Source organism: Marinovum sp. E3, assembly GCF_055755275.1.
On record NZ_JBVTQV010000010.1, the window covers coordinates 1 to 44,975 of the forward strand.

The window sequence follows — 44,975 nt, forward strand, 5'->3', positions numbered from 1 at the left end:
ATGATCCGCAGAACGATGTCCGCAATCGATGGACTCTTCACCGCAATCGCAGCGACCGCGCTTGCCGCCATGACCCTCCTTGTCGTGGCTGACGTGAGCCTGCGCTACGGCGCCGGGGCGCCGCTCTTCTTCGCCCATGATGTTGTCGTCCTCTATTTGACACCACTTGTCTTCTTCTTCGGCTTTGGTCCGACATTCTGGCGCGATGAGCACCTGGCGGTCGATCTTCTTACGGTCAAGCTTCCGGTTCGTCCGCGCGCGTTGACTGAATTCGTCTCGGCCGCGATCGGCACCTTCATCTTCGGCCTTCTCACCTGGGTGTCTTGGGGTCGGGCATGGACAAGCTTCCGCAATGACGAGGTCATCGCAAGCATCGTGCCATGGCCGGCCTGGGCGAGTTACGCAATCGTGCCGATCGGAACCGTTGCCATGATTCTCGTTTGCATGGTCAGAATGTTCATGGCGGCCGAGGCGATCAGGACCGGGCGGAGACCAGGAATGCCGGAACATGAACTCGATGGGGGGGAGCCGGTATGATCGCCCTTCTTGTCGTCATTTCACTTCTCGTCCTTTTGCTCTGCGGGATCCCGGTCGGCTTCGCGCTCACCTTCACCGGCCTCATCGGCCTCATGGCGATCGTTGGCTTCGACAGCGCCCTGTCAGTTCTCTCCACGACCCCACTCTCGACAACAAATGGCTACGAGCTGATCGCCGTGCCGCTCTTCATTGTCATGGCCGAGTTCGTCATTGTCAGCGGCATTGCCGATCGGATGTTCAAGGCCATCACAATCTGGGTAGGCCGTCTGCCAGGTGGACTTGCCGTTGCAACCGCTCTCGCGGGTGCGGGCTTTGGTGCGATATCCGGCTCGTCGACGGCGGCCGCGGCTGCGCTCTCGTCCACTTCGATCCCGTCGATGCGCCGCGCGGGCTATGAGGCAAAGTTCTCGGCCGGCGTCGTAGCGGTGTCGGGCACGCTTGCAATGCTCATTCCACCCTCGATCGCCCTCGTGCTCTACGGCATCATCATCGAGGCGAATATTGCCGACCTGCTGATCGGCGGCGTGATCCCCGGCATCCTGGTGACGCTCGCGATCATCGCCACGGTCTATGTGCTGATCGCCCGAGATCCGAGCATTGCGCCGTCTGCAGCGGCCCATAGCTGGCGGGAAAAGCTTCTGGCGCTCCGTGAAATCGGGCCGATGCTTCTGCTTCTCCTTTGCGTGACCGGCTCGATCTATCTCGGCATCGCGACGCCGACCGAGGCAGCGGGCCTCGGGGCGTTCGGCGCTTTTCTCATTGCCGCCGCGTTCCGCAGCCTGACGTGGAAGAGCTTCGCCGGCGCGATGGCCCGCGCGGTACGGGCGACCTGTATGATCTTCATGATCATCATCGGCGCCCACATCTTCGGCTATGTCCTGACGCTCGGCCAGATCACCCCGAAGTTCGTGACCTGGGTCACCACGCTCGAAGTGTCGCCCTATGTCATCATGGCCGGCATCATCCTTTTCTATTTGATCCTCGGCTGTTTCATGGACCAGTTGGCGATCCTTATTCTCACCGTCCCGGTGATGGTTCCAGCCATCGTAAGTCTCGGCTTCGATCCGGTCTGGTTCGGGGTTCTTGTCGTGGTCGCCGCCGAGGTCGGCATGATCACACCCCCCCTCGGCATGAACATCTTTGTCGTAGCCCGCTACGCCGAGCGACCGCTGGCGGAGATCTTCCGCGGCGTCGCACCGCATATTTTCGCCCATCTCATCGTCCTGGCGCTGCTGGTTGCCTTTCCTGAGCTCGTGCTCTGGCTGCCCAGCACCATCGAGCATTGAATTGAAAGGAGATACCAGTGAATGAACCCATCAGCGCCGCAGGGCTCGATCCAAAGCTTTTCTTCCGGACCGAAGCGGATGTTGAGCCCTATTCCCCGAGCGGACATACCGGGACCGTCAATCGGCGCCTGGTCTCCCCCGAAACCGGCGCGACGCAGATGGAAGTTCTGATCGGGCGGATCGAGCCTGGAGAGGGGGCCTCGCCGCATTACCATCCCGGCATCGATCAGTTCTGCTGGATCCTTGAAGGTCGTGCCGAGGTCGAAATCTCGGACATGACCAGGGTCATCGGGCCGGGCGAGAGTTGCTTTTTCCCGGCCGGTCTGGCGCACACCTTCACTGCCATTGGGGATGAACCAGTGCGGGTCCTGATCTGCTACGCCCCGCCTTACGGTGAGGGTGCCCGGGTCAACTGCTGAAACAGAAATCGGAGGAGGAAACCATGAAAACCAGAACAACGATCGCCGCTCTGCTTGTGGCCAGCGCCCTCGCCGCGCCGGCCGTGGCGCAGGAAGTCACCATCAAGATTGCCGACAGTCTGCCGGCCGATCACATCATCACCAGGAATACGACCGAGATCTTCATGGAGAAGGTTAAAGAGCAGCTTGGTGATCGTGTGGCCTTCGAACACTATCCGGCAGAGCAGCTCGCCAAGGCGAAGGACATGCTCTCGATCACCCAGGCAGGCATCGCCGATATCGGCTACATTGTTCCGTCCTATGTTTCGGAGAAGATGCCGCTCGGCGGTGTTGTCGAGCTCCCGGGCGAGATTGCCTCTTCCTGCGAGGGCTCACTGGCATTCCGCGAGCTGGTTCAGCCGGGCGGAAAACTTGATGAGCTGGAATTCCAGCCCAATGGCGTCCGAGTGCTCTACAACGTCGCGCTTTCGCCCTACCAAGCGGTCTTTTCCAAGCGCGCCGGCGTCGCAAATCTGGCCGACATGGCCGGAAAGAAGGTTCGGTCGAACCCGGGTGCGATGGAGCTTTCCCTGCAAGCCGTCGGCGCCGCGCCGATCCGGATGACGCCGCCAGAAATATTCGACGCCATGTCGAAAGGGACGATTGACGGAGCGCTGCTCCCCTTCACCTCGACCTTCTCCTACGGGCTCGATCAGATCGTGACCTCGGCCAGCCAGGACGCCAATTTCGGATCGGTTGGGATCACCTATTCCATCTCGCAGAAGAAATGGGACAGCCTGCCAGAGGATGTCCAGAAGGTTCTGTCCGAAGTCGGGCGCGAGGTCACGCAATCGGCCTGCAAGGCATTCGACGATGCCGAGGTCGATCTCGCGGAACAGATGAAGGCTGATGGTGCCAATGTGTTCACGCTGACTGAGGAAGAGAAGGCAACGCTTTCGGAAACCTTCGGTACCGTCGCCGAGGATTGGGCCAAGGCGCTCGATGATCGCGGAAAGGTCGGCACAGAGATCTTGACCGACTTCCGGACAGAAGTCGAAAAGATCCGCGGCCAGGAAAGCTGACGAAGGCGGGGTGGCGACTTTTCGTCGCCACCCCACTCCCAAGGAGGACTGGTGATGATCGATTTATTGAAGGGTGTCCGCGTCGTCGAAATGACGACCATCGTGCTGGGTCCAATGGCCGGCCAGATCCTTGCTGATTTTGGGGCGGATGTCATCAAGGTCGAAGCGCTGGACGGCGATCTGGCCCGATATGTCGAGCCGAGATCACCCCATGGCGACAGTTCCATGTTCGCCAACAGCAACCGCAACAAGCGCTCGATCGCCATTGACCTCAAATCCGACGAGGGCGCGGCGGCGATGCGCCGGCTGATCGCCAGCGCCGATGTATTCTTTCACAATATGCGCCTCGGCGCTGTGAAGCGGCTCGGCCTTGATCCCAACAGCCTCCGGCAGCTCAATCCACGCCTGATCTACTGCTCAGCCATCGGCTTCGGGAGCTCCGGGCCGTATGCAGACCGTCCCGCATATGATGACGTGATCCAGGCGGCATCGGGCCTCGCCTGGTTGCCGACCTATGCCGGCGCGGAGCCTGCATATGTCCCCGGCGTTATGGCCGACAAGGTCGCCGCCCTTTACGCCGCCCAGGCAATTTCTGCTGCGCTCTTCGGCCGGGAGAAAAATGGCGCAGGCATGGAGATCGAAGTCCCGATGTTCGAGGTCATGGCCTCGTTCGTCATGACGGAGCACCTGGCGGCCGCGACCTTCTCGGAGGATGGCCGGCCGGGCTACGGCAGGCTCCTGAATAAGCACCGAAAGCCCTTCCGCAGTTCGGACGGCTGGATTGCGGTCCTTCCCTATACCGGCGCGCATTGGCTCCGCACATTCATCGAGATCGGCCGGGAAGATGTGACCAAGGCGCACTGGTTCGCCAATCCCTCTGAACGATCGCTCAGAGTTGGCGACATGTACGCGATCCTCGCTGAGGAAATGACGAAGCGGACAACCGACGAGTGGGTCAGCACCTTCGAACGCATTGACGTGCCCCATTCCAGGGTCAACTCGCTCATGGATCTGCTTGAAGATCCGCATCTCGCGAATTCAGACTTCTTCCGAGCGGTTGATGACCTGCCGGGCAGGGCGAGATCCGTCCCGCAGCCCGTCGCTTTTCGAGGCGCGGAAACAAGGCCTGACACGCCGCCCCCAAGTCTCGGCGAGCACGGCGCGCTCATTCTTGAAGAACTTGGCTTCACGCCACCTGAGATATCCGCCCTAGTCGATCAGGGCATTCTGCAGGCCACAAGAAAATAGGAGCTCAACATGGCGGGCCTTTGGCTAGAAGAATTTCAGCCCGGGATGGTCATTCGACATGCGATCACCCGCACGGTGACGGAAGCCGACAACATGTCCTTCTCGACCCAGACAATGAACCCGCAGCCGCTGCACATAGACCGACATTTCTCGGAGGCGACCGAATGGGGTCAGCCGCTGGTTAACTCGCTGCTGACGCTGGGGATCATGATCGGAATCTCGGTCCATGAGACCACGCTTGGAACAACGATTGGCAATCTCGGCATGACGGATGTCAGCTTCCCGGCGCCCTTCTTTCACGGTGATACGCTCAAGGTTGAGACCCTCGTGATTTCCGCCCGTCCCTCGAAGTCGCGGCCAGGGCAGGGTATCGTCGAATTCGAGCACAAGGCCTTCAATCAGGACGGCGTCCTCGTCGCCGCCTGTCGTCGAGCGGCCCTGATGCGGGCGAGACCACCCGAGGGGGCCGCGGCATGAGGTCCTGGCTTTTCGTACCCGGCGACCGCCCCGGCATGATGGTGAAAGCAGCCGCGACCGAGGCGGATATCGTCATTCTTGATTTGGAAGACTCCGTCCTTGAGCGGAACAAGGACAGGGCACGGATCGACGTCGGTGAGGCTTTGGTCTCGCTCGATCGGCGTGGTGAGGTCTGGGTAAGGGTAAATCCACTGAACGAGCCCCGCTGCCGCGACGATCTCGCGGTGGCACTCGAGGCTGGCGCCGACGGCATCGTCTTGCCGAAGGCCATGTCCAGCCACTGCATTCAGCGACTGCTGGCCCATATGGAAGAAATCGGCCGAAGTCAGTTGCCAGTTATGGCCATCGCGACCGAGAACGCCGCCTCGATATTCGGGCTCGGGACCTATGCCGAAGTGCATAACCATCTCGCGGGTCTGGCTTGGGGTGCGGAAGACCTTTCGGCCGACCTTTCGGCAACTGCGAGCAGAGATCAGAGCGGCCAACTGACCGGCCCATTTTCGCTGGCGCGCAATATGCTCCTCTTTGGTGCGGCCGCTGCAGATTGCCAGGCCATCGACGGGGTCTGGACCAATATTCGTGACCTTGAAGGCCTCGAGGCAGAATGCATTGCCGCGCGTCGCGACGGCTTTTGCGGCAAAATGGCGATACATCCGGCTCAGGTTCCGATCATCAACCGCTCCTTTTTGCCAACCGTCGCCGAGATCGAACACGCCAATCGGATCGTCGAGGCATTTTCGCTCAAGGATGGGAGTGGGGCGGTCAACATAGATGGAGAGATGATCGATCTTCCCCATCTGACGCGGGCGGAGCGGCTTCTCGCCCATGCCCGCAGGTATGAGGTGGCATGATGGTGGATCAACTGGAGCGCCTTGGTCGCGGATTCTTCTGGCAAGACCTTCAGGTCGGCGCGCGCTATCTTACCTACGGCCGCACGATCACCGAGGCGGATATCGGACAATTCGTCGGCCTCGTCGGGATGATCGAGATCCTGTTCACCAATGCAGAGTACCGTCGGACCGAGGCCGCGATCGCCGGCGATCCCGCACCGGGAGCACTTACCTTCTCCATCGCCGAGGGTCTCGCGTTAAACGCCACGGGTCAAGAAACCGGTCTGGCCTTCCTTGGCCTGCAGAGTCTGGACGTAAATGGACCAGTGCTGGCAGGGGACACGATCGAGGTCGAGATCGAGGTCACCGAAGTTCGGCCGGAAAGCAAGGGCACGCGGGGCCTCGTCCGCACGCGCAATCTCGTTCGCAATCAACGGGGAGAGACGGTCATGACCTATGAACCGCTCCGACTGATGATGGGTCGACCGACCTGATCGGACATGGCGCGCCTTGGAACTCGCGCTGCGCACTCGTTCAGGCCGGGTCCGCCTGTCCGAAATCGAGATCGGACGCGCGCCGAGCCCATTCGACGAAGCTCAAAAGCATCGCATCAAGCCGAACATCAGAAACCGTCAGGTCGCGGGCAAACGACAAACCATCGAGGCTCCTCGCACGGCTGAGCGCTACATAGAGCTGCCCCAGAGCAAACGCTCCGCGGCCGAGGTCGATACGCACGTCATCGAGTGTCATGCTTTGGCATTTGTGAATGGTGATCGCATAGCGGATGGGTCAATGTCACGCATATGCTGAAATGCGTGGCGTCCACCGGTCGCTCCTCGATACAGGCGCGGCCCAGCACAAGCCCCATCGGCAACGGTATGTCGATGCCGAGGATCCGCCAGATATAGCCTGCATCGCGAAAGACGAGCGCACCCTCTTCTACGGTGACCTTCAGCCGCATGCCGATTCCGAAGCGCACGAATTCGATTACGCGATTGCCGCAGGTCGGTTCCACATGGGAACGGAAGTGGAAGGCCAGACGACCGGCAAAATGGAACACCCGGTCCCAATGAATCGTGCTGTCGCCTGGACAGGCGCGGTAATTCACCTCGATCGGCACATCCGTGCCTCGATAAGGCACCAGCGCACCGAATATCCGCGCAAATAGAATCAGCAGCTTGGCCGCGGCACCGTGCCAGACCTCGTGCATCCTGCCCTTGGCACAGACCTGATCGTCACTGAAGGCCCGAAGGAAGTAATGACGTCGGACAACCTCGCCAAGCCTGTGCCAGTCATCGCCCAGTATCTCGTGTAAAACCGGCAGCCACTGGGCGCCGCCCGATGCCGTCGTCTTTGACGAATCCCAATAATATTCGCCATGCCAAGCCCCTATCCTTGTTTCGTCGCCAGCGATCCGATCAGGATCAGACCGCCGCTCAAAGCGGGTTTTGCCAGAAATATACCTTCGGTGTTAGGGTCATCTCACCCCCACATCCGGAGATCATCATGCGTATTCTCCTGCCAATCCTTTTCCACGCCCTGCTCTCGGCATGCGTCGAGACTGAATCACCGACAATCCTGCGCGACCGGCAGGAGGCCGCATGCACGGCCGTCATCGCCGAACATGTCCGGCGTCCCGCCAGCGAAGTCGCCTCTCGTTGGCTTTCCGAGATAGGGGGCGTGGCGAAAGTCGAGGCATGGGACAGCGACCGGCGGCATATCTGTAATGTGGATAGCTCAGCAGAGGTTCTGGGCTATTCTCATCCGAATGCGTGACCTGAGCCCTTCCGATTGTGAGGCCCTACCCCGCTGGAAAAGATGAACTGTCAGTTCCATATGCCTTCGCCGGGCTGGCAGGAAAGCTCTGATTCTGCCAATGAACGACTTGCTTTCGCTTTGCTGAGGCATGACCGGAGCAGTTGCAGCGGGCTCACACTATCCGCCCGCCTTGTTTTCTTTTGAGCAGACATATCGGACGCAACACCATCAGCCCAAATCCGCCCTACCCGCTATGACATGCGCAGTTTGATCATCCCCTTAGATGCGGAATGCATCCCGGATTTCATCTGTCCGAGATACCTGCGCCATTCCGAAGATCGATGCCGGATGGTATTGCTTTCGTTGCGGCGCGCCTTCAGCGGTTCGGCCATAATTTACCCAAATCGCCCGTCTTTCCATGATCTTGAGCGACGCGTGTTAATTTTCGCTGAGAACTGACCCGGGTTTTTCATCGAGAATTGACCCGCCTGAAGGTTATGTTCTGTTGCTCATGTATCGGTCAAGTCCTGGCCTCCTTCTGTCATCTTTTTTGCTGCTGCCGAGCTTGCCCTGAAGCGGAAACTGTCGTTGCCGGTCTCCAGGATGTGGCAGCGATGCGTGAGCCGATCGAGCAAGGCGGTTGTCATCTTGGCATCGCCAAAGACGCTGGCCCATTCGCTGAAGCTGAGATTGGTGGTGATGGCCACGCTGGCCTGCTCATAAAGCTTACTCAGCAAATGGAAGAGAAGGGCCCCGCCCGTCGCACTGAACGGCAGGTAACCGAGTTCGTCCAGGATCACGAGATCGAGCCGCACCAGGCTGTCTGCGATCTTCCCGGCCTTGCCCTGCAGCTTTTCCTGTTCGAGCGCATTAACCAATTCGACGGTCGAGAAGAAGCGGACCTTCTTGCGATGATGCTCGATGGCCTGAATGCCAAGGGCGGTGGCGAGATGCGATTTCCCGGTGCCGGGCCCGCCGATCAGAACCACGTTCTGGGCGGCGTCAAGGAACTCGCAGCGATGGAGCTGGCGGATCAGGGCTTCATTGACCTCGCTGGCCGCGAAGTCGAAGCCGGAGAGGTCCTTATAGGCCGGAAAGCGGGCAATCTTCATATGATAGGCAATGGACCGCACTTCGCGTTCTGCCATCTCGGCCTTCAAGAGCTGCGAGAGCATCGGCACCGCTTCTTTGAAGGCGGGGGCGCCCTGTTCGATCAGGTCGGTGACAGCCTGAGCCATGCCGTGCAGCTTCAGGCTTTTGAGCATGATGACGACGGCCGCGCTGGCAGGATCATGACGCATGGCGGGCCTCCCGGCTCTGGCCGCGCAACCCGTCATAGCGATCGACATCGGCCCGGGGCTCATTCCGCAAGGCAAGAGCTTGCGGGGGATCGATATCGGGCGTGCAGGGCGTCTTGCCGTCGACCAATCGGTGCAGGATATTCAACACATGGGTCTTGGTCGGAACCCCGGCTTCCAGAGCCAGTTCCACGGCAGTCAGCACGGCCTGTTCATCGTGCTGCAGCACCAGGGCCAGCACCTCGGCCATTTCCCGATCGCCCCCGCGCCGCCGGAGCAGATGATGCTGGAGTTGGCGGAAGGCATCCGGCATCTCGGCGAAGGGAGCCCCGTTACGCAAGGCGCCGGGCTTTCTCTGAATGACGGCCAGGTAGTGCCGCCAGTCAAAGACTGTCCGTCCTGGTGCCTGGTGTGATCGAACGATCACCCGCTGATGCTCGCAGAGGATCTGTCCTTCTGCGGCAATCACGATCCGTTCGGGATAGACCCGCAGGCTGATGCGCTGGTTCGCGAAGGATGCCGGCACGCTGTAACGGACACGTTCAAAGGTTACCAGGCAGGTTGGCGACACACGTTTGCTCTGCTCGATGAAGCCATCGAATGCTGGAGGCAGGGACATCAACGCGGCTCTCTCGGCATGCCAGACATCCGCGATGGTCCCGGGCAATGTGCCATGGGCCGTGTCCTTCCACAGGGCAAGGCAGCCTTGCTCCAGCCAGGCGTTGAGCGCGGCCAGTTCCGGGAATGCCGGCATGGTTTGCCAGAGCTGGTTGCGGCTGTCCTGGACGTTCTTCTCGACCTGCCCTTTCTCCCAACCCGCCGCCCGATTGCAGAACTCAGGCTCGAAGACATAATGGCTGGACATCGCCCTGAAGCGGGCATTGACCTGCCGATCCTTGCCGGTCAGGACCTTGTCCACCGCTGTCTTCATGTTGTCATAGATACCTCGGGCCGGCACCCCGCCGAACACGCGAAAGCCGTGCCAATGGGCGTCGAACAGCATCTCATGGCTTTGCAGGAGATAGGCGCGCAACAGGAAGGCACGGCTGTGGGACAGCTTGATATGGGCCACCTGAAGCTTGATGCGCTCGCCGCCGATCACCGCCCAGTTCTCGCTCCAGTCGAACTGGAACGCCTCGCCGGGTTGAAAGACCAGCGGCACAAAGGTGCCGCGGCCCGTCGTTTGCTGATCCCGCCGCCGATCTTCCTGCCAGGCGCGGGCGAATGCAGCCACCCGGCCATAGGAACCGGTAAAGCCGAGCACAACCAGGTCCCGGTGAAGCTGTTTGATCGTCCGCCGCTGCTTGCGTGGCTTGCGGCTCTCCGTCAGCAGCCAGCCGGAAAGCTTCTCGGCATAAGCATCCAGTTTACTGGGCCGATCGGGAATCTTGAAACTCGGTTCCGTTGTGCCGCTACGAAGATACTTCCGGATCGTGTTGCGCGAGAGGCCGGTTCGCCGCGCGATCTCGCGGATCGACATTCCCTCTCGCAATGCCCAACGTCGAATTACACTCAAAAATGCCATGTCTATCACTCCAATGCCCCCTGCAAATCGCAGACAGGGCGAAGCTCGCACATGGGTCACTTCTCAATGAAAATTCTCTGCCAACCCGGGTCAGTTCTCAGCGAAAATTAACACATCCTGAGCCTAGGCTACGTGATAAAGGCATGGTGTGATAGTTCCCGAGAGTTGGAGTAACTTTGCGCTTCAGCCTCGGCTCGGCCGCAGTCACAGAGCGGCGATTTCCGCCGTATTCATGGGAATAATATCGCAAATGGCGGCAAAAGTTTCAGACGTGGCTCGGTTTGTCTGAACAGTTTCGAGCCGTTTCGTAAGTGGGTTTTCCGCTCTGTTATACCGCAACCGGGATTGGTCGTGACTGTTTGAGATATGGAGTCCAATTCCACGGATCACCATTGCGGATCGTGCAAATGTAACGGTGCGGCAGCGAAGTCATCGAATGCACTGCGTATGGGATCAACCCGAAATGATTGTTTCGGCCGCGATCACACCAATCGCCATGCAGCTAAGATTGGTGTTTCCGCGCATAATCTCCGGCATGATCGAGGCGTCCGCGACCCGCAAATTTTCGACGCCGCGCACCCGAAGCGCACTGTCTACAACGGAACCATCGTCGTTCCCCATGCGGCAAGTGCCGACGGGGTGATATACGGTCTCAGCAGTGTTCCGCACCCAATTTCGCAAAACCTCTCGGTTCGAACTCAGCGCATCTGTATCGATAGCTCTGTCGAGATAAGCCTGCATCGCGCCGCCCTGAACCACCTCCGCCATGCGCGCGACTCCGTCTGCGAGCGCTTCAAGATCCCTAGGGCTCGTTAGGAAGCGGGGGTCGATGATCGGCGCATCGCGCGGATCAGCTGATGCCAGACGAATTTCGCCGACGCTATGCGGCTTAAGCTGGCAGACGCGCAGGGCGAAGCCGTCTTTGTGATGCGTGCCACTCGGCGGCCATTTCAGAGCTAGGACGAGATGGCTCTGAAATTCGGCGTCGTTCGAAGTTTTGTCGCCCCAGAAGGCGCCGGCCTCGATCCCCTGCGTAGCGGCGTTGCCAGTGCCGGTCAGAAGATAGCGCGCGCCGGAGAGAGCGCTGTGGAACAAGCCCTCATAGGGCCGGAAATATTTAGTGAAGGTGTCGACACCCCGGGTCGACCAGCGCATTGAGCAATCGAGGTGGTCGCGCAGGTTTTGACCGATCTCGGGAGCATCGATCTTGGTGTCTACCCCAGCCTGACGTAGATGATCTGCCGGGCCAATCCCTGAGAGCATCAGAAGCTGCGGGCTTCCGATTGCGCCGGCGCTCAGGATCACCTCGCAATCGGCGCACAGCAGTAATTCTTCGGAACCGCGCTGTACCACGACGCCCCTCGCAGTACCACGTTCTAAGTGGACCCGCCGTACCGGCAAGCTCGGCAGTATAGTCAGATTTTCGCGACCGGCGGCCTGCAAGAGGAATGCCGATGCGCCGTACCGCTTACCGCTTGAGATATTGACGTCGAAAAACCCCGCGCCAAGTTGGCTTTCACCGTTGAAACCTTCATCATTCCGCGCAATTCCCGCCTGCTCGCAAGCATCAATATAGGCCTCTGACAGAGCATGTCCGATTAGCCTCCTTGACAGTTTGATCGGTCCATCCAAGCCGCGCCCGTTGCGATGGTTTTGCGGCAGTCCGCTGGCGTTCTCGATCTCGCGCAGGACCCGGTACATGTTCTCCGGGCCCCAGACCGAAGAGGATGCTGCAGCCCATTCCTCGAAATCTGTGTGGGCACCTCTGACGGCGATCATAGAGTTGATCGATGATGAACCGCCCACAACTTTGCCGCGCGGGATATATATCTGGCGCGACGCTAGTTCAGGCTGCGGCGTGGTACGGAATTTCCAGTTGTAAGCTGCGCCGTTATAAAGCAGGCGCACCCCAGCGGGCATGTCGATTAGAAAGGATTTGTCGCTCCTGCCCGCCTCGATCAGCGCAACACGGGCTGAGCTGTTGCGGCTCAGACGTTCGGCTAGGGCGCAGCCGGATGATCCTGCGCCGACGATGATATAGTCGTAATGCTCACCCTCGGTCATAGGTACCTCTTTCATTCGATGATCCATAGCACGATCTCAGGCATTGCGAAGCAGACCGCAACCGTCACCAGTTGTATGAGTACGAAAGCAGGCGTAGCAGAGTAAATAGTCAGCAAACTGATAGAGGCTGGGGCCGCCGACTTAAGAAAAAAGATATTGTAGCCGAATGGTGGCGTCAGGTAAGCTGTTTCGAGGACTAGAATGGTTAACGCCCCAATCCAAATCAAGTTGACATCCAGCGCCGACAGCACCGGCAAAAACACCGGCATGGTTAAAAACAAAATGCCGATTGGATCGATAAAAAAGCCCAGCACGAAGACGATGACCAGCATGGCTGCGGTGACGAGGCCCGGCGAGATACTTAGATTTACAATTAAGCCGTTGACCACATCGCCGCCGCCAATGCCCGAATAGACTGAGACAAAGAGCAACGAGTTAAGCGCGATCCACAGAACCATGGTGGTCTGCTTCGCGGCATCAACGGCGGCATTGAAGATGTCTTTGCCGTTGATAGCCCGCAGGATCAGCGCGATCAGCGCGCTGGCCGCGGCCCCTATGGCCGCCGCCTCGGTTGGTGTCGCAATCCCGGCGAGCATCGAGCCGAGTACTGCCAGCACAATCAGAATGGAGGGCAAGGTGCGGGAATAAACTCGTATCCGCGTCTGCAGTGATATTTCTTGCCGTGGATCATCCTCGGCGGCCGGACACAGATCCTTATTCAGCCAGCACCTGATGAAAACATAGGTCACAAGACAGAATACCAAGGCGATCCCAGTCGACAGCCCCACGGCGAACATCTTTCCCACCGAGACGCCAGACAGTCCGCCATAGACAATGGCAAGGACGCTGGGCGGAAACAACTGGCCAAGCGCGCCGCCGGACATGATAACCCCCAACGAGATCTTTTCATCGTAATTCCGGCGCAGCATCGCGGGTAGGGCGATCTTGGTCGAAGTTAGCACACCGACTGCGCTAACCCCCGACATACAGCCAATCCCAGCGCATACAAAGATCGTCCCGATAGCCAGCCCGCCGCGGAACTTTCCGATCATCAAATACATGGCATCATAGAGGTCGTCGGCTATACCGCTTCGGACCAAAATCGCCGCCATGAACATAAAAAAAGGCAGCGAGACCAACGAAGGGTTCTGCATTCCAGCGTAGACTTGGCTGGCCAGGATGAAGATTGAAGCTGGGCCCCAGACGAAGTAACCGAAGCTCAGTGAGACAATGCCGATGCCAAATGCGATAGGCACACTGAGGAACAATATGCAGATCAGCGAGGCGAAAAGCAGGATGGTAAGAAGCGATGCGTCCATGTTCGTGCTTTCCCTCTTCGTGCTCAATACATGTCGTTTTGCCACGCGTCTGGGTCTTCAGCTCGCGCATTTCTGGTTAGCGCCACCAGCGACTGCAAGAATATCGTCGTCACCGCGACGATCAGCAGTAGAGAAAGCGGCCACACTGGTGGATTCCAGGGCGTGTTGGAGGTTTCCAACCTTGAAATGGATGCTATGGCTCGATTCCAAACAACTTTTAGAAAGACTCCCGCATAGACGCAAAGCACAAGGCTGACGGTCCCGGCCAAGAAGCGGTTTGCCCGGCGTGACAGAATGCTTTGGATGAAGTCGATGGCAACATGACTGCGGGTGCGAATGTTGTCAGCGGCGCAAAGAAGAAAAATCGACCCGAACAGAATCTGCACAAGTTCCCCAGACCAGATCGTCGGTTTGGAAAGAACGTATCGCGCAAAGACCTCGTAGCAGGATGCAAGCATTCCCGCGATCAGCGCCAGTGCCCCAAGATACGATAAGTATTTCGACGCCCGATCCACCAATGATAGCAATTTTTGCACTGTCCTACTCCCCTACTCTGTCTAATCCGGGCTAGATAGCCCGGATTAGTTGATCTAAATTGTAACGGTAGTGGACATTCTTCAGGGAGCTTCGACCACGTAGCCGAGCTTCCTCAGGAAATCCATACGGGACTGTTGGATCTCACGGAACTCTTCAGAGGCGGGCCAGTATTTTTCGCGCACGATCTGATAGCGGGCCTTCTCGAACTGCTCCAAATCGCCGTCTGGCCAAGTGATAAATTCGATCCCAGCCTCCTTCAGCTTTTTATCGATTTCGCCTTCTTCAAGACGCGACTGAACAAAGAACTCTTGACTTGCAGCCCGAAGCGCATTGTCGATAACTGCCTTAAGATCGTCCGGCAGCGCGTTCCAGGAATCAAGATTGACGATCCAGTCCGAGGAACCTCCCATGATGAATTTCGGGTCGGTGACATATTTTGTCACCTCGTGCCAGCCAAAGCCATAATGCACGGGTGTTGATACGAATTCGAACCCGTCGATTGTGCCGCGCTGCATGGCTGTGTAGATGTCTTCGGACGACATACTGACCGGCGAGGCACCCAGAATAGCTAAGGATTCTGCGGTCAGACCGGAGGTGCGCAGCTTGAGCCCTTTCAAATCGTCAATGCCTCCGATCTTTTTGTTGGACCAGATATTTTCGCCCAACAGCGTCGTGACGCCGAGATAGTAGAGGTTGTGGCGTTCGGCGACAGGACGAAGCAATTCTTTGCCACCCCCGGAATAGAACCAGTCCAGCCCTTGCTGATCTTCGAAACCCGCTGGCCATTCGTTAATAGCCTGAAGCGCTGGTTCCTTGCTCGCATAATACATCAAGAAAGTATTGCCGAGATCGAGCGCTCCAGCGCGAACGGCCTCGGGCACCTCCGCCGAAGACACCACTTGTCCCGCCGGGAAGACCTGTATCTCCATCCGGCCATTTGAGGCTTTTTCGACCTTCTCGGCGAAATTGGTGACCAGCGTGTTGTATTCCGACATGCCGGTGCTTGCATATGTCTGCATGCTCCATTTGATCTCCGCGGCCATGGCAGTTAGAGGGCCCAAGGTCATGGCAATCGTAAGCGCAATGGATTTCAATTTGATTTTCATGTATTTCTCCCTTTTGATAGTGGTATTTTGTTGCGACGCATAAGGCGTCTCATCCTTCCTTTTCCATCTGCGTGACGATTTTCGTATCCAAAAACTGTGCAACGACTTCGGCGCCGCCTTCGGTGCCCACCCCAGAATCGCGAACCCCACCAAAGGGAAGCTCAGGCAAGGCTAGCCCAAGATGGTTAACGGCCAGCATGCCGGCGGCGATCCCCTGTCTCAGCAGCCCGATCGTCGCGGCACTTTTGGCAAATGCGTATGATGCCAGCCGATAGTCTAGCCGGTTCGCCTCGGTCAGAGCGTCGTCTAGCGTCCGGTATGGATTAATCAGCGCGACCGGGCCAAAAGGCTCTTCGTTCTGGATACGGGCGGTGATCGGCACCTCGGTCAAGACCGTAGGCGCGTAGAAATAGCCTTTTCCAGCAATGCGCGCACCGCCGGTCTGAAGAATTGCCCCTAGGGCCACAGCCTCGTCGACCAGCTCGCTGACAGTATCGACCCGGCGCTGATTGATAAGCGGACCCATCTCAGTTGCAGCGTCGAACCCATCTCCCACGACCAGCGCCGTGCTTTGGTCCACGAATTTCTCAACATAGCGATCAAAGATCCGTTCCTGAACTATAAATCGCGTGGGAGAGGTGCAGACCTGCCCGGCATTGCGAAATTTCTGCTGAACCATCAGATTGACCGCAGCATCCAGATCGGCTTCTTCGGTGACAATGACTGGCGCGTGGCCGCCCAACTCCATGGTAATCCGTTTCATGTGATTAGCGGCCAGCGCACCAATCTGGCGCCCGACTTGAGTTGAGCCGGTAAAACTGACCTTCCGGATCACTGGATGCGGAATCAAATGGCCAGAGATCTTCGGCGGATCACCATAAACCAAATTGATAGTATTCGCTGGCACCCCAGCATCGACAAAGGCACGCACCAGTTCGGCGGGTGAGCCCGGCGTATCCTCCGGCCCCTTCAATACAAAGGAACAACCTGCTGCAAGCCCTGCCGCCAGCTTGCGCACGCATTGATTGATTGGAAAATTCCATGGGGCAAAGGCCGCGACTGGCCCGACCGGCTCGCGCAAGGTCATTTGAAGCACACCCGGGCTGCGCGCGGGGATGACCATGCCATAGCTCCGACGCGCCTCTTCAGCGCACCATTCGATCATCTCGGCCCCAGCCAGCACTTCGAGCTTAGCCTGCCGTAGTGGCTTGCCCTGTTCCAGCGTCAAGATCTCGGAGATGCGGTTGACACGGTCGCGCAAAATCTGCGCGGCATCGCGCAAGATTGCGGAACGTGCATGGGCAGACACGGCGCTCCAGTCTTGAAATCCGGCCTGGGCAGCTTCCAGCGCCGCATCGAGATCCTCAGCAGTGGCTGAGGCAACCTTGCCGATAATCTCTTCGGTCGCCGGGTTCACAACGTCGATCACCTCGCCGCTACCGCCTGAGCGCCATGCGCCGTCGATAAAGAGTTGGACGTTCGGATAAGTCATACTTCGCTTTGTATTTAAGATTGCATCTGGCCGTCATCGATTGCAGTGAGCACTAGTCGTCAGGATTTGGCCTCTATCATCAGGGTGCCGTTGCAGCGCAGGGGTGTCTTTAGTCCTCGATCGCCGCGGGCCCATCGAAAAGCAATTCTCCGCGACTCGCCGCAACGCTCGGGCGTTGTGGCCTATTTGACCTTTGCTTTTACGCTTGGTCTACCTCCTCGTTTGGCCGCGTCTGACAACAGATGCTGTCATAGGTCAGCGCACCAAGGGTATAGCCGTCGGCAGGTGACTTCATGAGACGGTTAATGCCGATGGACGTAACGCCACCGTCCAGGTTCTCAACAAAGATCGATTGCGGAAGGTCGCGTTCGGCGATGCTCATGATCTTGCGCACGATTCCATCGGCACCGCCACCAGCCCCCCAAGGCACAATCGCCTGGATTGGGCGATCGGGGTACTCGGCCAACACCGAATTCGTTTCTGACACCACCAACGTTGCCGCAAGCAGCGCCGAGCTCAATACTGAGCATAGAACTTTTCCCTGAAGTTTCATTTTTCCTCCCTGAGCAAGATGACACAAAGTAAGTCGTCAAAATTCACCTGTTTTTCATGCCATTAGAACATGTTGGCATATTTGGTTTCGGCAGGTCCCAATCCTGGTCAGGCGCGATTAGCCTCCCCCTTTCCAGATGAACGTCAGACCAACTTGGTATTACCGATTTGGTCACATCAGAATATGCGGTTCTACTTTTGGGTCAAGGATTTTCACGCCGGAGTTCCGTCGCATTCCAAACATCAGGCCATAGAGATGCCGCTTGACAGATAATAATTGGTTGTCCAATTTGGTTATACCGAACTGATGTACATATCATCTCTGCCGAGAGCGCCCACGCTCTGTGCAGGGCATGATGGAAACTGGAGGAGACTGGAAATTGGCTAAGACTGAAGGGCGGTATTACGGCCGTAAGCGGAAGTTCTGGACTTGGGGTTACGAGGGCGACGAGGTTCCGCAATCCGAAATCGATTCGATGTGCGACCGAATCGCCAAACGGTTAGGTGTCGAAGGGTTCGAATTATTGAAGGACCCGACATTGGACGAGATCGAGCTACGCGCGCCGCGGATCACGCCACCAGCCTCGATCGCGCATTTCTGCACCACCGAAAAATGGGACCGGGTCGTTCATACCTACGGCAAGGGCTTCAAGGATATGGTTCAGATCTATCGCCGGAACTTCGACAACCCGCCCGATGTGATCGCCTATCCCCGCGATGAAGACGAAATTCGTGCGGTGCTGGACTGGTGCGGAGAGCATGGCTATGCCGCGATCCCGTTCGGCGGCGGTTCGAGCGTCACGGGGGGCTTCTTTGCCCCGGCCGAAGATTGCGACGGTGCGGTCATCATCGATCTCGGCAACATGAACAAGATTTTGGAGATCGACGATGTGTCGCGTTGCGCCCGGATTCAGGCCGGCATCCTTGGACCAGCCTTGGAAGAGGGGTTGAAGCCCCATGGCTACACCCTGCGCCACATCCCGCAATCCTGGGAATTCTCGTCGCTGGGCGGGTGGATCGCCACGCGATCCTCGGGGCATTACGCCACTATGCTGACCCATATCGACGAATCGGTGCAGAGCCTGCGTGTCGTGACCCCGACCGGCACGCTGGAAAACCGGCGCCTGCCCGGATCTGGCGCCGGGCCGGACCCGGACCGCGCCTTCATCGGATCCGAAGGCACGCACGGGATCATCACCGAAGCCTGGATGCGACTGCAGGGCCGGGTCAAGTTTCGCGCCAATGCCTCGATCGCGTTCAAGGATTTCTACCAGGGTGCAGATGCGGTGCGGCAGATCACGCAGGCGGGCTTGTTCCCGGCCAATTGCCGGTATCTCGATGAGAAGGACGCATATTTCTACGGTGCGGGCGATGGCACCGAATCGATGTTGCTGCTCGGGTTCGAATCGGCCGACCATCCGATGGATGCCTGGCTGGAGCGTGGACTCGAGATCTGCCGCGATCACGGCGGTATCGTTCGTCAGCAGGCGGGTACCGGGACGGACGCCCTTGAGACCAGCCGCTCCGGAGCGCAGGGAAGCTGGCGCAAGCAGTTTCGCTATCTGCCCTATCTGATGCACATCCGGGCCGCGATGGGAATCGTCAGCTTTACCTTCGAGACCGCCTATACTTGGGACAAGTTCAAGGAGATCGACGGCGAATTGATGCGCCGCGTCGCCGATGCCGAGAAGCGTATTACCGGGGGCGGCATCGTCTGTCGGCGGTTCTCGTTTCTCTATCCGGACGGCCCGGCCCCCTATTACTCGATCATGGCGCCCTCAAGCCATGACCGCTGTCTCGAAGATTATCAGGCCCTGTCGGACGTGGCTTCCGAAGCACTGATCGAGTTGGGGGCAACAATCACCCATCACCATGCAGTGGGACGGACTTTCAAGCCCTTCTTCGACAAAGAGATCGATCCTGTCTACGCGCGCATGCTAGCGGCGTCCAAGAAAGAGCTCGATCCGGCCTGGATCATGAATCCGGGACTATTGATCGACCGGCCGAATGGCTTGAAACTGACTGCCTGAAGAGGAGCCGAGCCATGATCGATCTCTATTTCTGGCCCACGCCGAACGGCTACAAGGCGACGATCATGCTTGAGGAAGTGGGGCTTGCCTACAGCGTCAAGCCGATCGACATCACCGCGGGCGACCAGTTTGCCCGCGATTTCCTGGCGATCAGTCCAAACAACAAGATCCCGGCTATCGTCGATCTCGATGGGCCAGGCAATCGGCCGATCAGTGTTTTCGAGTCCGGCGCGATCCTTCTCTATTTGGCCGAAAAGACCGAGCGCCTGATACCCAGCGATCCGCGTGCCCGGATCGAGATGATGGAATGGCTGATGTTCCAGATGGGCGGATTTGGCCCAATGCTCGGTCAAGCACATCATTTCAGGGTCTATGCTCCGGAAAAGATCGACTATGCGTTCAAACGTTACACGGACGAAGCGACGCGTCTGTACCAAGTGCTGAACACTCGCCTGGACGGCCGGGATTATCTGGCAGGAGATTATTCCATAGCGGATATAGCAACCTTCACTTGGGTGCGGCCGCGCAAGATGCAGGGTCAGGATCTGGCAGACTACCCAAATATCCAGCGCTGGTATGACGCTGTAAAGACTCGCCCCGCCGTGCGCGCGGGACTGTCTGTCATGTCAGAAGCCAAGAAGTGGGAGGCAAAGCCCGGCACCGAGGCTTGGGCATCGATGTTCGGCAATTCCGGAAAACCAGCGCGCGATGGCGAATAGTGTATTGGTTATTCTGGAGTGTCGCTGCCTGCCGTCAGAAGCTCTTCCCAGCTTTTCATCGTCTGTGACAGGTGGGCATGTATCGCCTCGCTCGCAGTAGCTGAATCGTGTGCCTGTATAGCCTCGAAGATGCTTCTATGCTCTTCATATGACCGTCGACAATGTGCTTGGTCCGCAAAAAAAAGTTTGCGGCGCAAATGGGACATCTCGAAGAATGAGTTGACCAGCCTGACAAGCACATGGTTGCCCGTCGAAGCCACGATCAACTGATGAAACTCGCGGTCTTCGACTTCTATGGAATCGGATTTATCCAGCCTAGCCCGCGTTTTCTCCAAGTTCCCTTCCAGCTTGACGATATCCTCGTCGGTACGCCGCATACATGCGAACTCCACCGCCTGCACCTCCAGCACGAGGCGGGTCTCCAGCGCGTCGGCGACCTCCTTGGGCTGCAATGGAAGGCCGGACTCGGCGTGCAGTACCAGCGCCTCGAAACTGCTTTCGCTATTCAGGTCCCGCAAAAAAATGCCCGAACTCGGCCGCCGCTCGACCACCCGCATCGCTTCCAGCGTGGTTATCGCTTCCCGAATATACTGCCGAGTGATGCCAAACTTCAGGGCTAATTCGCGCTCCGAAGGAAGACGCTCACCGCTTTCGTACTTACGGTCACGGATGAAGTTCAGCAGACTGCCGATGGTTTTCTGATTTTTCAAAGACTACCTTTCAGATACAGACGGCCGGCGACCAGCCTCGACTACCCAATATCATAGCATTCCGAACCGCTCCAAGTTTGCCGGAGAGGTTTACACTATGCGCCTGATAAATGTTTTCCAAGTTACCGATCCATTTGTTCAGTCTGCCCGTGTTGCGCGATTTCCAGAATCGCATCGCGATGCTCATCCAACAACGGCGGGCCAGCCCTGTATTCGATCTTGGTACCTGAAAAGCGAACCGGATTGGCCACCAGCCGGACCGTACCGGTGCCGGAATGCGGCAAATCCACCAGCATGTCGCGGGCTAGAATTTGTGGATCTGACAGTACTTTATCCAGCTCGTTGATCGGTGCACAAGGCACTCCAGCTGCGCTCAGTTGCTCAATCCAGTATGCAGTGCTGTCCTGCTGAGTCCGCTCCGTTACCAACTTAGTCAATGCCTCTCGGTGCCGCAATCGTTCAGAATTGTTGACGAACCGGGCGTCGCTTGCTGCATCGTCCAGACCTGCGACTCGGCAAAAGGCGAGATACTGACGGTCATTGCCAACCGCCAGAACAAACGCACCGTCTGAAGTGCCAAACACCCCATAGGGAGCGATGTTAGGATGTTCATTACCAATTGGTTCAGGTGCGATGCCGCTCGCGAGGTAGTTCATGTTCTGGTTGGCCAGACAAGCGACCATCGTATCCAGGAGCGACATGTCAATATGCTGGCCTTCGCCGGTCAGATGCTTGTGGTGATACGCCGCGATCACGGCCGAGGCCGCATAAGTACCGGTCAGCAAATCGGCGATCGGCACTCCGACACGCTGCACTCCACCACCCGGGCGATCCTTGCGCTCCCCGGTCAGGCTCATGATGCCACCGATCGCCTGTATTGCCATGTCGTAACCGGCACGCTCCCGATACGGACCAGTATGTCCGAAGCCAGTAATCGAACAATAGACGAGGCCCGGATTTGTTTTACGGAGTGTCTCGAAATCAAGTCCGTAACGGCGCAGATCGCCTAACTTGTAGTTCTCGATCAACACATCGGCCTTGTCAGCGAGACTGCGCAAGACGGACAGATCGTCCTGATCCTTGAGGTCGAGACAGATGGATCTCTTGCCACGGTTCGCCGCAAAGAAATAGGCCGCGTCCTGGCCCTTGTTTTTATCAAATTCAATGAAGGGAGGTCCCCATTGACGAGTGTCGTCACCGATCTTTGGGCGTTCGACCTTCCAGACATCCGCACCATAATCCGACAGAATCTGCCCCAGCCAAGGCCCGGCAAGAATTCGGGACATATCAAGAACTTTCATTCCGACCAAGGGTCCGGCCATTGTCTCGCCTCTCATGAATCACAGTGGTTAGCACTAGAAGGTATACCGGATTGGACATACCAAAGTAAAGCGAGTTGTAGCGTTTTGCACAAAACGTAATTGGCAATTGATGGCCGCCTCTTCACAGCGGTGGCCTGATCGGCCCACGCCGGTGAACAACGCCGCCTCTCGGGCGCTTCTCTTGTACCCGCACCATTTGGACAGGGTTAGTTTTGCCGAACACACCCCAAGGTTGCGCCACGCCGCACGCGGCGAGTAGTTTCGGTATGGTATCCGCGGTGGCGGGGTGCTGAATGGGTTGAAAATCAGCTATCCTAGGCTCAGGATGCATTGATTTCGGCCGCACCGCGTGATTCACGGCTCTTAAAACGGAGCTGTGACATGAGCGATCTTTTCTGGCTGACCGACGCGCAGATGGCGCGTCTGAAGCCCTTCTTTCCGAAATCGCACGGAAAGCCGCGCGTTGACGACAAGCGTGTGTTGAGCGGCATAATCTTTATCAATCGTAATGGCTTGCGCTGGCGTGACGCTCCTGCCGCCTACGGCCCGCACAAGACGCTCTACAGCCGATGGAAGCGTTGGAGCGAGAAAGGCATCTTCGCGCGGATGATGGCGGGTCTGGCCGCCCTGCACGGCGAGAAGAATACAGTGATGATCGATGCGACCTACCTGAAGGCACATCGCACGGCGTCCAGCCTGGGCGTGAAAAAAGGGGGCGTGGTCGCCTGATCGGTCGCACCAAGGGCGGCATGAACACCAAACTGCACGCCATCTGCGACAGTCAGGGGCGCCCGCTCGACCTGTTCGTCACCGCCGGTCAGGTCAGCGATTACATCGGCGCGCGGGCATTGCTCAGCGGCCTTCCAAAAGTCAATTGGCTGCTCGGGGATCGCGGCTACGATGCCGACTGGTTCCGGGAAGCGTTGAAAGACAAAGGGATACGCGCCTGCATCCCAGGTCGAAAGCAACGCAAGACCCCGGTCAAATACGACAAGCGCCGATACAAGCGGCGCAACCGCATCGAGATCATGTTCGGAAGGCTCAAGGACTGGAGGCGCGTCGCGACCCGCTATGACCGCTGTCCAAAGGTATTCCTCTCTGCCATAGCCCTCGCAGCTATTGTCATCTATTGGTTATGAATCCTGACCCTAGCACTTCATCTCTTTTTTCTTTTCTTCTTAAATCATTAACGAGTTTGCGGTCGTTTCCGTCATCGAACACCGTAGCTTCGCTGCACTGCCAGTCTCTCGCCCATGCGGCGATGGATTTCATGGCGTGACACCGGCGGATGATGTTCGATACTGCGGAGGGATCATCCTTCGCCCAGGCGTTCTGATCGGCCCGGGCCGCAGCGGGATGGGTAGAAAGTGCCGCGATGACAAGCACCACGCCAAACAGAACCCTTCGAACCCTTGAAACGACCATCCTGCGCCTGCCTTCCCCATATGCTGTGACAGGATGATGTTATAAGGCGGTCGAACAGGGGCAATCCCCCGAAGGGGTGATGCCTGCTGACCAGCCCTGGGTGCTGGTTTCGGACATATCAGCAGCGGCTCACGGCACCGTGCCCGCCTCCACCCGCACCAATACATCCACCACCAATGATAGCCCCACCGAGCTTTGAAGCGACAGGAGAAGTGGACGCTGGTCCCGCAGCGCAATATTCTCCCCGGCCATGAATTTGCCGGCGAGCTCTTCTGAACCGAACACATCGAGCGAACGGCAGAAAGCGTATGCGACGCGGATCAGCGCATCACCTTCGGATGGTCGAAGAGTTGGCCTCAACCACTTGTGCGCACGTGGATCGACACCAACCGCCTGCGTGAGCAATTCGCGAGCGGGAAAAGGCAGTTGGTTTGCCAGAGAGGAAACCGCCTCCTGCCGAATTCCAGCTTCAATCCAGTCAACAAGCTGGAATACCGAGGTCATCTCGGTCTCTGCTCCAACAAGCCTTGCCGCTTGCAGCCATGGCGTCATCATCAATGCCTCCGATGTCTTTCCGCCTCGGCGGTGTGAACCCGGGCGATAAACGCGGCCATCAACCGATCCAGCAGATCCGGATCATCGACCGGAACGAAACCGGCGACTTCAAAGCTGATGACCCCTCGTTTAACCTCCGAGATCTTGAGGTCGCGCGCGACATTGGCCTCGAACTCAGAAAAGGGCTCGCCGAGCCGATACCAGCGGCTATATGTGCGGGCCCAACCCGCCTGTCGGTCGAGAGCGAACAATCGCGACGTGATTATCCTACTCGCAGTGATGCGGGGATGGCCGGTAACCTGCCCCCAGAGCACGACGGCTCCATGGGCATTCGCCAATGGGCGCCATAGATCGAGGATCGGCGCATTCTCGAGATCCTCGGGCGTGGGGCCGGTCTTTACGGCACGAATTGCGATGAGAGCACTTTCAAGCAGGTCACGTTCTTCATGGGACATGGAATATCTCCGTCATATGTAGGATTGGTGCGAAACGCCGCAGTGATGCCGGGGCGTCCTATTTCTTCGATCAGCTGCGCATGTCGTTCAGTTCAGCATCGGCCTGGCTTCAAGCATCTCGGCCAGGTCCAGCCGCTTGGAAACGGTGCGCAGATCGATGGTGCGCCCGCGGTCATGCAATCGCCGCAGCGTCTGAACGATCGCCTCGATCGAAATTGGAGAGAGCCCGCGTTGCGCAGCTTCCCGCTCGGCGAAGGCAAGGAGTTGCGCCAGATCAATGGGCGGCAGGCGCAGGACACGGCACCGGCTGAGGAGAGGACTGGACAGGTTGGCGACCGAATTCGAGGTGAGCACCCAGCCGAGCCAGCTCATATCGAAGACGATGCGCAAATAGGGACAGTTCCATCGCCGCGACGTGGCCGGTTCAAGGAAGGCAAGCAGGGCCGACTGCAGATCGTAAGTTCCTCCGCTGATGGAGTTGACCCTGCCCGCCTTTTCGATCTCGTCGACAATTATGATCGGATTGCCGATCCGCGTCTGCAGGATCAGGTCCAATGGCCGACCGGTGCCGGCGCTGCCCCAGCCCCGCTGCGATCCGGCAACCGCGAATGATGCGTTCTCGCTTGCGGCATCAATTGCAACCTCCGGCACGCCGATCAGTGTCGCCAGGTGCCGCGCCCATGTGCTCTTGCCGATGCCGGGCGGACCAACGAGGAGAAGCGGCGGCAACCGAAAGCCGGCATCGCCGATCCGGATCGAGCGGCGGAGCGCCTGCCAGACCAGTTCCGTCGCAGCCCCCATCCAGGGAAACCGGTCATGAAGCTCGGCTGCCAGCTCGTCAGCCCGATGCTCGGAGGGGACCGGCACCACGCCTACCCCTTCACGCAAGGTCTCGAGCCGCTTTCTGTCCTCGGACTTCAGATGGCCGAGGCCGGACCTCTCTTCCTCCCGCGCGGCAATACAAGCCGAACGGCGATCAATCCGTCTTAATGCGGACCGGGGGATATGAACGTTCCAGAGAAGCTCCTGCCACAATTCTTCATTGACGGTGCCGTCGGCATTCATGGGTTTGTCGAAGTCGGCACGCTCGGCGCGCATGGCCCGGAAGTGATTTGTGAAACGAGCTTCGAGTTCCGGTCTCGACCTGTCCGGATCCGGAAACCTGATCTCGGCAAAGGGTATGGGGTTCTTCTGCATGACGACTCCTGCAAGGGCTTCAGACGGCATGGTCCGCCTGGCACGCGGTCCTTCCGGACGCGGTGCGGTTGAATGAGCGGCCCGCGCCTGCAGGGCTCTTTGCCGATGAAAGACAAAGCCGGGTCGATGGCCGTGACCATGCAGATCAAACGGTCAGGAGGTCAATGGAGCGGAGCCGGGAGCATTCGTCGGTCGGTTTCCGAAATCGGGAAGAATCCGCGGGTTTTCTGGAAAATTCAAGGCATTGATATTATTCGTAAATATCAACCACCCGGAAATAATGGGCATTAATCACCTTGTTAATGGCCGCCAAAATCCCGGAAAGTGGCTTCTATTTGGCTGGCGGGACAACAGGCGCACCGGATCACCATTTCCAAGCAGTCGGAGAGGACTTTGCGCAGCGCCTTGCAGAGGCCACCAACGGCACGGTCAAGATCGAACTTTATCCGTCCGATTCCCTGGGTAAGCAGATGGAGCTGGTCGAGGGCACCTTCTTTGGCACCAACGACATGGTGCTGACTTCCGACGCGGTGCTGTCCAACTTCGTTCCCGAAGTCGGTATTATCAACCTGCCGTTCCTATTCAAGGATAGCGACCATGTGCGCCGAACCCTTGATGGTGAGATCGGTGAGGCGCTCGCAGCGAAGGTTGAGGCCCAAGGCGCGCACATTGTCGGCTGGTGGGAAAACGGCTTTCGCCATGTGACTAACTCCAAGCGACCGATCAAAACGCCTGCGGATATGAGAGGCATGAAGCTGCGCGTTCCTGAAGGTCCGATCTTCGTCGATACCTTTACCCAGCTCGGCGCGCAGGCAACCCCAATTGCCTTCACCGAACTCTACTCGGCCCTGCAGCTGGGCACCGTTGACGGGCAGGAGAATCCGCCCGCGCATATCCTGACGCAACGCTTCTACGAAGTGCAGGACTACGCTTCGCGGACGGGCCACATCTATCTTTCCTCACCGGTGCTGATCTCTCAGGCCGCACTGTCGCGCCTGTCGGATGACCAGCGGGAGGCCCTGATGCGGATCGGCCGCGAGACCGCCGCACGCCACACCGAGATGGTGCTGGCCGCCGAGGCCGATCAGTGGGAGCAGATCGCATCTGAGGGCATGCAAATCAATGATGTCGACAAAGCGCTCTTCATCGAAGCCACCCGCCCGGTGATCGAGAAGTATCGGCAGCAGTTCGGCCCAGAGATCATCGACCAGATCACGGCTGGCGTGAACTCATAATGGCCAACACGCACCTTGACGGCGCGGACCGGGTGCACCCGGCCGCGCCAAAAGGCCTTTGGCGCTCGCTCGATGCGGGCCTCGGGGGCCTCACCGCGATGATCTCGGTTCTGTCGGGGCTGGTGTTTCTGGGGATGACGGCTCTCGTCGTGCTGCAGGTCTTCTACCGATATGCGCTGAATGCTCCTCTTATCGGATCGGAGGAGGCCGCGCGGATCGCGATGATCTATGTTACCATGATCGGTGCGGGCCTATGCATCCGCAATCGCACCCACATGGCCGTCACCTTTTTCCGCGACCGGTTGCCGCCTATGATTGCACGTATTGCTGATATCGCGGTGGCACTACTGATTGCCGTCTTCGCGTTGATACTGATCGTCAAGGGTGCCGAGTTTGCAACCCGCGCAAGCTTTATGAAGACGCCTGCTCTGCAGATTCCGCGTAGTTGGGTGATCTACGCTTTCCCGATCGGCGGCGTTCTGATGCTGCTCTACGTAATCGAGGACACGTTGCGCGGCCTGATGGACCGGCGCCTGCCGCCCTCAGAGTCGGAGACTGACCAATGATCCCGACACTCTTCGCCTTCTTTGCTCTCCTTGTCCTGGCTGGCATGCCGATTGCTTTTGCGCTCGCGCTCGCCTCAACCGGGGTCCTCTATTTCATGGCTGATACGCCGCTGTTGTTAATTTTGCAGCGGCTTTACAGTGGACTAGACGTCTTTGCTCTGATGGCGATCCCGCTGTTCCTTTTCGCCGGTCACCTGATGACTGCCGTGCGCATATCCGAGAAGCTCGTGGCGTTGGCCTCAGTCTTCCTTGGTCACTTCCGCGGGGGACTGAGCCTTGTGGCCACCGGCGCCTCGATGGTATTCGGCGCGATTTCGGGTTCGGCCAACGCTACCACTGCAGCAATTGGGTCTGTGATGATCCCGTCGATGAAGAAACGCGGCTACGACCAGGCCGACGCGGCGGCCAACGTTGCGGCGTCAGGAATTTTGGGGCTTGTGATCCCGCCCAGTATTACAATGGTGCTCTACGGCGTGGTCGCCGGCGTCTCGATCGGAGACCTCTTCATCGCCGGCATCCTGCCCGGCGTGCTGATCGCCGCTGGTTTGATGGCGGTGAACTACCGCATCGCTGTCAAGAAGGGCTATCCAGCCTCCGACCGTTTGCCGCTGCGCAAAGCAGGCCCAGTGTTCCGCGATAGTATTGTGGCTCTGATCATGCCGCTACTGATCCTTGGCGGTATCTACTCAGGTGCTTTCACGCCGACCGAGTCAGCAGCCGTGGCTTGCCTCTACGGGCTGGCCGTAGGATTTTTCTGGTATCGCAACGTCAGTTTTGGCAAAGTCTTCCACATCGCCCGCGAAACTGTCGAGAGCACTGCGGCGATCCTGTTTCTGATCGCGGCGTCGAACATCTTTACCTATGTGCTGTCCTCGCAGAACGTTCCTCAGCAATTGGCAGCGGGCCTCCTGGGTATCTCGCAAAATACTATGGTGATCATGGCGATCATTCTCGTGATGTTACTTGTGATTGGAACCTTTCTCGACAACGTGGCCGCAATCATTTTGGTTACGCCTACGTTGATGCCTGTGGTCTCTGCGCTGGGGATCGATCCAATCTTCTTCGGGGTCTTCATGGTGATCGCGGTGGCGGTTGGACAAATCACGCCGCCTGTGGGAATAAACCTCTTCATCGCGACAAAACTCACTGACCAACCTCTTGAGGCGGTGGTGCGCTCGTCTGTGCCCTATTTCCTCCTCTACACCGGCATCCTGATCGCATTCATCTTTGTGCCGGCCATCATGGCTCTGTAGAGATTACGGTGCAGCTACGCTTGCTGCACTGTGTTGGGGCTGACCTCGAACAGCCTGGCGAGGTCGGCGCGATGGGGCAGCCGTCCTCGTCGCAGACTTCGCACCAGTGGCACGCACTTTACTCTCTTGGGTTAACGGCTTGGCCGAGCCAAAGCGCCACAAGGAGCGGTTTCCGGCGAAATCGCTGGCTTCTAAAGTAATAGGCCACACCTGGCCTTCCCCATCGCTCCAAAAACGGTCGTTTTTGACCCCATGCCCTGCCCCACGTCAGTGTGACCTTCACCGCTATCTGGCGTGCTTTCTTCATCGCTACGTGGCGCCGATGACCAGCGTAGAACGGGCGGCTTCGACCACATCGTCGGTGACAAGCAAGAGTTCGTTGATCTTGAGGATGCGCTCGATCTGGACGAACAGTCGGTGCAGCAGGCGGAAGTTGCCGCCGGTTATGCGGGCGATGGATGCGACGGCCTGATGGTCGGTGAAGTCCGCGTCATCCAGTTGCAGGCCGAGCTTTCTCCAGTGTCGGGTGAGCACGAAGGTCAGTTCGTCGCCATTCAGCGGGCGGTAATGGTGGCCGAAGCCGATCCGACTGTAGAGTTGTGGGTAGCGTTCCAGCTTTCGTTCCAGGCCGGGCATGCCAATCAAAATAACGCCGATCCCGGTTCGGTCGAAAATGTCTCGGACATGCTCAAGGCTCTGGGTGGACAGGCGCTCGGCCTCGTCGATGATCAGCAACTCGATCCGGTCTCGGCCTTTGAGATCGACCAGAACTCGATCAGGGTAAAGTGACAGGTCGATACAGCTTTCTATTCGGCACATGAGCTTATCCAGGTCGTCGCGAACCTCCCGCACCGGGCCGCCAACGCTCGGCGTGTAGAATGCGATGCGTGCCTTGGCGAGCGCATCGTAGGCAATGGTGTCCAAAGGGTTGCGCGGCCCCCAGGTCAGTAGCAACGGCTCGGCCTTGTCCCACCGCGCGAAGCGCCGGGCGGAAAGCGTTTTGCCGACACCTGCCGGACCGAAGCAGATGCCGATGTAGCGATGCTTTTTCACTGCACTGGCGAACTCGACGAACCGGCGATGCTCCTTTGTCGCGATGAACGTGCCGGTTCGATGTCCCGTCATGATCAGTCCTCCGTCCAATAGGTGCGGAGTTTCGACGTTCGCCGCTGACGCAACCCGGGTTCGGTTTTTTCACGATGTGTCATGCCGGGCAGATGCACCGCGACCACGCTGACCCGTTCATTGATCTGCTGGCGCAAGGCGCGTCGATGCGCAGAGCGAGCCGTCTGGATATCCTTGAGTGTGACCGTCTCATGTGCGTGTTCAGGGCTTATGGCCCGACACAGGAAGCGGTTCTTGTGGAACACCCGGACCTCGCCGAGATCACGGGGGTCATAGCGGACTGTCACGTTCTCGCCGACATAGGGGGCTAGCGTCGAGCTCATGAAGCGCAGACCCTGAAAGTGGACGCCGTCTCGCCGCACCATGCGTGGCTTCGCAACCATGACCAGCAGCTGGTCGAGGTCTTCGAGGCTGTCTGGCATCTGCGGCAGCCAGCCCTGTGCGCACCACGAGGTCACGGGCGCAACCCCGATCTCGCTGTGACGGCGGGCGTTGTAGGTCCCGGTAATCCAAATGCCGATGGCTGCGTCCAGCTCTGACAGCGACAGTCGGGGCGGCGTTGTTGGCCTGCCGTCCACCAGATTGCCAGGCAACTCCGGCAGCACCTCGGTGTTCAGCGTTCCGAAGAATCGTTCAATTTTTCCGCGTCCCTGTGGCCTCGCGACGGCAGAATATATCAGCTGGAACCGCAAAGCGGCGGCTGCCTGGTCGAGATGCTCGGAGGTGAAATCGCTTCCGTGATCGACATAGAGCACGTCAGGTATGCCACAGACCGGCCAGTCCGGGTTTTGCTTGCGCCAGATGGCCTGCCGGAGCGCCAGAGAGGTCTGTAGCGCTGAGGGTGCGCCCAGAAAGACAAAGTAACCGGCGATGGCGCGGGAATGGTCATCCATGATGGCGGTGAGCCAAGGGCGCGCAACCTTGCCATTGACGTCGAGAATCAGGATGTCGAGCATCGTGTGATCGGTCTGCCAGAGCGCATTCGGAGTGCCTGCCCGATGCCGGTAGATCAGCTCGTATCGGTCACGGTGGGCTGCGGCTCCCTCTTGCGCCAGGGTGACCATCGCCGGGTCAAGCGCCCGGATGATGGAATGGACCGTGCCGTAGGACGGGAGGGGCCAGTCTCGCGTCATGGCCACCGCTGCCATCCGCCGGTGGATCGCAGCGCAGGACAGCCGGGGTTTGCGCAAAGCCAACCCTTCGATCAAGCGCACCAGCTCATCGGGCAGCTTGCGCTTGTTCCCGTCGGACCGCATCCGCCGTCTCAATCCATCGAGGCCGTGTTCCCTGTAACGTGACAGCCATCTTTGTGCCGTCCTGATCGGCACATCGGCCGCTCGGGCGGCGGACACCAGCGAGATACCATCCTCGATATGCGGGCGGAGAACGGCAAAACGACGGACTGCTTCATCCATGATCTGCCTCCCACAGGTGTCCGCAAGGGGATCGGTGAGCGGACAGGGTCGAGGTGACGGCTGATGGCCAATAAACCGAACCTCATCATGTCTCGTATAGATAGTACGATTTGATTCGCACATGAGGCCCCTTATCCGTACACTCGCTGCATGACTGCGACAAAGATTGGCTATGCCCGCTGCTCCACCGACCGTCAGGATCTGACGGCACAACGTGCTGCCCTTGCGGAGCTTGGGGTCACCGAAGACCGCATCTACACCGACCACGGCCTGACGGGCACGAACCGCGCCCGACCCGGTCTCGACCAGGCTCTCGCCGCCGTGCGCGCAGGCGATGTGCTGGTCGTGCCGAAGCTCGACCGCCTCGCGCGCTCGGTCCCGGACGCCCGAGCGATCGCAGATCAGTTACAAAAGAAAGGCATCAAGCTCGCCCTTGGCGCGTCGGTCTATGATCCGGCCGATCCGATGGGAAAGATGTTCTTCAACATTCTGGCCACCTTCGCCGAGTTCGAGGCCGACCTCATCCGCATGCGCACCCGCGAAGGCATGGCCATCGCCCGCGCCAAGGGCAAGCTCCGGGGAAAGCAGCCGAAACTTTCGGAAAAACAACAAAGAGAACTGAACCGGATGCACGCATCCGGCGAATACTCTATCAGCGATCTTGCTGAGCTCTTCTCCGTCTCAAGACCGACCGTCTACAGGACCCTGCAGCGAAATTCGGCAAAAAATATGCCTTAGCGTAGGATCCTGCCCCCTCCGGCATCAGACCCCCTATCGGCTGTGCAGAGGGACGAGGTGCGTCATATGCGCGACGATGAGCAACGAACGATTTCGGAGATCGCACGGTTGTTCAATGTCAGTGAGAGGACGGTGCGTCGGGCCTAAGCTTCTACGTTAAAAAATGAAGGATAGTATCTCCGAAAAGTTGTGTAGCTGCCTATGGTGGCCTCGCTTCTTTCTCGACTGTCCCCAAGAAAAAAACCAAGGGTATCCGCGGCATCCTTTGCACCCAAATGCAGGATGCTGTCGAGCTTACTTTTTTCACGCAACGAAAGGTCAGGCGCGTCAATATTTATGACGTCACCCCATCCATTAGGTAAAAACTCCCAATGCGGTGGCGCTGCGCCCTCCTCATCGTCTCTGCGGATCAAGACTGTGACCGATAGCATCCGAGAAGTATCTTGATAGGTCGTGCTCAAAAGGGGCAACGCAGTCGCGCATTCGTCTCCTTGGGCGAGTCCCGAGGAGATGGCCGCTTCTATGCAGCGAGATAGGGCGCTTGGAAACGAAGTGGCTGTGAAGCCGTCCAAATCGGCGGGAACGAATTCTCCTAGCTGTTGACGAAGCAGGGCAGCCCACTCCTCATTCGGCGTGGCGAAGTCTATTCCCTTAGGTAGCTGTGCTTTTAGCTTCTGTAAGCCCTCCGTGTCGGCATTCAGTGTCACTCGGAGGACATCTCCAGGGATCAGTTTTTTGGCTATGCTCTCCACCTCTTGAAGCTGGGATAGCCGTTGCTTCGGTCGTGTATAATCCAGCCAAATCACTGCTTTTTCTGCGCCAAGATCGTTTAAAATCTGCTCATAGCGGCCCGCAAGTTCGTTGCTTCCGTGACACCGGCATTCTACCCGATCAAAAGGCTTGTTTGTTTTCTGTCGCTCAACGGTGTTGTCTTCTTCGTCAAATGCGTAGAGCTTTTCTATGCCTGTGCGGCGAAAAATCCCAAAATGGTCCACTAGATGGGCTCCGCCCATTGAGATGTACGCATAATCTCTTGGGCCTCGTGCACTCACGACTCTTGATATAATGTCCAGAAATAGCTCTCGATCAACAAACTTGTTCGGTCGAAGGCGGTAGGGCAGACCAGCAGCACTCATTTTTTTGAACTCTTCAATATCCAATCAAAACATGCTGAACCGACCTCTCCCGGAGCAACATTTGCGTCGCCAAAAAGATGTTTGGAGACAGCGTGAATTTCGTCAATATCCCTTGAAAAAGCTATTCTTCGAGTGGTTCGTTCTGTTTGAGGGCGAGGCAGGCTAGGAATATATTTTCTAGCGCCGCCTCCTTGCCCACGCGCTGCAATGCCATGTTGTGCAGCGAGCGCTACGCTCGTGGCCTCAATCCGCTCGACCTGCTCAATAAGTTTATCTGTTTCTCTCTCCTTGCCCTTCCACTTATTCGTAAACGACGTAAACGTAACGATCCCCTCGCTAACTGCGTTGAGAGCACGCACATAGACATCGGAGTCTGTGTCTAAGTCCCGCTTTGTTGTAGAAATTGGCAACTTTGAAGCGGCGGCAGCTGTGAAAATTACAACGCCAGCAATTGCTCGAAATTGGGGGTGATATCGGGGAACACTTCCCAAGCCCCAGCCAGTTTTAGCGGTACGATCCGAAACAAGTACGACTCTGTCGTTACAGATTACTGAGATGCCAGCTCTTTCAACGGCATCCGAAGCGAGCGTTGAGCTCTCGATCTCATCTTCTGTGGTTAAACGCCTGTACAAACCAACAGTGATGTTCACTTCTACACCATTAAAATTCGCAATGTAGTTATAAGGTTGAATTCCATTATCCAGATTTTCTGATGCTGCTACTTGAATCGTGCGTGGCTTAAGCAATGATCCGTTTAGGCAAACCTCAAAGCCCTTCATCATCAAATAGGCGAAATGCTCAGATATTGAGTCGGCCAGCTTGTTCACAAAGCTAGTGCGACCGAATTGTTTCGCAATCTCGGGTTTAAGCTTCTTTATATCAATGTGAACACCGTCACCGCTTTGATCGTCGTCTTCTTCCCCAATTGAAAGCGTGAAATCATCGTTTTCAGGGTCTAACCAGCCTTCTGTGTACTCGACGATTGAGGCGCTTCCCCCCGTCACTGAGCGAACTTTCGCTTCGAGCCCCATCTTGAAGATGGCACGCTTCATACCAATGCCGTACATACCAATCGTCGGCAGGTCTCCATCCTTGTCGACTTGTGGACGGCCAAGACGAAAAGCAGAATCTATATATTCTTTGGGTATCCCGCCACAATTGTCAGCAATACGGAATCCGTTTTCGGATATATCAAGATTGCATCTGAATCCCTTATAGACATCTGATTTTTGAAGAGACTTGCGCCTCTGGCGCATCGCACCATCTACGCTATTATCGACAAGATCGAGAATCGCATCTCCAAGCTCAATGTCCCTTGGTAGCATTGCCACGAAGAACCGCTTGGTTGGTCCGCCGCTAATCTCGCGAACTTTACTATTCATGGCGCTCCTACAGGGTGTATCTGTTACTTTTGAAGACAATCACAGGTTAAGCCGCCACTCGTCAACGAGACAGTAGCCAGGATATCAATCCCGATAGTTCCTGATCATGACCTGATCGAGCTTCTTCGCCGGAACAAGCCGATAGTGCCGTTCCTCAACAACTTTGATCTCGTCATCCTGTAGGGTCAGCTCGAAGAGCGCGATGATATGTGCGTCCATGAACTGCGCAGCGATCGCTCGGCACCGCATCCCGGGGAACTTCTCTTCGACGAAGCGAATGTCCTGGCTCGTCTGGACGATGCCGATCTGATCTTTGCCACCCTTGGCCTGCACGGGGACCACGTAATGGCAGCCGCGCTTGTCGAGCCCGACATAGAGCTCGTCGATCTCGATCTGCCCAATCCCTTTAACGGTCGTGCGAAGATGGTTCTGAAGGCTGTAGGTAGTGAGGCTCAAGAACGTGTCGATCAGCCGGTTGTAGCGCACGATGGCCAGAAGCGCTTGTTCGTCGTCGAGTGCATAGGCTCGGATCAGCTCGGGGGTCGCATCGGGGATGTCGATCGTCACCAGGTCTTCGCGAGGCAAGACACGATTGATCTTGACCAGGCGAAACTTGTAGACGGCCCGCCCTGCGAGCTCGATTACCCACTCCATGCCTTCGGGGTGGGTCTCGACAATGCGTTCGGGCAATGCCGCCCGAAACCGAAATGAATAGAGCACGTCGCCCAGGTTCTTCGGTAGCTTGATGTCCAACACCTCGGCCGCATCCTCGATGTCGGTACGGGCAAATTCAAGCTCGGTCGCACCGTCGCTGTAGCGGTCGAAGAATATCTTCTCGATCAGAGCTCCATAGCGGTTAGGCGATTTAGCCATAGGCAACCCTCCCCGCGTTGATCTCTCCCTCGATCTCTTCCTGCTTGCGCTTTTTCGCGCCGCTCTTTCGATCACGCTTGCTCGGCGGCGGCGTGATGCCAAACCGTCGTGATGCCTGCGAAAGGTCGAGTGTTAAAAGCTCAGGATCGCCAAGCGACAGGATTTCTTCGGGCCTGGTCGGTTCGATGCCCAGGGCTTCAATCACCTTCGTGGCGATGGCCCTAGCCAAAGGCGGCGGGACCGCATTGCCGATCTGCCGCGCGCCATGCCACTTGGTCGCGTTAAGCCGAAACCAATCGGGGAAGCCGTGCAAACGCGCCATTTCTCGTACAGTGATGCAGCGCGCATGGCGATAGTGGATCGGGCGCGGGCTGGTGAACGCGCCCCTCGCGCCGTCCGTTCCGGCGCGAAGCGTGTTGGAAACGCCACCTTGTGGAAGCTTGAAGAACCGGCTGATCGGTTCGACCGCCCCCTCTTCCGTCTGCCGGAAACGCCGCCGCGAAATCTCAGTGTGGTCGGTGCGGGCACTCGACGTGAGAACATCGGGGTTCCACTCGCGCACATAGCCTAAATGCCAGGCGTTATTCTTGAGACCGCGCAGCTCGGCTGCATAGTCGGACGGATCGCTAAAGCGGCTCGTCTTGACGGCATCGCTCGCGTTTAGGGTCTCGAAAGTATCGGCATCGGGAAGATCCCCGATCGCCTCGGCACAGGACGGTCCAAAGTCGAGCTCGGGGTAAAGCTTGGGCCGACCGGAAATGTTGGTCGTCGGAGCAGGATAATCGGGAAGCGCCCTACCCTTCTTCATACCCATGAGGATGAAGCGCTCGCGCGATTGCGGCGTGCCGTAGTGACCGGCATTGAGCACCTTCCAAGGCAAGCGGCACTCGTAGCCGACCCGATCAAAAGCCTCTACCAGTTCTTTCAGGAATGTTTTGTGCTTGCCGACCGTGAGCCCTTTGACGTTCTCAAAAACGAAACCCTCGGCATCGAGCTCATGCACGAGCCGTACAAAATCGAGAACGAGTTTGTTGCGGGGGTCGTCGAGCGCTCTGTGACCGATCAGGGAGAAGCCCTGGCATGGCGCCCCGCCGAACACGCAGTCGATTTTTTTACCCTCAAGGCCAGCTCGTTGCCTGATCTCTTCTCCGGTAAGCTTGGCGACCGAGGCGGGGATCACGGTGGTTTCGGGGAAGTTGAACTCGTGCACGGCACAATGCACAGGGTCGATCTCGACCGCCGCCTTCACATCGAAGCCTGCTTGCTCGAAGCCGAGGCTTAGTCCCCCCGCCCCTGCAAATAGGTCGATGCCGATCGGTCTCATAGTGCCTCCTGAACGTTTTGATTCTTAATCTTAGCAGGCGGCTTCGCAGATGTCGATCGCCTTCCTCAGCCGTCCACAAATCCTTGTATCCATGGCCAAAGTGCCTCGCTGTTGGCAAGCTCACACTGCCAGATCACGAGCACTTTCCATCCAGCCGCTTCTAACTCTGCAATGTTTCGATCATCGCGAGTTTTATTCTGTTCGATCTTGGGCTGCCAATAGTTAAGCTTCGATTTAGGAAGTTTGCCTTTCGAGCACCCATGCCCATGCCAGAAACACCCATGAACGAAGATCACTTTTCGCCTGCCTTTGAAAACGATGTCAGGGCGTCCTGGCAGGTCTTTTCGATGTAATCTGTAGCGATATCCGTGGTCATGCAGCATGCGCCGCACAATCATTTCGGGGCCAGTATCTTTCGTCTTCACCGATTGCATGATGCGACGTCGTTGTGCTGGCGAGCGGGTATCCATAGGTCGTCAGCTAGAGCTCTTTCTGCTCGTAAGCCTCCCACATTTTCTCAATCAGCTGTCCCTGCGTGATCCCGAGCCGTTCGGCCTCAGCTGCGATAGCCTCTCCTACCGCCGGAAAAACTTTGGGATGGAGCTGCCAAGTTCGTGGACTTGGTTTTCGGCCCGGTTTCTTGCGTGGGGTTCGGTCAAGGAATCCCCTCGCCTCTCCCACATCGTCCACACGCCGAACCTCTTCGACGGTTGTATCTTTCGGGCGCGCTTTTAGTCCGGAAAGCCTATTTGAGCCGCTCATAGACAGCCTCCGTGAAACCTTGGGCGTTCGTGATAGCTTTATCCACCTTGCCCCCTGTCACCATCTCCGAGTCTTGCATCATTGCGGTCAGATCAGAGCCATAGGCAAAAATTTCAGAGAACGCCGCCCGTGCGACTAGAGAGGGTTCGATCACGTCGATCCCTGCGCTGCGCAGCTGCTCTTCGAGTTCTTTCTGGACCCGACTTTTTACAGCCGCGCTTGTCTTGGTTAGAACAACCGCGTGGCGGATTCGACGCCCAAGCGCCTCTTCTTCTTCACGCACCAGTGCCAGAGCTTCGGAACCGATCTCTGCATCGAGCGCCGTTGGCTGCATTGGTACGATCACTAGGTCGGCCTGCGAGATCGCGCGGCTGACCAGCTGGGAGGCGACCCCTTCTAGATCCACGATAACGATGCGACCGTCCCCATCCGCGGCGCGGATGGTCGGCACGATTTCAGATCGACCAATGTCGCTCAGGAGCGTGACACCCTCGGGGGTGCCGTGAGATGCCCAACGGGTCAGGGATTTATTTGGGTCACAGTCGAGGACTGTGACCTCAGCCCCCATGCGGGCGAATTCCGATGCGAGGAGCACGGCGCATGTGGATTTTCCGACACCCCCCTTGGGGCTTGCCATGACGATGACGGGCATTGCTCGAACCTGCCTGTTTGTTTTACCGGGTTTATATCCGTTACCGGAAATATTTTCAACACCGAATACAAATCCACAACCGGAATTATTTGTGTTACCGGATTTATACCAGGTTAAGGTCTGCCGCGCTTCTCGAACCACTTCCGGCAGAAGCCAACAAAAGCCCCATCGGCATCGCGGGGCGGTTCAAAAATCCAATCCCGCCACTCGCGTTCGAGATAGTGCACATCCCAGCCTGGCGCGGCTTGCCTAGCGCGTTCGTAGGTATCTGGCTTCAGAGGAGGGACACGCCCTTCTATCATCGGGGCTGGTGCCATCGTGCCGCGATTGGTGAAGATGATCATGTCCTCTGCTTCGTCAAAGGTAACATTGTAATCGGGCAAATGGTCATGCTGTACTAGCTGCTTGATCATCTGGCGGAAGCGCTTCTCCGGGCTTTGGGAGCCGGTCTTGAGCAGAAGTTTCCGCAAGGTGATCCGCCACGTCCTCTGCTGCCCACAGTGCTTTCGAGCTATTTCGTACACGCGGCGCTCGATTGGCTTGCGCAGTCGGAAATAGTCCCGGTGCAGGGTCAGGACCTCTTCTTTCCGGATCGCGTTGAAGACCCAATCAGACAGCTTCACCTCACACCAGAGTAGGCGGCCGTCTAGCCCATGCTTACGGCGGATCGAGGATGCGTCGATCAAACCGAAGCCGTCGATCTGCTCTTCATCGCCGCTCACAATGTTGGTCCTGATCCGTGTTCCTTCGAGGCGGTCCAGGGCATCGAGGAGGGATTGATATTCCCGACCGCTTGTTCCTCGGTTGGTGAAGATCAGCAGTTCCCGCGAGTTGATCCGAACGCGTGGCGACACCAGTTCACCAAGCTTGAGCTTCGCCATGATCTGACTGATGCAGTAGATCAGGATGTCCTTGTCATAAATCGTGGCGAGACCTTTGACACTTGGCGTGATTTCCAACCAGTTCTCGCCGTTCCTGTAGCGCTTAACTGTGGTCTCTGGCTTCTTGGAAAGGGAGTAAAACGGGTGCTCCATGTGCTGCATCACGTCCTTCAGGACTGCATCCGCCACATCGCAGATGAACAGATCGTGCTGAGGATGACGATCAGGCAGCAGGGGGGCCTGCGAATTCGTGTTTTCAGTTACCATGCGGGCACATTCGTGTTTTCAGTTACCTAAGTCAAGATTCGTGTTTTCGGTTACCAAAAGCAGGATTTTAGTTACCGAGATTCGTGTTTTCAGTTACCAAGGCTGCGCGCAATAGGCTGTTTTAAAATGATAAAACGGAGACAAAAACCAACGTAACACAGAATCTAACACATATTTAACACCCTCGAAGATCACGCAGCCTGTGGATAAGTCGCCGCGCCCGATCAGTGCCGAAGCCCTGGATCTTGATGCTTCGGACCATACTCCGCATCTGCAAGCCGCTCGATCACACCACGACGAACACCGGCATCCACATCAACGTCCGCATGATCAAAGTAGGCCAGCGCCAAGCTGAGCTGTTGCTGCTGAGAAAGACAATCACCAAGAATGTCTTCCAGTACTGACTCGTCACCCTGCTTGAGAGCCGCCAGCTGATCCTCTGAAAGAGAGCCTTCGATTTCCGCACGGAACGCCAGTCGTTCGTCCCGACTGGTGAAGGGCGGATTGATCTGATCTTGCGCCAGATGAGCAAGGGCTTTCTGAACGTGGGGGAGGGCGCGTGCCTCGATCGCGATGCGCACCGGGTCTTTCCGTTTCGCGACCTTGCCGTCCGCCATGGCATCCAGTGTCAGATCCAGCGCCCGGTCGAAGCGGGCCTGCTCCTCCGACATCACCGTGCCTTCCGGTACGACCCGGTCAAAAATTTTCGCGATCCGGGCGATCCGGTCCGGAGAACCGGCCGCATCCTTCAGTACGCCCAGGTCACCGTTGAGAATTTTCGTCTCCAGGTCGGTGTAGGCTTCGAGGGCAGCGTTTGCCTCGGCCCCCTTGTCAGCCAGTTCCAGGCTCGACACCAGTCGCGACAGCGCTTCACGGGCTGCGTCGAGTTGGGTTTTGTAGCTCTGTTGCAGCGATTGAAGAGACTGGATCATCGACTGCGCCGTGTTCAGCTTCGCGTCCATGTCGAGTTTTTCTTCCCGGATCTTCATCTGGAAGCCGCGGAGCGCGTCTGTGGCGACTTCTGTGGCCCGTGCATGCCACTCGGCATCGCTTTCCTTGCCACCGCGCAGGAGGGAGCCTCTGACGCGCTCAGGGAGGGCGACAGCGCCCTCGCCGGACATGTAGGCCCCATAGACCCGCTGCACGCGCTCGTGCCGCGCTGTGGAGCCCTTGATGCCGCGCCGAAGACCATGCTTCTCGCTGACCTTTTCCGCGAAGTCCGTCTGAAGGTCCGAAAGGGCCTTCTTGTTCCCCACGAACGACCGGCAGTTCAGCTTGCCCCTGTCATCGAGGGGGATGGTCATCACCGTCATATGCGGCGTGGTCTCGTCGCGGTGGATCATGGCCGAGAGAACGTTTTCCTTGCCGTGCCGGTTCTCGATCCAGCTGAGCGCATCCCGGAAATAGGTATCCTGTTCCTCCCTGGACATGGCCTTCATCTTCTCGGGCGAGCCGCCGATGAAGTATTCCAGGCCGTGCACGGCGTTCGTCCTGATCTTCTCCGGGGCCCGTGCCTTCCACGCGGCCAGCACGTCCTTGCTGTTGTCGCCACCGACCAGGATCGTGTTGTCCCTCGTCCTGTCCGGGTCGGCATTCGGGGTCTCACGTTCCCGAAAGGTGTGCTGAAGGCTGGCCCCCATGTTGCCGAGCGTTTTGATCTTCGCCGTCCGCATGATGCCGAAGGATTTCCCCTCACCGTGAAGGCCCTGCATGCTGCCGCGGACCTTGGACCAGCCTTCATCAAGGAGCTTGCGGGGTTCTGCAGACATGGGAGAATCCGTTTGAAGGAAGTGAGTATGTGTACTTACTAGACAATTTGATTCCGCGCCGCGCAACCAAATTGTCGTTCGCCCGCCAGAAGGCGGGGAAAGCACATACTCACTTCCTTCAAGAGCACCGCCGAACGGCCAGCGGTTCATATCCATGTCGGACTTGAACGTATCGCAATTGATATACATAATGGAGGTCCAAGGAGGACATGCCATGCCCGCTCAAACCTCGATGCTTCACGGGTCAGGATTCATAACCAATAGATGACAATAGCTGCGAGGGCTATGGCAGAGAGGAATACCTTTGGACAGCGGTCATAGCGGGTCGCGACGCGCCTCCAGTCCTTGAGCCTTCCGAACATGATCTCGATGCGGTTGCGCCGCTTGTATCGGCGCTTGTCGTATTTGACCGGGGTCTTGCGTTGCTTTCGACCTGGGATGCAGGCGCGTATCCCTTTGTCTTTCAACGCTTCCCGGAACCAGTCGGCATCGTAGCCGCGATCCCCGAGCAGCCAATTGACTTTTGGAAGGCCGCTGAGCAATGCCCGCGCGCCGATGTAATCGCTGACCTGACCGGCGGTGACGAACAGGTCGAGCGGGCGCCCCTGACTGTCGCAGATGGCGTGCAGTTTGGTGTTCATGCCGCCCTTGGTGCGACCGATCAGGCGACCACGCCCCCTTTTTTCACGCCCAGGCTGGACGCCGTGCGATGTGCCTTCAGGTAGGTCGCATCGATCATCACTGTATTCTTCTCGCCGTGCAGGGCGGCCAGACCCGCCATCATCCGCGCGAAGATGCCTTTCTCGCTCCAACGCTTCCATCGGCTGTAGAGCGTCTTGTGCGGGCCGTAGGCGGCAGGAGCGTCACGCCAGCGCAAGCCATTACGATTGATAAAGATTATGCCGCTCAACACACGCTTGTCGTCAACGCGCGGCTTTCCGTGCGATTTCGGAAAGAAGGGCTTCAGACGCGCCATCTGCGCGTCGGTCAGCCAGAAAAGATCGCTCATGTCACAGCTCCGTTTTAAGAGCCGTGAATCACGCGGTGCGGCCGAAATCAATGCATCCTGAGCCTAGTCCCGTCGAAAATCACATTCCAACTATGCCGGGAGACGGTCGAGGGAATCAGGGTGAACAAATGGTCCCGAAGGAGCTGATCACCGAAACCCTGCTGCCCGAGCCCACGCCACCCAATGTGCCTGTCTGACGACCAAACGCCGCCTGACCCCGAGGGTCGGCGGCGTTTTTCTGTATCTTCTTCCGAAAATTCCTCTCCATCCGGCCCCCGGTAAGGCGGCGCGACGACTTCCTGCGACTTGCCGCAATCCTCAGGGCGAAAATGGTCTCTTCTGCTTCGGAGACGGCAATAGAAACTTCGGCCAGAACACCCGCCGATCGTCGACCACGTCCGATCCTCCGATCTGATCCTGCCGCCGAGAACCAATGAACCGGGACGCCCGGAGCAAGTCCGCAGTAGGTCAAGATATTGATAAGGCATGCAATAGCTTTCGATCGCAGTGGTCATGACCTCTCTTTTGACAATTATTCCTTGACCGACGGGTGACGCGGCATGTATTCACAACAGCGAAGGATTCTTCGTATACAGGAAAAATATCTTCCTCTGCTCGAATCCCGACATATCGACCTGTGGCTGAGTGGAGGCGGACATGACGGTTAAACAAGCCAGTAATGTGCTGCGTTTTTTCGAGTTCTTTTCAGCCCAGCAAGGGCCTGCGACTCTGACTCAGTTGGCCGACGCCTTGCGCATTCCAATCTCGAGCACCAGCAATCTCGTCGATACGCTTCGTTCTGACGGCTATCTCTTTGAGGTCAAGCGGCGGGGCGGTTATTATCCGACCCGAAAAATGCACGACCTGAACGTGGCGATACTGTCGGGAAATCCACTCTTGTCGCTGATCCATGAGGCCATCCTCGATCTGCGCAACGAGACAGGCGAGACCGTTCTTCTCGCGGCACGCGACGGCTCGGATGTCGTCTATCTCGATGTCGTCGAGTCGACTCAAGGGATCCGATACTCGGCGGATGTTGGATCAAGAAAGCCGATCTACGCGATATCTTCAGGCAAGGCGATGCTCGGATCGCTCGGCGACATCGAGTTGCAGCGCGAAATAGAGCTGCTTGACTATTCCGGCGCCGCAAGCACCTCGATCACGGATCCAAAAGCACTTTTCGAGAATATCGTTGCTGGCCGCAAACGCGGTGACCTGCCCCCCGCTGGTCCCTCGCTCATGACGAGAGTCTGCCGGTTTGATTTTGGTAGTCGTCGGTTTCGGGCTTGGCAAGCGTGGCAGGCGCGGAGCCCTCAAATAGCTCAAGCGCCTGCCGCGCTTGCTTTGGCGTTCTGTTCCCCAGCGAAGAGTGCGGCCTGACGTTGTTGTAATCGTAGCGCCACAGCGCCAGCTTGCGGCGGGCATCGTCGAGGGTATCGAACAGCTCTTCATTGAGAAGCTCGTTCCGCAGGCTGCCGTTGAATGACTCGATAAAGGCATTCTGCTGCGGTTTTCCGGGGTCGATGTAATGCCAATCCACGCCGTTCCTGTCGGCCCATCTCAGGATTGCCCGGCTGGTGAATTCCGTGCCGTTATCACTGACAATGCAAGCAGGCTTTCCGTAGATCCGGACGAGCGCGTCCAGTTCTCGGGCAACTCGCTCACCTGAAATGCTGGTGTCTGCCGCCAGGCACAGGTTTTCCCGGCAGCAATCATCATTCACGGCCAAGATGCGAAACTTCCGCGACGCCCCGAAGCTGTCCGACAGGAAATCCAGGGACCAGCGCTGGTTGGTCTGTGTGGCTTCAGGCATTGGCGTTCTCGAGCCCCGGGCGCGTTTACGGCCCCGCCGTCGTTTCACTGCAAGGCCCTCCTCTCGGTAGAGGCGGTAAAGCTTTTTGTGGTTCATGATCATGCCTTTTCTCTCAAGCAGCACGCCGATCCGCCGGTAGCCGAACCGGCGGCGTCTGCCAGCGATCTCCTTCATCTCCTGGCGGATCTCAGGATGGTCGGGCGGGCGTTCGCGCCGGACCGTCTTGGGGTCGACACCGACAAGCCGGCAGGCCCTGCGCTGCGAGATGCCATGATCCCGCATCGCATTGAGCGCTGCCTCTCGCCGCTCCTTCGGTGCCGTCAGCTTTTTCCCAGCAGGTCTTTCAGAACCACATTGTCGAGCATCGTGTCTGCCAGCAGCCGCTTCAGCTTGCCGTTCTCATCTTCCAGCGCCTTCAGCCGCGCGGCCTCTGACACCTCCATGCCGCCATACTTGGACTTCAGCTTGTAAAAAGTCGCCGGGCTCAGGCCGTGCCGACGGCACACCTCCGCTGTCGGCATCCCGGCTTCCTGCTCTTTGATCATCCCGATGATTTGCGCCTCGGTGAAACGGCTCTTACGCATTCGTCTGCTCCTTCAGAGTTGGCGCAGACTCTACATCATGGTGAGGGATTTTGCGGGGGGCAGGTCAGCGGCTGGCACCTCAATGCAACGGAGTTCACCCCGGACGTCTCCGGTGTCGGGATGACGCTAGATGTCGCTGGTCAGAAATTCGGCCTGTCGGTCGCTGGACCGAACTATCGCATGGCAGGAAAACATGAGGACCTTGCTGCCTCGCTGCGTGATGCGATCGCAAATATTGCCGCACAGGCGAATGGCCAGGAGGTGCGCAA

At 57.9% G+C, this 44,975-nt stretch carries 45 protein-coding genes and 1 pseudogene; 19 read left to right on the top strand and 27 right to left on the bottom strand.

Annotated features, from left to right (window positions below; translation table 11 throughout):
- The 8 genes from AC0J5K_RS23155 to AC0J5K_RS23190 form a co-directional block, all read left to right on the top strand.
- Positions 1-537: TRAP transporter small permease (locus tag AC0J5K_RS23155; RefSeq protein WP_274564310.1), on the top strand; the 537-nt coding region annotated here is incomplete at its 5' end.
- Positions 534-1,823, top strand: a complete 1,290-nt coding sequence (locus AC0J5K_RS23160) for a TRAP transporter large permease (RefSeq protein ID WP_274564311.1) — start codon at positions 534-536, stop codon at positions 1,821-1,823. The genes AC0J5K_RS23155 and AC0J5K_RS23160, both read left to right, overlap by 4 nt.
- 17 nt (positions 1,824-1,840) lie before the next feature.
- The gene (locus tag AC0J5K_RS23165; RefSeq protein ID WP_274564312.1) at positions 1,841-2,242 is read left to right on the top strand and encodes a cupin domain-containing protein; all 402 of its coding nucleotides are present in this window, start codon (positions 1,841-1,843) and stop codon (positions 2,240-2,242) included.
- A gap of 23 nt (positions 2,243-2,265) precedes the next feature.
- Positions 2,266-3,303, top strand: coding sequence for a TRAP transporter substrate-binding protein (locus AC0J5K_RS23170; RefSeq protein WP_274564314.1), 1,038 nt, complete (start codon positions 2,266-2,268; stop codon positions 3,301-3,303).
- 54 nt (positions 3,304-3,357) lie between these two features.
- A complete protein-coding gene (locus tag AC0J5K_RS23175; RefSeq protein ID WP_274564316.1) occupies positions 3,358-4,551 on the top strand; it encodes a CaiB/BaiF CoA transferase family protein in 1,194 nt (397 codons plus the stop codon).
- A 9-nt stretch (positions 4,552-4,560) separates the two neighbouring features.
- Complete coding sequence (locus AC0J5K_RS23180; protein ID WP_274564317.1) at positions 4,561-5,028, top strand: MaoC family dehydratase; 468 nt, start codon at positions 4,561-4,563, stop codon at positions 5,026-5,028.
- On the top strand, positions 5,025-5,879 hold the full coding sequence (locus AC0J5K_RS23185; RefSeq protein ID WP_274564319.1) for an HpcH/HpaI aldolase/citrate lyase family protein: 855 nt from the start codon (positions 5,025-5,027) through the stop codon (positions 5,877-5,879). The genes AC0J5K_RS23180 and AC0J5K_RS23185 overlap by 4 nt, the downstream gene beginning before the upstream one ends.
- Complete coding sequence (locus tag AC0J5K_RS23190; protein ID WP_274564321.1) at positions 5,879-6,352, top strand: MaoC family dehydratase; 474 nt, start codon at positions 5,879-5,881, stop codon at positions 6,350-6,352. The genes AC0J5K_RS23185 and AC0J5K_RS23190 overlap by 1 nt, the downstream gene beginning before the upstream one ends.
- A gap of 40 nt (positions 6,353-6,392) precedes the next feature.
- On the opposite strand, the gene AC0J5K_RS23195 is transcribed toward AC0J5K_RS23190, so the two are convergent.
- Both AC0J5K_RS23195 and AC0J5K_RS23200 read right to left on the bottom strand, forming a co-directional pair.
- Positions 6,393-6,608, bottom strand: a complete 216-nt coding sequence (locus tag AC0J5K_RS23195; protein ID WP_274564323.1) for a P-loop NTPase family protein — start codon at positions 6,606-6,608, stop codon at positions 6,393-6,395.
- Complete coding sequence (locus AC0J5K_RS23200) at positions 6,595-7,317, bottom strand: DUF4166 domain-containing protein (RefSeq protein ID WP_338020374.1); 723 nt, start codon at positions 7,315-7,317, stop codon at positions 6,595-6,597. The genes AC0J5K_RS23195 and AC0J5K_RS23200 overlap by 14 nt, the downstream gene beginning before the upstream one ends.
- A gap of 47 nt (positions 7,318-7,364) precedes the next feature.
- Between AC0J5K_RS23200 and AC0J5K_RS23205 the strand changes: the two genes are divergently transcribed.
- Complete coding sequence (locus tag AC0J5K_RS23205; RefSeq protein ID WP_274564325.1) at positions 7,365-7,634, top strand: hypothetical protein; 270 nt, start codon at positions 7,365-7,367, stop codon at positions 7,632-7,634.
- Between the two features lie 491 nt (positions 7,635-8,125).
- On the opposite strand, the gene istB is transcribed toward AC0J5K_RS23205, so the two are convergent.
- From istB to AC0J5K_RS23245, 8 genes are all read right to left on the bottom strand, one after another.
- Entirely contained in the window at positions 8,126-8,917 is a 792-nt protein-coding gene (gene istB / locus AC0J5K_RS23210; RefSeq protein ID WP_274564327.1) for an IS21-like element helper ATPase IstB, read from the bottom strand.
- Positions 8,907-10,439: an IS21 family transposase gene (istA, locus tag AC0J5K_RS23215; RefSeq protein ID WP_274564329.1), complete on the bottom strand. Its 1,533-nt coding sequence runs from the start codon at positions 10,437-10,439 to the stop codon at positions 8,907-8,909. The genes istB and istA overlap by 11 nt, the downstream gene beginning before the upstream one ends.
- 453 nt (positions 10,440-10,892) lie before the next feature.
- Positions 10,893-12,503, bottom strand: a complete 1,611-nt coding sequence (locus AC0J5K_RS23220) for a GMC family oxidoreductase (protein WP_274564331.1) — start codon at positions 12,501-12,503, stop codon at positions 10,893-10,895.
- Between the two features lie 11 nt (positions 12,504-12,514).
- Positions 12,515-13,822 (bottom strand): TRAP transporter large permease, encoded by a 1,308-nt coding sequence (locus AC0J5K_RS23225; protein ID WP_274564333.1) that lies wholly within the window; start codon positions 13,820-13,822, stop codon positions 12,515-12,517.
- A gap of 23 nt (positions 13,823-13,845) precedes the next feature.
- Positions 13,846-14,358 carry a TRAP transporter small permease subunit gene (locus AC0J5K_RS23230; protein WP_274564335.1) on the bottom strand — a complete coding sequence of 171 codons (513 nt, stop codon included), beginning with the start codon at positions 14,356-14,358 and terminating at the stop codon, positions 13,846-13,848.
- A gap of 81 nt (positions 14,359-14,439) precedes the next feature.
- On the bottom strand, positions 14,440-15,465 hold the full coding sequence (gene dctP / locus AC0J5K_RS23235) for a TRAP transporter substrate-binding protein DctP (RefSeq protein WP_274564337.1): 1,026 nt from the start codon (positions 15,463-15,465) through the stop codon (positions 14,440-14,442).
- A gap of 49 nt (positions 15,466-15,514) precedes the next feature.
- A complete protein-coding gene (locus tag AC0J5K_RS23240; RefSeq protein ID WP_274564339.1) occupies positions 15,515-16,957 on the bottom strand; it encodes an NAD-dependent succinate-semialdehyde dehydrogenase in 1,443 nt (480 codons plus the stop codon).
- A 199-nt stretch (positions 16,958-17,156) separates the two neighbouring features.
- The gene (locus AC0J5K_RS23245; protein ID WP_274564342.1) at positions 17,157-17,510 is read right to left on the bottom strand and encodes a type 2 periplasmic-binding domain-containing protein; all 354 of its coding nucleotides are present in this window, start codon (positions 17,508-17,510) and stop codon (positions 17,157-17,159) included.
- Positions 17,511-17,889: 379 nt separating this feature from the next.
- On the opposite strand from AC0J5K_RS23245, the gene AC0J5K_RS23250 reads away from it, so the two are divergent.
- Positions 17,890-19,539 carry an FAD-binding oxidoreductase gene (locus AC0J5K_RS23250; RefSeq protein ID WP_274564344.1) on the top strand — a complete coding sequence of 550 codons (1,650 nt, stop codon included), beginning with the start codon at positions 17,890-17,892 and terminating at the stop codon, positions 19,537-19,539.
- Between the two features lie 14 nt (positions 19,540-19,553).
- The gene (locus AC0J5K_RS23255; RefSeq protein ID WP_274564346.1) at positions 19,554-20,258 is read left to right on the top strand and encodes a glutathione S-transferase N-terminal domain-containing protein; all 705 of its coding nucleotides are present in this window, start codon (positions 19,554-19,556) and stop codon (positions 20,256-20,258) included.
- Between the two features lie 8 nt (positions 20,259-20,266).
- Here AC0J5K_RS23255 and AC0J5K_RS23260 read toward each other — a convergent pair whose 3' ends face one another.
- Positions 20,267-20,968 (bottom strand): FadR/GntR family transcriptional regulator, encoded by a 702-nt coding sequence (locus AC0J5K_RS23260; protein ID WP_274564348.1) that lies wholly within the window; start codon positions 20,966-20,968, stop codon positions 20,267-20,269.
- 122 nt (positions 20,969-21,090) lie between these two features.
- Positions 21,091-22,269 carry a CaiB/BaiF CoA transferase family protein gene (locus AC0J5K_RS23265; protein ID WP_274564349.1) on the bottom strand — a complete coding sequence of 393 codons (1,179 nt, stop codon included), beginning with the start codon at positions 22,267-22,269 and terminating at the stop codon, positions 21,091-21,093.
- Positions 22,270-22,671: 402 nt separating this feature from the next.
- Here AC0J5K_RS23265 and AC0J5K_RS23270 point away from each other — a divergent pair.
- Positions 22,672-23,429, top strand: a protein-coding gene (locus AC0J5K_RS23270) for an IS5 family transposase (protein WP_420398465.1) whose coding sequence is annotated in 2 segments (ribosomal slippage) — positions 22,672-23,008 and positions 23,008-23,429 — 759 coding nt in all. Because the reading frame shifts where the segments join, the coding sequence is not laid out codon by codon here.
- A gap of 415 nt (positions 23,430-23,844) precedes the next feature.
- Here the strand turns inward: AC0J5K_RS23270 and AC0J5K_RS23275 are convergent.
- From AC0J5K_RS23275 to AC0J5K_RS23285, 3 genes are all read right to left on the bottom strand, one after another.
- Positions 23,845-24,270 carry an antitoxin Xre/MbcA/ParS toxin-binding domain-containing protein gene (locus tag AC0J5K_RS23275; protein ID WP_274563297.1) on the bottom strand — a complete coding sequence of 142 codons (426 nt, stop codon included), beginning with the start codon at positions 24,268-24,270 and terminating at the stop codon, positions 23,845-23,847.
- A complete protein-coding gene (locus AC0J5K_RS23280; protein ID WP_274563295.1) occupies positions 24,270-24,725 on the bottom strand; it encodes a DUF6634 family protein in 456 nt (151 codons plus the stop codon). Before AC0J5K_RS23280 ends, AC0J5K_RS23275 begins: the two co-directional genes overlap by 1 nt.
- An 87-nt stretch (positions 24,726-24,812) precedes the next feature.
- The gene (locus tag AC0J5K_RS23285) at positions 24,813-25,922 is read right to left on the bottom strand and encodes an AAA family ATPase (RefSeq protein ID WP_274563293.1); all 1,110 of its coding nucleotides are present in this window, start codon (positions 25,920-25,922) and stop codon (positions 24,813-24,815) included.
- A 72-nt stretch (positions 25,923-25,994) separates the two neighbouring features.
- On the opposite strand from AC0J5K_RS23285, the gene AC0J5K_RS23290 reads away from it, so the two are divergent.
- From AC0J5K_RS23290 to AC0J5K_RS23305, 4 genes are read left to right on the top strand one after another with little or no spacing between them, the layout of a single operon-like run.
- A complete protein-coding gene (locus AC0J5K_RS23290; protein WP_274563291.1) occupies positions 25,995-26,213 on the top strand; it encodes a hypothetical protein in 219 nt (72 codons plus the stop codon).
- Between the two features lie 11 nt (positions 26,214-26,224).
- A complete protein-coding gene (locus tag AC0J5K_RS23295; protein ID WP_274563289.1) occupies positions 26,225-27,157 on the top strand; it encodes a TRAP transporter substrate-binding protein in 933 nt (310 codons plus the stop codon).
- On the top strand, positions 27,157-27,723 hold the full coding sequence (locus AC0J5K_RS23300; protein ID WP_274563287.1) for a TRAP transporter small permease: 567 nt from the start codon (positions 27,157-27,159) through the stop codon (positions 27,721-27,723). Before AC0J5K_RS23295 ends, AC0J5K_RS23300 begins: the two co-directional genes overlap by 1 nt.
- Positions 27,720-28,976, top strand: a complete 1,257-nt coding sequence (locus tag AC0J5K_RS23305) for a TRAP transporter large permease (RefSeq protein WP_274563285.1) — start codon at positions 27,720-27,722, stop codon at positions 28,974-28,976. Before AC0J5K_RS23300 ends, AC0J5K_RS23305 begins: the two co-directional genes overlap by 4 nt.
- A 309-nt stretch (positions 28,977-29,285) precedes the next feature.
- On the opposite strand, the gene AC0J5K_RS23310 is transcribed toward AC0J5K_RS23305, so the two are convergent.
- Together AC0J5K_RS23310 and AC0J5K_RS23315 are read right to left on the bottom strand one after the other, a co-directional pair.
- Positions 29,286-30,101 carry an AAA family ATPase gene (locus AC0J5K_RS23310; RefSeq protein WP_274563283.1) on the bottom strand — a complete coding sequence of 272 codons (816 nt, stop codon included), beginning with the start codon at positions 30,099-30,101 and terminating at the stop codon, positions 29,286-29,288.
- Between the two features lie 2 nt (positions 30,102-30,103).
- On the bottom strand, positions 30,104-31,516 hold the full coding sequence (locus tag AC0J5K_RS23315; protein ID WP_274563282.1) for a Mu transposase C-terminal domain-containing protein: 1,413 nt from the start codon (positions 31,514-31,516) through the stop codon (positions 30,104-30,106).
- A 150-nt stretch (positions 31,517-31,666) separates the two neighbouring features.
- Here AC0J5K_RS23315 and AC0J5K_RS23320 point away from each other — a divergent pair, with 150 nt between their 5' ends.
- Entirely contained in the window at positions 31,667-32,254 is a 588-nt protein-coding gene (locus AC0J5K_RS23320; protein ID WP_274563280.1) for a recombinase family protein, read from the top strand.
- A gap of 66 nt (positions 32,255-32,320) precedes the next feature.
- On the top strand, positions 32,321-32,401 hold the full coding sequence (locus tag AC0J5K_RS23325; RefSeq protein ID WP_338020370.1) for a helix-turn-helix domain-containing protein: 81 nt from the start codon (positions 32,321-32,323) through the stop codon (positions 32,399-32,401).
- Here AC0J5K_RS23325 and AC0J5K_RS23330 read toward each other — a convergent pair.
- The 9 genes from AC0J5K_RS23330 to AC0J5K_RS23370 form a co-directional block, all read right to left on the bottom strand.
- Positions 32,398-33,414, bottom strand: a complete 1,017-nt coding sequence (locus AC0J5K_RS23330) for an O-methyltransferase (RefSeq protein WP_274563276.1) — start codon at positions 33,412-33,414, stop codon at positions 32,398-32,400. The two genes, AC0J5K_RS23325 and AC0J5K_RS23330, sit on opposite strands and share 4 nt — an antisense overlap.
- Positions 33,387-34,772, bottom strand: a complete 1,386-nt coding sequence (locus AC0J5K_RS23335) for an ATP-binding protein (RefSeq protein WP_274563274.1) — start codon at positions 34,770-34,772, stop codon at positions 33,387-33,389. The genes AC0J5K_RS23330 and AC0J5K_RS23335 overlap by 28 nt, the downstream gene beginning before the upstream one ends.
- A gap of 84 nt (positions 34,773-34,856) precedes the next feature.
- The gene (locus tag AC0J5K_RS23340) at positions 34,857-35,645 is read right to left on the bottom strand and encodes an endonuclease (protein WP_274563272.1); all 789 of its coding nucleotides are present in this window, start codon (positions 35,643-35,645) and stop codon (positions 34,857-34,859) included.
- A complete protein-coding gene (locus AC0J5K_RS23345; protein ID WP_274563270.1) occupies positions 35,638-36,969 on the bottom strand; it encodes a DNA cytosine methyltransferase in 1,332 nt (443 codons plus the stop codon). The genes AC0J5K_RS23340 and AC0J5K_RS23345 overlap by 8 nt, the downstream gene beginning before the upstream one ends.
- Positions 36,970-37,034: 65 nt before the next feature.
- The gene (locus tag AC0J5K_RS23350; protein ID WP_473010031.1) at positions 37,035-37,403 is read right to left on the bottom strand and encodes a very short patch repair endonuclease; all 369 of its coding nucleotides are present in this window, start codon (positions 37,401-37,403) and stop codon (positions 37,035-37,037) included.
- A 311-nt stretch (positions 37,404-37,714) separates the two neighbouring features.
- Positions 37,715-38,383: a ParA family protein gene (locus tag AC0J5K_RS23355; protein WP_274563267.1), complete on the bottom strand. Its 669-nt coding sequence runs from the start codon at positions 38,381-38,383 to the stop codon at positions 37,715-37,717.
- Between the two features lie 113 nt (positions 38,384-38,496).
- Positions 38,497-39,531, bottom strand: a complete 1,035-nt coding sequence (locus AC0J5K_RS23360) for a replication initiator protein A (protein WP_274563265.1) — start codon at positions 39,529-39,531, stop codon at positions 38,497-38,499.
- Positions 39,532-39,755: 224 nt separating this feature from the next.
- A complete protein-coding gene (mobV, locus tag AC0J5K_RS23365; protein ID WP_473010032.1) occupies positions 39,756-41,300 on the bottom strand; it encodes a MobV family relaxase in 1,545 nt (514 codons plus the stop codon).
- Between the two features lie 251 nt (positions 41,301-41,551).
- A protein-coding gene (locus tag AC0J5K_RS23370; protein ID WP_420398465.1) for an IS5 family transposase occupies positions 41,552-42,309 on the bottom strand; the annotation gives its coding sequence in 2 pieces (ribosomal slippage) (positions 41,552-41,973 and positions 41,973-42,309; 759 coding nt in all).
- A gap of 657 nt (positions 42,310-42,966) precedes the next feature.
- Between AC0J5K_RS23370 and AC0J5K_RS23375 the strand changes: the two are divergent.
- Positions 42,967-43,509: pseudogene (locus AC0J5K_RS23375) on the top strand (IclR family transcriptional regulator); the annotation flags it as partial.
- 37 nt (positions 43,510-43,546) lie between these two features.
- On the opposite strand, the gene AC0J5K_RS23380 reads toward AC0J5K_RS23375, so the two are convergent.
- Positions 43,547-44,706, bottom strand: a protein-coding gene (locus tag AC0J5K_RS23380; RefSeq protein ID WP_203277091.1) for an IS3 family transposase whose coding sequence is annotated in 2 segments (ribosomal slippage) — positions 43,547-44,448 and positions 44,448-44,706 — 1,161 coding nt in all. Because the reading frame shifts where the segments join, the coding sequence is not laid out codon by codon here.
- Positions 44,707-44,975: the final 269 nt, after the last annotated feature.

Coding starts and splice junctions, on each gene's coding strand:
- AC0J5K_RS23180 (WP_274564317.1), top strand. CDS start 4,561: ATGGCGGGCCTTTGGCTAGAAGAATTTCAGCCCGGGATGGTCATTCGA.
- AC0J5K_RS23185 (WP_274564319.1), top strand. CDS start 5,025: ATGAGGTCCTGGCTTTTCGTACCCGGCGACCGCCCCGGCATGATGGTG.
- AC0J5K_RS23290 (WP_274563291.1), top strand. CDS start 25,995: ATGAGCGGCCCGCGCCTGCAGGGCTCTTTGCCGATGAAAGACAAAGCC.
- AC0J5K_RS23240 (WP_274564339.1), bottom strand. CDS start 16,957: ATGACTTATCCGAACGTCCAACTCTTTATCGACGGCGCATGGCGCTCA.
- mobV (WP_473010032.1), bottom strand. CDS start 41,300: ATGTCTGCAGAACCCCGCAAGCTCCTTGATGAAGGCTGGTCCAAGGTC.
- AC0J5K_RS23300 (WP_274563287.1), top strand. CDS start 27,157: ATGGCCAACACGCACCTTGACGGCGCGGACCGGGTGCACCCGGCCGCG.
- AC0J5K_RS23345 (WP_274563270.1), bottom strand. CDS start 36,969: ATGAGACCGATCGGCATCGACCTATTTGCAGGGGCGGGGGGACTAAGC.
- dctP (WP_274564337.1), bottom strand. CDS start 15,465: ATGAAAATCAAATTGAAATCCATTGCGCTTACGATTGCCATGACCTTG.
- AC0J5K_RS23190 (WP_274564321.1), top strand. CDS start 5,879: ATGGTGGATCAACTGGAGCGCCTTGGTCGCGGATTCTTCTGGCAAGAC.
- AC0J5K_RS23360 (WP_274563265.1), bottom strand. CDS start 39,531: ATGGTAACTGAAAACACGAATTCGCAGGCCCCCCTGCTGCCTGATCGT.
- AC0J5K_RS23255 (WP_274564346.1), top strand. CDS start 19,554: ATGATCGATCTCTATTTCTGGCCCACGCCGAACGGCTACAAGGCGACG.
- AC0J5K_RS23355 (WP_274563267.1), bottom strand. CDS start 38,383: ATGCCCGTCATCGTCATGGCAAGCCCCAAGGGGGGTGTCGGAAAATCC.
- AC0J5K_RS23285 (WP_274563293.1), bottom strand. CDS start 25,922: ATGCAGAAGAACCCCATACCCTTTGCCGAGATCAGGTTTCCGGATCCG.
- AC0J5K_RS23295 (WP_274563289.1), top strand. CDS start 26,225: ATGGCCGCCAAAATCCCGGAAAGTGGCTTCTATTTGGCTGGCGGGACA.
- AC0J5K_RS23175 (WP_274564316.1), top strand. CDS start 3,358: ATGATCGATTTATTGAAGGGTGTCCGCGTCGTCGAAATGACGACCATC.
- AC0J5K_RS23305 (WP_274563285.1), top strand. CDS start 27,720: ATGATCCCGACACTCTTCGCCTTCTTTGCTCTCCTTGTCCTGGCTGGC.
- AC0J5K_RS23275 (WP_274563297.1), bottom strand. CDS start 24,270: ATGATGACGCCATGGCTGCAAGCGGCAAGGCTTGTTGGAGCAGAGACC.
- AC0J5K_RS23280 (WP_274563295.1), bottom strand. CDS start 24,725: ATGTCCCATGAAGAACGTGACCTGCTTGAAAGTGCTCTCATCGCAATT.
- AC0J5K_RS23160 (WP_274564311.1), top strand. CDS start 534: ATGATCGCCCTTCTTGTCGTCATTTCACTTCTCGTCCTTTTGCTCTGC.
- AC0J5K_RS23315 (WP_274563282.1), bottom strand. CDS start 31,516: ATGGATGAAGCAGTCCGTCGTTTTGCCGTTCTCCGCCCGCATATCGAG.
- AC0J5K_RS23220 (WP_274564331.1), bottom strand. CDS start 12,503: ATGACCGAGGGTGAGCATTACGACTATATCATCGTCGGCGCAGGATCA.
- AC0J5K_RS23170 (WP_274564314.1), top strand. CDS start 2,266: ATGAAAACCAGAACAACGATCGCCGCTCTGCTTGTGGCCAGCGCCCTC.
- AC0J5K_RS23325 (WP_338020370.1), top strand. CDS start 32,321: ATGCGCGACGATGAGCAACGAACGATTTCGGAGATCGCACGGTTGTTC.
- AC0J5K_RS23310 (WP_274563283.1), bottom strand. CDS start 30,101: ATGACGGGACATCGAACCGGCACGTTCATCGCGACAAAGGAGCATCGC.
- AC0J5K_RS23205 (WP_274564325.1), top strand. CDS start 7,365: ATGCGTATTCTCCTGCCAATCCTTTTCCACGCCCTGCTCTCGGCATGC.
- AC0J5K_RS23245 (WP_274564342.1), bottom strand. CDS start 17,510: ATGAAACTTCAGGGAAAAGTTCTATGCTCAGTATTGAGCTCGGCGCTG.
- AC0J5K_RS23320 (WP_274563280.1), top strand. CDS start 31,667: ATGACTGCGACAAAGATTGGCTATGCCCGCTGCTCCACCGACCGTCAG.
- AC0J5K_RS23195 (WP_274564323.1), bottom strand. CDS start 6,608: ATGACACTCGATGACGTGCGTATCGACCTCGGCCGCGGAGCGTTTGCT.
- AC0J5K_RS23225 (WP_274564333.1), bottom strand. CDS start 13,822: ATGGACGCATCGCTTCTTACCATCCTGCTTTTCGCCTCGCTGATCTGC.
- AC0J5K_RS23350 (WP_473010031.1), bottom strand. CDS start 37,403: ATGCAATCGGTGAAGACGAAAGATACTGGCCCCGAAATGATTGTGCGG.
- AC0J5K_RS23340 (WP_274563272.1), bottom strand. CDS start 35,645: ATGGCTAAATCGCCTAACCGCTATGGAGCTCTGATCGAGAAGATATTC.
- AC0J5K_RS23265 (WP_274564349.1), bottom strand. CDS start 22,269: ATGAAAGTTCTTGATATGTCCCGAATTCTTGCCGGGCCTTGGCTGGGG.
- istA (WP_274564329.1), bottom strand. CDS start 10,439: ATGGCATTTTTGAGTGTAATTCGACGTTGGGCATTGCGAGAGGGAATG.
- istB (WP_274564327.1), bottom strand. CDS start 8,917: ATGCGTCATGATCCTGCCAGCGCGGCCGTCGTCATCATGCTCAAAAGC.
- AC0J5K_RS23335 (WP_274563274.1), bottom strand. CDS start 34,772: ATGAATAGTAAAGTTCGCGAGATTAGCGGCGGACCAACCAAGCGGTTC.